Genomic DNA, 57,671 nt, shown 5'->3' on the forward strand with positions numbered 1-57,671 from the left:
CCGATCCGGCCGCCTTCACCGACTATCTCGATCGCCAGCAGAACAAGGGTCTTCTGCGCTTTCTGACCTGCGGCAGCGTCGACGACGGCAAGTCCACGCTTATCGGGCGCCTGCTCTACGACACCAAGCTGATCTTCGAGGACCAGCTTGCCAGCCTCGAGCGGGACTCCCGGAAGCATGGGACGGTCGGTGACGATCTCGATTTCGCGCTCCTGGTCGACGGACTGGAGGCAGAGCGTGAGCAGGGCATTACCATCGACGTCGCCTACCGCTTCTTCACGACCGACAAGCGCAAGTTCATCGTCGCCGACACCCCCGGCCATGAGCAATATACCCGCAACATGGCGACCGGGGCCTCCAATGCCGATCTCGCCATCATCCTGGTCGACGCCCGAAAGGGCGTTCTGACCCAGACGCGCCGTCATTCCTTCATCGCGTCGCTGCTCGGCATCCGCCACGTCGTACTCGCGGTGAACAAGATCGATCTGGTCGATCACTCGCAGGAGGTCTTCGGCGAGGTCGTTGCGGAGTATCGGGAATTCTCGGCGGAACTGGGCTTCGCCAGCATGGTGCCGATCCCGATCTCGGCGCGCTTCGGCGACAACGTCATGGAACGAAGCCCCAACATGCCGTGGTATGAAGGGCCGACCTTGGTCGAGCATCTCGAAACGGTGGATGTCGGCGCGCATGGCTCCGGGCCGCTGCGCTTCCCGGTCCAGTGGGTGAATCGTCCCGACCTGAATTTCCGCGGCTTCTCCGGGACGGTCGCCTCCGGAACCGCGAGCGTCGGCGACGCGGTCGTGGTCGCAAGCTCCGGCCGCACGTCGCGGATCAAGTCGATCCTCACCTATGACGGCGAGCGCGCACAGGCAGGCGCCGGCGAGGCGGTCACCATCACCCTGGAGGACGAGGTCGACATTTCGCGTGGCGACGTCCTCGCCGCCTCCAACGATCGTCCGGAGTTCTCGGACCAGTTCTCTGCGCACGTGCTGTGGATGGCGCAGGAGAAGATGATCCCCGGCCGTACCTATCTGCTGAAGCTCGGAACCCGCACGGTCAGCGCCAGCGTCACTGAGATCAAGCACAAGGTCGACGTGAACACCTTCCAGAAGCTGGCGGCGAAGACGCTGGACCTCAATGAGGTCGCAGTCGTGAATGTGTCCACCCAGGAGCCCATCGCGTTCGAGCCCTATTCCTCGAACCATGTGATGGGCGGCTTCATCATGATCGATCGCTTGACCAACCTCACGGTCGGCGTTGGCATGATCGACTTCGGCCTGAGGCGCGCGACCAACATCCATTGGCAGCCGGTCGAGATCGACAAGGAGGTCCGCGCCCGGCTCAAGAACCAGAAGCCTGTCCTGCTGTGGTTCACCGGCCTTTCCGGCGCCGGCAAGTCGACCATTGCCAATCTCGTCGAGAAGAAACTGGTGGCGATGAACCAGCATACCTACCTTCTCGACGGCGACAACGTTCGCCACGGCCTCAACAAGGACCTCGGCTTCACGGACGCGGACCGGGTGGAGAACCTGCGCCGGGCCAGCGAAGCAGGCAAACTGATGGTCGATGCCGGTCTGATCGTGCTCGCCTCATTCATCTCGCCTTTCCGGGCGGAACGGCGGATGACGCGGGAATTGTTTGCTCCCGGCGAGTACGTCGAGATCTTCGTGGATACGCCGCTCCACGTCGCCGAGAGCCGCGATCCGAAGGGTCTCTACAAGCGCGCCAGGCAGGGCCAGATCAAGAATTTCACTGGCATCGACAGCCCGTACGAAACGCCGGAGTCGCCGGAGATCATCCTGGCTGCCGGGGTGAATTCCCCCGACGCTCTGGCAGACGAGGTCGTTCACTACCTTGCCGGACACGGCTACATCTAGATTGCCGAGAATTCCGGGGTGGCTTGCGCCGCCTCCAGAATTCGAGTGGAAATAAGTACTGCAACGTCATGATCGTCGCGCTCTGATCGAGGCTTGATGCTCCACGTTCTCGGACTGCAGGAGTTCGCGCCTCACATCGCGCTCGCCTCTATCCTTCTGCTGCTTTGCGCCTTCGCGAGCGAGAAGTGGCCGCCGGAGGTAGTTGCCATCTCCGGAATGGCCTTTTTCCTGCTGTGCGGCATGGTCGACACTGCGGGCATGCTGGGCGCCTTGTCCAACAATGCGCCGTGGACGATCATCGCGATGTTCATTCTGTCGAGCGCCTTGATGCGCACAGGGGTTCTGGACGGAGTCGGCCGCCTGCTAAGAGGTTTGACGCGCTACGGACAGGGCGTCGTGCTCATCGTCTTCATCCTGTTCAACATCGTCGCCTCCGCCTTCTTCAACAATATCCCGCAGGTGGTGATGATGATCCCTGTCACCATCATGCTGGCCCGCGCGTGCGGCATGGCTCCATCGCGGCTGTTGATGCCGCTCTCCTTCGCGACGATCCTCGGCGGCACGCTTGCGCTGATCGGCGCCTCGACCAACCTTGTGGTCGACGGCATCGTGCGCGGCGCAGGTCTTCCGGGCTTTTCCATGTTCGAGATCACGCCGCTCGGCATCCTGGTGGCGATCGCCGGCACGATCTACCTGACCATCGCCGGGCGCTTCTTCATTCCTCACCGCGATACGGTGTCTACGCTCCTCGACACCAAGAGCCAGCCGCATTTCCTGGTCGAGGTGTTTGTTCCGATGGGGAGCCCGCTGATCGGGCGGAACCCGCTCGACAGCAGCATGCTGCAAGGGCCTGAGCGGCGTGTGGTCGACGTCATCCGGGGCGGCCTTTCGCTGCGCCGCGACATGCAGTCGGTACGTCTCACGGCCGGCGACATCATCGTGATGAAGTCGGACGTCGCCAATGTGATGACGATGCGCGACCGCAAGGGGGTGGAGATCAGCGCCCCGGACGAGCCGTTGCAGGCCGAGGTTGTCGGGGACGGGCCCGCGCTACAGCCGGTGGCCGTCCGCGGCGATACCCTGGCCGAGGCGATCGTGGGGCCCTCGTCCCGCCTGATCGGGCGCACTCTGCGGCAGGAGCGGTTGCGCAGGCGCTTCGGCGTCTATCCCATCGCCGTTCACCGTCAAGGCGAGAATCTCGAGGGCCGGCTCGAGGAAGTAAAGCTGCGGGTGGGCGACACCCTCCTGCTGGAGGGAGCGCCGGAGGACCTGCAGAAGGTTGCGGCAGACGCCGATCTCATCAATCTCAGCCCCTCGGGCGAGAAGGGTTTCCGTCCCGACAAGGCGCTTCTCGCCACGTTGACGCTAGCGGGCGTCGTGCTGTTCAGCGCCCTCAACATCATCCCGATCGCCGGTGCTGCCTGGATCGGCGTGGCCTTCGTGCTGCTCACCCGCTGCATCGATTCGGATGAGGCCATCCAGTCGGTGGAATGGAGCGTGATCCTGCTTCTCTACAGCATGCTGACGATTGGCTCAGGGCTGGAGCAGACCGGCGCGATTGAAGTGATTGTCAACTTCGCCGAGCCTTACCTGATCGGGATGTCGCCGATGGTGGTGCTGGCCCTGATCTACGTGGTCTCCTCGCTGATGACCGAGATCGTCACCGCCAATGCGGTCGCCGTGGTCGTGACACCTCTGGCGATCGCGCTCGCGATACAACTCGGCCATGACCCCCGCCCCTTCGCCGTCGCGGTCATGTTCGCGGCGAGCGCGAGCTTCGCCACGCCTGTCGGCTACCAGACGAACACGCTCGTCTATTCGGCGGGAGGCTACCGCTTCCTCGACTTCGTCAAGGTGGGCCTGCCGCTCAACTTCATCTGCGGCATCGTCACGATTTTGTTCCTGCCGTTGATCTGGAAGTTGTAGGAATTTCGCCGGCGGCTGCCAAATTTTGCCACGTGGCACTTTCATGTTCCGTTAACCAGCACGAGGCAGGTTCACGAGAGGGGCGCCGGAGACGACCGCATGATGATTAGACTTGCTCGGCGCGCGCTTGCCGTCGCCTTGTCCGCAGCCGCACTTGCAACGGCGATGCCGGCCGGCGATCAGACTGCACAGGCAGAGGACCTGGCGAAAAATCTGTTCGGCTCGGAGAAGCTGCCGGCGGCGACGACCCCGCAGTCGATCGGTTTTTACTCCAAAGGTTGCTTCGCCGGCGGGGTTGCGCTTTCAGCCGATGGCCCGACCTGGCAGGCCATGCGGCTGTCGCGAAATCGACGCTGGGGCCATCCGACGATGGTCACGCTGGTCCAGAAGCTGTCGCGCGATGCCGTCGCAGACGGCTGGCCCGGGCTGCTGGTCGGCGACATCTCGCAGCCGCGCGGCGGGCCGATGCTGACTGGGCATGCCTCGCACCAGATCGGGCTCGACGCCGACATCTGGTTCAATCCGATGCCCGCGCGCCGCTACACGCCTCAGGAGCGCGAGGACGTCGCGCCGGTCTCGATGATCAAGAAGGGCGGACTGACCGTCAACGAAAAGGTCTGGACGCCGGCGCATGCGCGGCTCCTGCGTCGCGCCGCCAGCTACCCGGAGGTCGAGCGCATCCTGGTCCATCCCGGCATCAAGAAGAAGCTTTGCGAGACGGTCAAAGGGGACCGCTCGTGGTTGCGGAAGGTCCGGCCGTTCTGGGGCCATGACTACCACTTCCACGTCCGCATCGGCTGCCAGGCGGGCTCTCCCGGCTGCAAGCCGCAGGCCGTCGTTCCCGCTGGCGATGGCTGCGACAAGTCGCTCGCCTGGTGGTTCACCGAGGAGCCCTGGCGCCCGAACAAGAACCCCGACGCGCCAAAGGCCCGCGATCTCATGACCATGGCGCAATTGCCGAAGGAATGCCGTGCCGTGCTCAATGCGCCCGCTCCCGCCTCGGAGGCGGTGGCGACCTTGGGCCCGGCGGCCGAAGGCGTCTCGCTCGCCGCAACCGGGGCAGCCGAGTCGCCTCCGATGGCGCTCGACATGCCCGCTGCAGAGCCTGGTCTGCCGGTAAACGCCTTCGCGCCCACTCCTGCGATCGGCATCCCCTTGCCGCGCCCGCGCCCAGGCTCGTGACAAATTGACGATGGCTTTTCCCCGTCCGCATTCCCGTCTATGAGCGTCTTGTCCGTTCGGCGACGCAGCAGACAGACGGACTACGGTGTGGTGAGGAGCATGGCGCATCTCGCAGAGGCGGACGAAGGCTTCCAGTTCCCGGTGCTGATCGGCGACGTGGGCGGCACGAACGCGCGCTTCGCCGTCATCGAATCGCCTGACGCGGAAACCGGCGAAACGACGATCGTGCCGACAGCAGGCTATGCGTCGATCGATGATGCGATCCGCACGGCCGTCCTCGAGAAGACGCCGCTTCGGCCGAAGTCGGCGATCATCGCAGTCGCCGGACCGGTCGACGGCGATGCCATTGCGCTGACCAACTGCCCTTGGGTGGTTCGCCCCAAGGAGATGTTCAAAGGGCTTGGCCTGTCGGATGTCACTGTCCTGAACGACTTTGAGGCGCAGGCGCTGGCCGTCATCGCGCTGGACGAGGAACATCGCGAAAAGATCGGCGGCGGCGAGCCAGAACCGCACGCCGCCCGGATCGTTCTCGGGCCCGGCACGGGCCTGGGAGCTGCCGGTCTCATCCATTCGCGCGGACGCTGGATCCCGATCCCGGGCGAAGGCGGCCACATGGATATCGGTCCACGGACGGAACGCGACCTTCAGATCTTTCCGAACCTCGAGCCGCTCGAGGGACGCATTTCCGGCGAGCAGATCCTTTGCGGGCGAGGCCTGGTGAGTTCCTATCGGGCGGTGGCCAAGGCCGACGGCAAGCCGGCGCGCTTCACCACGCCTGCCGAGATTGGGGCCGCGGCGCTGGAGCAGACCGACGCCGTGGCAGAAGAGGCGCTCGCGTTCTTCGTCACTTGCCTCGGCCGGACGGCGGGCGATCTCGCCCTGGTGTTCAAGAGCCAGGGTGGCGTCTATCTCACTGGAGGGATCGCGCAGAAGATCGTGCCCGCACTGCGTCATCCGCGCTTTCGAGCGGCCTTCGAGGACAAGGCACCTCACACCGCGATGATGCGTGAGATACCCGTCTATGTCGTGACGCATCCGCTGGCCGCCCTTCTCGGATTGGCGGCCTACGCAAAGGCGCCCGACCGCTTCGGGGTCGAGACGGAAGGCAGGCGCTGGCGGGCACAGAAAGCTTGATGACGGGCGACAGACCAACTGTGTCGCAACTGCGAAAGGCGCACACATGAGCGAAATGGGACTGGCCGTGGTCGGTGCCGCCGGGCGCATGGGCCAGACATTGATCCGCACGGTGGGCGGCATGCAGGGCGTGCGGGTGATCGGCGCCGTGGAGCGCGCCGGCTCGCCGCATCTGGGGCGCGACGCAGGTGAACTCGCTGGCGTCGGTCATCTGGACGTACCGATCACCGACGATCCGCTGCGTGTCTTCGCTCAAGCCGACGGCGTGCTGGATTTCAGTACGCCCGCTGCGACCGTCGAATTCGCGGGCTATGCCGCGCAGGCCCGGATCGTTCACGTGATCGGCACGACCGGCTGCTCCGCGGAGGACGATGCCAAGATAGCGGCGGCGGCGCGGCATGCCACCATCGTCAAGAGCGGCAATATGAGCCTCGGCGTGAACCTGCTCAGCGTGCTGGTCGAGCAGGCCGCAAAGGCGCTCGGTCCAGACGATTTCGATATCGAGATCCTGGAAATGCACCATCGCCACAAGGTCGATGCGCCGTCCGGCACTGCCTTGCTGCTTGGCGAGGCGGCGGCCGCTGGGCGGGAAGTCGGGCTTGCCGAGAACAGCGTGCGGGTTCGCGACGGATATACGGGCCCGCGCTCCGAAGGCGCGATCGGCTTCGCCACTCTGCGCGGCGGCTCGGTGGTCGGCGAACACTCGGTCATCCTGGCCGGCACCGGCGAGCGCGTCGTGCTTTCCCACATTGCCGAGGATCGTTCCATTTTCGCTCGCGGCGCCGTCAAGGCCGCGCTTTGGGCCCGCGACCGTAAGCCCGGCCTCTACTCGATGCGCGATGTGCTCGGGTTGAGCTAGAGAACAATCTAAAGGTCAACACACCCCACCGAGAAGGAGTGAGGAATGTCGAGAACACTCGTGCTGGTCCGCCATGGGCAGAGCGAATGGAACCTGAAGAACCTGTTCACCGGCTGGCGGGACGTCGGCCTGACGGAACAGGGTCATGCCGAAGCCAAGGCGGCCGGCGCGAAACTCGCTTCGCGCGGCCTCAAATTCGATATCGCCTTCACCTCCGTGCTCAGCCGCGCCCAGACGACCTGCGACCACATCCTCGCGGCAGTCGGCCAGAGCGGGTTGAAGACGATCCGCGACCAGGCGCTCAACGAGCGCGACTATGGCGACCTGTCCGGCCTCAACAAGGACGACGCGCGCCAGAAATGGGGTGAGGAGCAAGTGCACGTCTGGCGCCGCTCCTATGACGTTTCGCCGCCCGGCGGCGAGAGCCTCAAGGATACCGGCGCAAGGGTCTGGCCTTATTATCTGCACGAGATGCAGCCGCATGTCCTGCGCGGGGAGACCGTGCTCGTGGCGGCGCACGGCAATTCGCTTCGCGCCCTGATCATGGCGCTCGACGGCCTGACCCCGGAGGAGATCGTGAAGCTGGAACTCGGTACCGGCGTGCCGATCATCTACCGGCTCAACGCCGACTCAACGGTCGCATCAAAGGAAGTGCTGGCGGATTAGCACTTCCGCCGAATCGGCTTCTGCACCGCAGGCAGCGGTCCATTTGAGCGCTTTAGAAGGGTAAGCACCGGCCTGCTGTCGCCGTTGACGGCGCGTACTTCAGTCGAGAAAGTCGTAGTCTGTGCCAGATTCGCCACGCCCCAGAAAAAGGCAGCGTAGTCAGAGACTTAGTTCGAAAATGCGGCGTTCACAAAAGGCTTGGGTTAGCGAAGGATTTACATTGTAGTTCCAATTCAAGCTTCCCGGCAGAGTTTGACATTGACGGTCCCGATGGGGTCCGTCATGAGTTTGCCTCTGCCGGGGTCATTGCATCGGGGCGCAATCGGCGATGCAGAGGGGGCCGTCTTTTGAAGGTAGCAGAATAATTATGAGCATGCAGAAGCGCGCCGGCTCTGCCTTCGCCGGCGCAAAGAGATTGTTTGCTGTCGCGGCAGTTCCCCTGGCGATGGCCGGCTGCACCGTGTTCCCCAGCGACGGTCCGCTTGCCGATCAGGTCGTCGCCGCATCGGCGAACAAGGGTCAGACGCCCCAGCGGGTGAAGCACAATACGGTCTTCGACGTCGTCGACATGGATCCGAATGTCGCCGAGATCGTCGCTGCCTATCGCAGCCCCGCCTTCCACAAGACCTTCGGCATGGGCGGGGGCGGCGGCAACCCTACCATCGGCGTCGGCGACGTTCTGCAGATCACGATTTTCGAAGCAGGGCCTGATGGGCTCTTCTCGACGTCTGACAAGAAATCTACCGAGGTGGTCGTCACAGTCCAGCCGGATGGCCGTGCGCAGGTTCCTTACATCGGGACTCTAAGGTTCGCCGGCAATACCTTGGAGTCCGTCAGGGGGACCATCGCCGAAGCGCTCAAGACGCGCGCGGTGGAACCCGACGTGATCGTCACGCTGGCGACCAATGCCTCGAGGACAGTCGCCGTCAACGGCGTCGTCGGCTCGCCTTCCCTGGTGCCGCTCGGGCTTTCGCCGGAGCGCGTGACCGAGGTCATCGCGAAGGCGGGTGGCCCGCGGAACCCGCCTTACGACACCTATGTCACGCTCACGCGCGGCGGCCGTACAGGCAAGGCACTTTTCCAGACGCTGATCGAGCAGCCCAAGGAAAACATTTACATCAGCCCGGGCGACCAGTTGTTCCTGTCGTTCGATCCGCAGACTTTCACGGTCCTGGGCTCCACAGGCCAGTCCTCGAAAATTCCGCTGGGTGCAGCCAGCATCAGCGTTATCGAGGCCACCGCATTGGCCGGCGGGGCCAAGGCGGAGCGCGCCAACCCGAAGGGGCTGTTCATTTTCCGCTACGAGCATGCGGAGGTGCTCAGGCAGGTGCTCGGCGAGCGGCGTTTCGCCGAGTTGGCCGCAAAAGGCCTGCGTTCGAATCAGGACGACATGTATCCGATCGTCTATCGGATCGATCTGGCGAAGCCGGATTCCTATCTGGTCGGCCAGACCTTCCCGATCCGCAACAAGGACGTGCTCTACCTGGCGCACCATCCTTCGGTGGAAATATCGAAGTTCCTGGCGACGGTCGTGCAGTTCGCGGTCGTCGGGCGGCTGGCCAATCAGTTCTGATCCGACGGTCGCAATCCTCGACCGTCGATGCTGCCTCCCACCTTACCCTCTCCGCGTAAAAGGCGCGGAGAGGGAGCGTAGGCCCCGTCTCAAGCTAGAAGGCTTCGGCTCAACCGGCTTGTGTAAGCCTCACAAAGCCCCGACCAGCGCCCGGTCAGGGAAGCAGGTCGGCCCCTGCCCGTTCTTTGCCTGCCACTCGCCGATGGAACGGCGCGTCTTGTAGCCCGGCAGCCCGTCGGCGCCGCCGACGTCGTAGCCCTTGCGTTCCAGCCCACGCTGAAGGGATGCGATGTCCGAGCGGTAGAGGCTGTCGATCTTGCCCCAGCGGCCGGCAAACCTCTTGTCTCCCGAGGCGATGCGATCGGCGCCGTGCCCTATGAACAGCGCGTAGAGGTCGCTCTCGTTATACGCCTTGAGCACGTAGAAATTCGGCGTGACGACGAATGCCGGACCGTTGCGCCCCGCCGGCATCAGCAGAAAACCTTCGGCCCTGAGTTCATTCGCGGGGAACGGTTTTCCGTTCACGCGCCGAATCCCCATGGCTGCCCAGTCCGCAATTTTCCGGCCTCGGTCCGGTCCCTCCAGCGCGCAGGAAACGCTGTCTGGTACGATGACCTCGAAGCCCCAGTCACGGCCCTTCTGCCAGCCATAGTGGGAAAGATAATTGGCGATCGATCCCAGCGTGTCCGGAACCGAGTTCCAGATGTCGGCCCGCCTGTCGCCGTCGAAATCCATTGCGTGAGCAAGGAAGGAGGTGGGCAGGAACTGCGGCTGGCCGAGCGCGCCCGCCCAGGATGAGCGCATGGCGTCGCGCTGCACCAGACCTTGCTCGACCATGAGCAACCCAGCCAGCAGTTCCTTGCGGAACATCTCCTTGCGGGTCGCCAGAAACGCCTTGGTGCCGAGAACCTCGAAGGCATCATGGGGCATCTTGGCCGCACCAAAACCCGATTCGCGGCCCCAGATCGCCAGGACGACCTCGCCGGGCACTCCGAACTTCTTCTCCACCGCAGCCAGGATCTTGGCGTGCTTGCCGGCGCGGGTCCGTCCGCCTGCCGTGACGGCGCCGATCGTCTTTTCGGCAAAATAGTTGGCTGGAGCGTTGAACTCGGCTTGGTGCTGCTTCTTCGGCGTCTGCGGCTTTTGTCCGGGCAGGACGAGGTCCGGCAGCTTCAGGTTGGGTGTTACGCCGGCAAAGGCAGCGTCGAAGGTCGACTTGGAGACGCCGTTGGCCTTGGCCTCGGGCCAGAGGTCTTTTGCGAGCCAGGTGCGGAACTGGTCGTCGATTGGAGCGGCGGGGGCGGCGGTTGCCGAGAGCAGGAGGGCTGCCAGTCCAGCAAGCAGACCGCGTAGTTTGACGGGCAGGATGGAGCGTCTCCTCAAAAGGCCGTCCGCGACTTGAGCGCCGCGGCCAGCGTCCCCTCGTCGAGATAATCGAGCTCGCCGCCGACGGGGACGCCGTGGGCGAGCCTGGTCACCTTCGTGCCGAGATCGGAAATCTGCCCGGTGATGTAGTGGGCCGTGGTCTGGCCCTCGACGGTCGCGTTCACCGCGAGGATCACCTCCGACACCCCGCCTTCCGCGATCCGGGCGACGAGGCTCTTGATGTTGAGCTGGTCCGGGCCGATGCCGTCGAGGGGCGAAAGGGTGCCGCCGAGCACGTGATATCTCGCATTGAGCGCCGCGACCCGCTCGAGCGCCCAGAGGTCCGCCACGTCCTCGACCACCACGATGGTCGCCGGGTCGCGGCGCGGATCGGAGCAGATCGAGCAGGGGTCGACGGTGTCGACATTGCCGCAGGTCGAGCAGACCCGCACCTTCTCCGCCGCCTCGCTCATGGCGCCAGCGAGCGGGGCGAGCAGTTGCTCCTTCTTCTTGATCATGTGCAGCGCGGCGCGCCGGGCCGAGCGCGGCCCCAGCCCCGGCACCTTGGCGAGGAGTTGGATCAGGCGTTCGATCTCGGGGCCGGCAATTCTCTTCGACATGGGGCAAGCATTTAGACCAAAGGCGCGCTTCCGGATACCCGCCCCAGGGCCGCACGGAAGCTATCCGACCCCCCTTCTCCCTCCCCGCAAAAAAGGGAGGCTTGCTACTCCTTCACCGCACCCGTCATCGAGGACACGTAGTGCTCGACGAAGAAGGAGTAGAGGATCACCACCGGCAGCGAGCCGATCAGCGCGCCGGCCATCAGCGCCCCCCATTCGTAGACGTCGGAGCGCACCAGTTCCGTCAGCACGCCGACCGGGACGGTCTTGTTCTCCGACGACTGGATGAACGTCAGTGCGTAGATGAATTCGTTCCAGGAGAGCGTGAAGGCGAAGATGCCGGCCGAGATCAGCCCCGGGACCGAAAGCGGCAGGATTATCCGGGTAAGAATCTGCCAGCGGCTGGCGCCGTCGATCAGCGCGCATTCCTCCAGCTCGAACGGGATCGAGCGGAAATAGCCCATCAAGAGCCAGGTGCAGAAGGGTATCAGGAAGGTCGGATAGGTGAGGATCAGCGCAAACGGCGTGTCGTAAAGGCCGAGCCTGAAGACCATCACCGAGAGCGGGATGAACAGGATCGACGGCGGGACGAGATAGGCGAGGAACACTGCCAGGCCCACCTGGCGCGAGCCAGAAAAACGCAGCCGCTCGATCGCGTAGGCGGCGAACACGGCGGCGAGCAGCGACAGGAAGGTGGCGGCGACCGAGATCAGGATCGTGTTGAGCAGCCAGCCCGGATAGGAGGTTTCGAACAGGAGGTAACGTATGTGCTGCAGCGTCGGATTGACCACCCAGAACGGGCTGTAGTCGTTGAAGTTGGTCATCTCCTCGTTCGGCTTAACGGCGGTCACCGCCATCCAGTAGAACGGGAAGAGGAGCACGAAGACGAAGATCGCGAGCGGCAGGTAGATGGTGACCACCCGGCGCGGCACGCTCTGCAGATAGCCCATGCCGCCGTCGTCGCCCTGCACGGACGTGGTCGTTGCCCGGTCGGCCATGTCAGTCGCCTCCGCCTTGCTGCCACCTGCGCCGCTGCAGGCCGAAATAGCTGAACAGGATGGCGGCGAGCAGGAAGGGGATCATCGCCACCGCGATGGCCGCGCCTTCGCCGAGCTGGCCCCCAGAGATGCCGCGCTGGAAGGACAGCGTGGCCATCAGATGCGTCGCGTTCACCGGACCGCCGCGCGTCAGCACGTAGATCAGCTGGAAGTCGGTGAAGGTGAACAGCACCGAGAACGTCATGGTGATCGCGATGATCGGGGTCAGCAGCGGCAGGGTCACGTAACGGAAGAGCTGCCAGCGTCCGGCGCCGTCCAGGGTCGCGGCCTCGTAGAGCGACTGCGGGATGGTCTGCAGGCCGGCAAGCAGCGTGATCGCCACGAAGGGAATGCCGCGCCAGACATTCGCTGCGATCACGGAGGCGCGTGCGTTCGTCGGGTCGCCGAGGAAGTTGATGCGGTGGTCGATCAGGCCCATCTCCATCAGTGCCCAGGAGATGATCGAAAACTGCGAATCGTAGATCCACCAGAAGGCGATCGCCGACAGCACGGTCGGCACCACCCAGGGCAGGAGCACGATGGCGCGGAAGAAGGATTTTATCGGCAGGTTCTCGTTGAGGATCAGCGCCAGCCATAGGCCGAGGGCGAACTTCAGCAGCGACGCGGAGATCGTGTAGAGCAGCGTGTTGAAGACGGAGAGCCAGAAGACGCCGTCCTCCCAGAGATACTCGTAGTTCTCCAGGCCAATGAAGATCCCCGGCCTGCCGATGCGGGCATCGGTGAAGCCGAGCCAGACGCCCAAGCCCAGCGGATAGGTGAGGAAGACCAGCAGCAGCACCGCAGCCGGCAGCATGAACCAGAAGCTGAGAAAGCCCTTGCTTTCGCTGAGGGGAGCGCGGGAGGATGTCGCACGAGTCTCAGCGGCTGCGGGTATCGATGTCATTGAGTGCACCCTCGGCGGACTGGGGGTTCTGTCGTTGCAGGCCGGTGCGAGCGGAAATCTTCCCGCGACCGAGTTCTGAAAGGCCTCTTACACCGTCCAAGGTGAGGCAGCCCGGTGGACTGCCCGAAAGCGAGTCTTGGCGACACGTAGCCTAGATCGGTCCCGACCGGTGCCGGCACCTTCTCCCAGCGCGAGGAGAAGGCACCGGCAGGAGCGGCGCTGCGCCTACACCCGGTAATACCGGTTGGCGCGCTTCTCGGCCTCTTCCATCGCCTCCTGCGGCGACGCCTGGCCGGTCACCGCCCTGGCGTACATGTCGACCAGCACGTAGTCGGCCATGGTGGCCGCCGAGGCGTAGCCCAGCGGGCCAGCGTAGCCGTTCGGACGCAGCGTCTCGGATGCACGCGAATAGGCCGCGGCATTCGGGTCGGACGTCCAGACCGGATTGTCCGCGTAGGCCTTCAGCGACTGGCAGCAATAGCCTAGCGACTTCTCGATCCAGTCGGCCATCTGCTCCTTCTCGAACATGAACTGCAGGTACGCCTTCGCAGCGTTCGGATAGGGCGTGTAGTTGAAGATCACGGCCGTAGTCGTCTGGTGCAGTTCGACCGACTTCCCAACCGGGCCGATCGGCAGGTTGGTGGTGCGGATGTCCTTGGCGATCTCGGCAAGCTTCGGATCGTTGTCCTTGTTGATCTGCGCCGTTCTATAGGCCGAGATGCCGTTGGCGATGACCGACAGTTCACCGGCCAGGAAGGCGCGGTTGTTGTTGACGTCGAGCCAGCTTTCCGTACCGGGGATGAAGGTCTTGTAGAGCTCCATCGCATATTCGATCGACTTCATAGTCTCGGGGCTGTTGATCACCACCTTGCCCGACTCGTCGACCATCATGCCGCCGTGGCTCCACAGCAGCCAGTGCGCGTAGTTGTTGCCGTCGCCGACGCCGTGGCCGTGCGTGAAGCCGGCCGGATGGCCGATCTTCTGCAGCGCCTTGCAGAGCTCCAGGAAGCCCGCCGTGTCCTTCGGGAACTCCGAAAAACCCGCTTCCTTCACCCAGCTGTCGCGATAGACGATGGCGTTGCCGATCGCGGCGAGCGGCAGGCCGATGAACTTGCCGTCCTTGGTGGCGTAGCCCTTTCCGCCGTCGTACCAGCCGCCATACTTGTTGCCGAGATAGTCGGCAAGGTCGGTCACGTCGAGCAGTTTGTCGGGATACTGGTGCGCGTCGTCGAACCAGACCCACATGATGTCCGGGCCGGAGCCGACATTGGCGGCCACCGCCGCCTTCGGGCGGATGTCCTCCCAACTCTCCTTGTCGATGCGGACCTGAACGCCCGTGGCCTCCGTGAACTTCTTGGTGTTGGCGATCCAAGCATCTTCGTCGCCCTGCACGAAGGGCGACCAGCGCAGCACGCGCAGGGTGGCGCCTTGCTCCGGCGTGTATTTCGGCGCCTCCTGGGCGAAGGCGGGACCGATGAAGCGGCTGCCGAGCGCACCGGCTGCGAGGCCGGCGGCCGAAGTCCTGATGACGTCGCGTCGTGTGAATTTCATACTACTTTCCTCCCGTTTGTCGTTCCGGCTATGCCGGTCCTCCTCTACAACCTCTTGCCGGTCTGCCCGTCGAAGAGATGGATCAATCCAGGATCTGCCGAGAGACGGATCGTCTCGTCCGGCCGGAATGCATGCCGCTCGCGGAAGTTGGCGGCGATCTCCTCGCCGCCCGGCGTGCGGCCGATGAGTTGCACCTCAGATCCGGTCGGCTCGACCACCACAACCTTGACCGGAAAGCCGTCGTCCGAAAGCCGCAGATGCTCCGGCCGCAGCCCCACAACGACAGGCATGCCGGGGGCAACGCCCGGCCTTGCTGGAAACGGCAGCGAGATCCCGCCGGCGCCTTCGAAGCCGCTGGTGCCGATCTGGCCCTTGAGCAGGTTCATGGCCGGCGAGCCGATGAAGGTGGCGACGAACAGATTGTCGGGGCGGTCGTAGAGTTCGAGCGGCGGGCCGATCTGTTCGACCTGCCCGTCATGCATGACCACGATCTTGTCCGCCATCGTCATCGCCTCGATCTGGTCGTGGGTGACGTAGATGGTGGTGGTCTTGAGGCGCTGGTGCAGTTCCTTGATCTCGGCCCGCATCTGCACGCGCAGCTTGGCGTCGAGGTTGGACAGGGGCTCGTCGAACAGAAAGACCTGCGGGTCGCGCACGATCGCCCTGCCCATGGCGACGCGCTGGCGCTGCCCGCCGGACAGCTGGCGCGGATAGCGGTCGAGCAGCGGGCTCAGCGACAGGATTTCGGCAGCGCGTTTGACCCTTGTGTTTCGTTCCTCCTGCGGTGCCCCCTTCAGCATCAGCGAGAAGGCCATGTTCTCGCGCACGGTCATGTGCGGGTAGAGCGCGTAGTTCTGGAAGACCATGGCGATGTCGCGTTCCTTCGGCGCGACGTTGTTGACCACCCTGCCGCCGATGGCGATGTCGCCACCCGAGATTCCCTCGAGGCCGGCGATCATCCGCAGCAGCGTGGATTTTCCGCAGCCCGACGGGCCGACGAGCGTGACGAATTCGCCGTCTTCTATGCCGACGCTGACGCCGTGAAGGATTTGAACCGAGCCAAACGACTTGTAGACATCGCGTATCGCGACAGACGCCATCCAACCTCCTCCCGACGGTGCTGCGCGCCCTCCGAGGGAATGCGCCTGCATGCGTGCGGGTTGCCGGCTCCTCCGAACCCGCACGATGGCGGTACCAAACCATCATTCGAAGGCGCGGCCAATGCGCCTAAAGTTTAAGACGTAAGGGAAGCTCTCGATGCGGGGGGCGCCCCGGCCCGATCCTCAGAGCTTGTAGAATCGGCTAATGATCTCCCACGCCTCGTCGGCCGAATCGACGAAATCGATGATGTCCTGGTCGCCCGGCGAGATCGTTCCCTGCTCGGCAAGGAAATCGAGGTCCATGGCGCGGCTCCAGAACTCCTTGCCGAACAGGATGATCGGGACGCGTTCCATGCGGCCGGTCTGGATCAGCGTCAGCGTCTCGAAGAACTCGTCCAGCGTGCCGAAGCCGCCGGGAAAGACCGCCACCGCCTTGGCGCGCATGACGAAGTGCATCTTGCGGATCGCGAAATAGTGGAAGTTGAAGCAGAGCTCGGGCGTCACGTACTGGTTCGGCGCCTGCTCGTGCGGCAGCACGATGTTGAGGCCGATCGACGGCGCGCCGACGTCGTCCGCACCGCGGTTGCCGGCCTCCATCACACCCGGCCCGCCGCCGGTGACCACCACGAACTCTCGGTAGTAGGACAGCGCCGAATGCTGCGAGCATAGCCGGGCGAACTTGCGCGCCTCGTCGTAATAGATGCTGTTCTTCAGGAGGTTCTTGCGCTGCGTCTCGTTCTTGGCGGCCCAGGCCTCGCCTCCCGGCTCGGGCAGGCGCGCGCCGCCGAACAGGATCACCGTCGAGCGGATGCCGCGCTCGGCGAGCGTCATTTCCGGCTTCAGAAGTTCGAGCTGCAACCTGACCGGCCTCAACTCGCGCCGGGTCATGAAGTCCTCGTCGGTCCAGGCGAGGCGATAGGTCGGCGCGCGCGTCTGCGGCGTGTCGGGTGCGCTTCTTACCCGCTCGAGGTCCTCGTCCGCGTGAGGAAGCGGTGTCCAGCCTGAATTCTCGTTGGGATTGATAGCCAAGTCAGCATTCTCCCCCGCCTGCGTCATTGCACGGCGCAAGGCAAGATTGACCCATCATATAGCCTGAAATAGGGTCCGCCCGCCTTACGAAGCAGTCCGATTTCCGGCCTCATAAGCGCTATAGCGGAGCAAGCAATGCCAATGCCAGACCTGACGAGCCTTGAAACGACGATCGAGCGGGCTTTCGAGGCGCGAGATGGCGTTTCCACGGCAACGAAAGGCGAGGTTCGTGAGGCGGTGGAGACAGCGCTCGACCTGCTCGACCGCGGCGAGGTTCGCGTTGCCGAGCGGCAGACCGACGGCGCTTGGAAGGTCAACCAGTGGCTGAAGAAGGCGGTGCTGCTCTCCTTCCGGCTCAATCCGATGGAGGTGATCAAGGGCGGGCCCGGCGACGCCGTCTGGTGGGACAAGGTCCCCTCGAAATTCTCCGGCTGGGGTGCGTCCGAATTCGAGAAGGCGGGTTTTCGTGCGGTGCCGAGCGCGGTGGTGCGTCGCTCCGCCTACATCGCTCCGGGCGCGGTGCTGATGCCGTCCTTCGTCAATCTCGGCGCCTATGTCGATGCCGGGACCATGGTCGATACCTGGGCGACGGTCGGCTCCTGCGCGCAGATCGGCAAGAACGTGCACCTGTCGGGCGGCGTTGGCATCGGCGGCGTGCTGGAGCCGCTGCAGGCCGGTCCGACCATCATCGAGGACAACTGCTTCATCGGCGCCCGCTCCGAGGTGGTCGAGGGCTGCATCGTGCGTGAGGGCGCGGTGCTCGGCATGGGCGTGTTCATCGGCAAGTCGACGAAGATCGTCGACCGCGCCACCGGCGAAATCACCTATGGCGAGGTCCCGGCCAACGCAGTGGTGGTGGCCGGCACCATGCCCGGCAAGCCGTTCCCGAACGGCGAACCCGGCCCCAGCCTCTACTGCGCGGTGATCGTCAAGCGCGTGGACGAGAAGACACGCTCGAAGACCTCGATCAACGAGCTTCTGAGAGATTGATTTCCGGCAGTTTCGAACGCACCTTCCGCATGCGTCAAATCAGGGCGCATGAGGGGGAATCGTCATGGACTGGAAATATCTCCTTACAAGCTTCGAAGGTCGCATCAATCGTGCCAAGTTCTGGGCGGGCGTCGGCGTCCTGATCGCCGCCAGCATCGTCCTGAACTTGATAGACAGCATACTTGGGTTGCAGTTCGGACAGGGGTTCGGTGTTCTCAGCACTATCTTCGCACTGATCTCGATCTATCTGGCGCTCGCTCTTTACGCCAAGCGCTGGCACGATCGTGACAAGTCGGGCTGGTGGTCGCTCATCGCACTCATACCGATCATCGGCGCGGTCTGGCTGCTCATCGAACTGGGCATCCTCGAAGGCACGCGCGGACCCAACAGATACGGAATGGATCCTCTTGCCTGATAGTTCGCAGCTCATCTGGCTCTTTTTCCGCTTCAACGGCCGCGTCGCGCGCGCGGCCTTCTTTCTCGCGGGACTGTTTTTGGCCATCATCCAGGCCTTCCTGCTTTACCGCTTCACGCTGGCTCCGGAAGGAAGTGCCGCAAGCGAGTTCTGGGAGAGCGCCTTCTGGGTCGCCGTGGCGGTGTCGGTCTGGTCGAACGTGGCGCTCGGCGTGAAGCGCCTACACGACATGAGCAGGCCGGGGATCTTCGCGGTAACGCTGTTCATCCCGGTGATCTCGATCATCGCCTTCATCGTGTTGTGCCTATTTCCCGGCGATCCGGGGCCGAACCGCTACGGCGCGGCAGCGAACGAGCCTTCATAGGCGACCGGGCACTCAATCCAGCGTTCTTCTGAACCTGAGCAGCGCCAGGGCGGCGAAGGCGAAGACGAAAATCGTCAGTGCGGCGATCTCCGGCGCCATCTCGGGCAGGTCCGCGCCCTTCAGCATGATCCCTCTGGTAACCCGCAGGAAATGCGTCAGCGGCAGGATTTCCCCCAACGTCTGCGCCCATTCGGGCATGCCGCGGTAGGGAAACATGAAGCCGGACAGCAGGATCGACGGCAGGAAGAAGAAGAAGGTGAGTTGCATCGCCTGCATCTGCGTGCGCGCCATCGTCGAGATGGTGTAGCCGAGCAGGACGAGCGCCATGACGAAGACTAGGATGGCGCCCATCAGCAGCCAGAGCGAGCCGACGAAAGGCACAGAGAACAGGAGTTTCGCGGCCGTGAGCACCACGACCACCTGCACCGCGCCGACGACGAGATAAGGCAAAACTTTGCCCAGCATGATTTCCGTCGGGCTCGCCGGCATGGCGAGCAGGTTCTCCATGGTGCCGCGCTCGATCTCGCGCGTGAGCGCCATGGCGGTCATCATCACCATCGTCATCTGCAGGATGACGCCGAGCAGGCCGGGCACGATGTTGTACTGCGAGATGCCTTCCGGGTTGTAGCGGCGGTGGACGATCACCTGCAACTGGTTGTCCGCGGTCTCGGCGGCGACGGCCTGCATGCCCTGCTCGCGCAGCAGCGCCTGGGAAGCGACGGTCGCGAGAGTGCCGATTGCATTGCTCGCGGCGGCCGGATCGCTCGCGTCAGCCTCCACCAGGATGCGCGGCTTCTGGCCGCTGTCGACCCGACGGCGGAAGTCTGAAGGGATGGTGACCACGAAGGAGACGTCGCCGCGCGCCATCAGCGATTCGGCTTCGGCCGCACTCGCCGCCACGGTCACGAACCGGTAGTAGCCGGTGGTCTCCAGCGCCGAGACCATGGCGCGGGTGTAGTGGTCGTTGCTGGTCACTACCAGCGCGGCCGGAAGCGCCTTCGGGTCGTTGTTGATCGCGTAGCCGAACAGCACGAGCTGGAGCAGCGGAACGGCCAGCATCATCGCGAAGGTGATGCGGTCGCGGCGCATCTGGATGAATTCCTTCGCAAGCAGCGCGCGGAGGCGGGCGAGGGAGAAAATTGCGGTTTTCATGCGTACTCTCCTGCAATGACGCAGCGTCTCGCTCCCACGGGGGTCGTCGGCGCCGCGCCCGGCCGCAAAAGGAGCGAGAAGCTCATTGCATGTTGTCCCTGGACCCGGCCATGAACTTGATGAACACGTCCTCGAGACTGGTTTCGCCGGGCATGACGGTGACGCCTTCGCGCTTGCCGACGCCTTCGAGCGTTCTGCGCAAGAGTTCGGCGTCTGACCCGACCACATGAAGCGTTGCGCCGAAGGGCGCGATCTGTTCGACGCCGGGCTTTCCTTCCAGCAGCGTCGCGACCTCGTCGAGCCGCTCTCCTTCGATGACGAAGGTGGCGAGCCCGGCATTGGCGACGACCTCCTGCACCGTGCCGCTCGCCAGCATCTTGCCGTAGGAGATGTAGCTGATGCGGTGGCAGCGCTCGGCCTCGTCCATGTAGTGGGTCGAGACGAGCACGGTGAGCCCGCCATGCGCCAGCCGGTGGATCTCGTCCCAGAATTCGCGCCGCGCCTTCGGGTCGACGCCGGCGGTGGGCTCGTCGAGCAGCAGGAGTTTCGGGTTGTGCATGATGCAGGCGGCGAGCGCCAGCCGCTGCTTCCATCCGCCGGAGAGCGTGCCGGCAAGCTGGTTGCGCCGGGTTGCGAGCCCGAGTTCCTCCAACGTGCGATCCACATGCTTGTTAACCGGCCTCAACTGGTAGAGGCGGGCGACGAACTCGAGGTTTTCCGCAATGGTGAGGTCCTCGTAGAAGGAGAATTTTTGGGTCATGTAGCCGACCTCGCGCTTGATCTTCAGGGCCTCGGTCCTGAGGTCGTAGCCGAGCACCGAGCCCTCGCCCTCGTCGGGCGTCAGCAGCCCGCACACCATGCGGATGGTCGTCGTCTTGCCAGAGCCGTTCGGACCGAGGAAGCCGACGATCTCACCCTCGGCGACTTCCATGGAGACGTGATCGACGACGGTCTTGTCGCCGAAGCGCTTCACCAGGTTGTGGACGGAGATCGCGAGGTTCTGAGGCATGATGTTCTCGCAGAGCGGCCCGACTGCCTATTGCCGGCTGCCGACTGCCGCATTCACTAAATCCACATCCACGATCTGTCCGGGCTGCAGCATGGACTTCTCACCTTCCGGGCGGGCTTCGACCAGGAACACGAGCTTCTGCCTCGTCTGCAGCGAGTAGATGACGGGCGGCGTGAACTCGGGGTCGGGCGAGACGTAGCTGACACGGGCCTTCAGGCCCGGAGGGCAGCCGTCGCATCTGACCGTCAGTTCCGAGCCGATCTGGACAGAGGCGACCGAACTCTCAGGTACATAGACCTTCAGCTTCACGGCCCCGTCCGGCAGCATCGAGATCACCGGAGCCGAGGGACTGGCGATGTCGCCAGGCGTCCGGATGACGTCGTCGACGCGGCCGGGCGAGGGCGCCTGGATGACGCGCTTGCCGAGCCGCCACTTCGCCTGCCCAAGCGCGGCCTCGGCCTGCTTCACCTGGTGCTCTGCGGCCTTGATCTCTTCCGTCCGGGCGGGAAGGCGCGCCACCGAAAGATTGGCCTCGGCCTGCCCTACGGCTGCCTCGGCGGTACGGACGTCGGTCTCGGCTCGGTCGAAGTCGGCTCGGGTGGCGAACTTGCGGTCCAGCAGATCACCGGTTCGCGTCAGCACCCGCTTTGCCTCCTGCGCCTGAGCCTGCGCCGAAACCAGCGTGGCTTCGAGCACCGCGATCTCCTCAGGACGCCGTCCAAGCCGCAGGTTGGCGAGCTGCGCATTGGCCTGTGCCAGCGCGGATGCCGCCTGCTCGACCGCGATCCTGGCGTCGCCGTCTTCGAGAGAGGCGACAGAGGTGCCGGGAGAGACCCTGTCGCCGCGCCGCACGTTCACGTTCTCGACTTCGGCCACCTCGATCGGAGCGAGGAGCACGAATTCGCCCTCGACATAGCCTACCGCCAGCGGAGGCGGAGGCGCACAGAACCCGAGCAGCGAGGAAAGCAGCGGAACAGTGCAGAGGAGGCTCATGGTCAGCCGCCTTTCCGGTTCTTCAGGATCGCATCAAGGTTGCCCCTGACGACGTCCGTGACAGCGGCGGCCTCGCGCGGCCCGATATCGTGCCAGCCCATGCGCCGCTGCACCATTTCCCGGCCGATGCGGAAGTACATCACCTGGCCTATGAGGGTGAAGATCGTGATCTTCGTACGCTCGCTCTCGGCCGGTTCGCCGGTCGCGACCTCCCAGATCCGGCAAAGCCGGCGGTGGGTGGGCTCCATGACCCCTGAATAGATCCGGTCCAGCGCCGGTGACGGATGGCTGAGCTCGCGCAGCATGAACTGCACCAGGTCGCCAGCCTCTGGCCGCGCGATGAGGAAGCTCACCATGCGCTCGACGGCGGCCGAGAGCTGCTGTTGCGCCGTCCGGCTGTCCATGCCGGCCTCGAGTGCCTCATCGACCTGGCCGAGGACGGCGCCGGTCACGCCCTGAATAGTGGCGACGATATGGTCGGCTACTGCCATGCGCAGCCCATCCTTGCCGCCGAAGTGGTAGGCGATGGAGCCGATATTGGCGTTTGCTTCGCCGGCGATCTGCCGTGTGGAGGTTGCGTCGAAGCCTTGGGCGCCGAAGAGGCGCAAGGCGGCGCGTACAAGGCCGCTGCGGGTCTGCTCGGAGGGTGAGAGGCTCAAAATGTCGTTCATGCCACTAGTTTAATCAATCGAATGATTAAACGCAAGTACCTTCGGGCCTCGACTCGACTAGGCGGCGGGATGTCATCAAACTGTTGGCAAAGCCGCATAGCTCACCCGGGAACCACTCCAGTCACGAGCCCAGCAAGAGGGTAGCTCTCATGACCAGCAATGCCTGCCCACCGCGGACCAGCCTTCTCGAGGAGAACGACGGTCCCGGCCGCAATCCCACCGGCAATCCGACGATGGGCGACATCATCGCCGCCCGCTTCTCGCGCCGCGGTTTCCTGCGCGGAACCCTGGCCGTCTCGGCGATCGCCGCGACCGTCAGCCCGCTCGCGCTGGTCACCGCCGAGAAGGCGCGCGCCGAGGGCGCCTCGGCCTTCACCTTCGACGAGATCGAGGCGGGCGTCGACGAGAAGCATCACGTTGCGGCGGGCTATGATGCCGACATCCTGCTGCGCTGGGGCGACCCGGTCTTCGCCGACGCGCCGGCGTTCGATCCTGCCAACCAGACCGCCGAGGCCCAGGAGAAGCAGTTCGGCTATAACAACGACTATGTCGGCTACATCCCGATCGACGGCTCGTCGGAGCACGGCCTGCTGGTCGTGAACCATGAGTACACGAGCGAGCACCTGATGTTCCCGGGCATCACCCAGGTGGTCGAGAAGGACGGCAAGAAGGAACTGGAGATCGCGCCGGCCGACGCCAAGCGCGTCGCCATCGAGATGGCCGCGCATGGCGGCACCATCATCGAGATCCGCAAGGAAGGCGGCAATTGGAAGCCGGTGCTCGACGGCAAGCTCAACCGCCGCATCACCGCCAAGACGGAGATGCAGCTCACTGGCCCGGCCGCCGGCCACGACCGCGTCAAGACCAATGCCGATGCGAGCGGCACCAAAGTCTTCGGCACCATCAACAATTGCGCCGGCGGCGTCACGCCCTGGGGCACCTACATCATGGCCGAGGAGAACTTTCACGGCTATTTCCAGGGCGAACTGCCTGCCGGCCACAGGGAGGCCGCCAACTACGAGCGCTACGGCGTACCGGAAGACAGCTACCAGTGGGGGAATTTCGAAGAGCGCTTCGACCTCTCCAAGGAGCCGAACGAGCCGAACCGCTTCGGCTGGATCGTCGAGGTCGACGTCAACGATCCCCACTCCGTGCCGAAGAAGCGCACCGCGCTCGGCCGCTTCCGGCACGAAGGCGCGGAGTCGATCGTGGCGAAGGGTGGACAGGTTGTCTTCTATCTCGGCGACGACGAGCGGTTCGACTACGTCTACAAGTTCGTGACGGCCGGCAAGTTCAGCCCGGACGACCGGGCTGCCAACCTGGACCTTCTCGACGAGGGAACGCTCTACGTCGCCAGGTTCGCCGAGGACGGCAGCTTCGAATGGCTGCCCCTGATCCAGGGACAGGGCCCGCTCACGGATGAGAACGGTTTCGAGAGCCAGGCGGACGTGGTGATCGAGACCCGCCGCGCCGCCGATCTCCTTGGCGCCACGCCGATGGACCGTCCGGAGGATATCCAGCCGAATGGGGTCAACGGCAAGGTCTACGTGATGCTGACCAACAACACCAAGCGTCAGGCCGACAAGGTCGACGGCGTGAACCCTCGCGCCAAGAACGCCTTCGGCCACATCGTCGAACTGATCGAAGACGGCGGCGACTTTGCCGCCACAAAAGGCCGCTGGGAGATCCTGCTGAAGTGCGGTGATCCCTCGGTTGCCGAGGTCGGCGCATCCTTCTCGACCGCCACCACCGCCAACGGCTGGTTCGGCATGCCCGACAACTGCGCCGTCGATTCGGCAGGCCGGCTGTGGGTCGCCACCGACGGCAACAGCCCGAAGCAGACGGGACGGACCGACGGGCTGTGGGCGGTCGATACCGAAGGCGAGGCGCGCGCCACGTCAAAACTGTTCTTCCGCGTGCCGGTCGGCGGCGAGATGTGCGGCCCGCTGTTCACGCCGGACGACCAGACCGCCTTCGTGGCGGTGCAGCATCCGGGCGACGGCGGCGACGATTGGGAAGGGTTCGGCCGGCCATCGTACTACGAGGACCCATCGACCCGCTGGCCGGACTTCAAGCAGGACATGCCGGTCCGCCCGGCGGTGGTCGCCATCACCAAGCAGGGCGGCGGCAAGATCGGCGTCTGAGCCTTACCCTCTCCCCGCACGCGGGGAGAGGGCGTCGTCAGCGTAGCGGCCGGCAGGCGGATGAGGGGCATCTTTTCCCCAGGCCGCGAAACGCTGTGACTACCAGAGCGGGCCGAATGCCCCGACTCTCGGGGCCTACTTCCCGAATGCCGGCCCGAGCGTGATCAGGCCGACGGCGACGATCGCCAGCACGATGCCGCTGGCCTGCGTGAAGGTGAGGCTCTCTCCGAACCAGGTAAGCGCGATCACGTTGACGGCCACGAGCTGGACGACAGCCGAGAGGCTGAAGGCCGAAGCCATGCCGAACTCGCGCACCAGCTTGAGCATGATGAGGTTGCCGGCCGAATAGAGTGCCAGCGTGAGCACCAGCTTGCCCATGCCCGGCGCCAGGGCCCAGGCCTTCGCCACCGTTGCGGCGAGCAGGAAGACGACGGTCGAGCACGAGAGCAGCAGCAGTCCGAACGAGCTCACTCGTTTCCCCCTTTTGCGCAGCGCCGAAGCAGCCTTCGGGCGAGCGATCTCTCGGCAAACCAGGGTCTGCCGTCAAGCTGGCAGTCGCTGCTTTGGTAGGTCCAGTGCGGCCACTTCTTGCACCAAAGCTATGCGAAGGACCGTTTCGGCGATATCACCGAGCAGGGAAGACAGGAGGCCATCATGACGACCAAGGTTGCGATCATCACGGCAGGAGGCAGCGGCATGGGAGCCGACGCCGCCCGCAAGCTGGCCGAGGACGGTTTTCAGGTCGCCATCCTCTCCTCTTCGGGCAAGGGCGAAGCCCTGGCGGAGAGCCTGGGCGGGGTCGGCGTCACCGGCTCGAACCGCTCGAACGAGGATCTGAAGCGCCTCGTCGATGCCGCGATGGAGCGGTGGGGCCGTATCGATGCGGCGGTCAACAGTGCCGCCCATGGCCCGCGCGCACCGATTCTCGAGATCACCGACGAGGACTGGCACACCGGAATGGAGATCTATTTCCTCAATGCCGTGCGGGTCGCGCGGCTGGTCACGCCGATCATGCAGGCGCAGAAATCCGGCTCGATCGTCAACATCTCGACCTATGCGGCCTTCGAGCCGGAGGCGCTGTTCCCCACCTCAGGCGTGTTCCGTTCCGGGCTCGCAGCTTTCACGAAGCTGTTCGCGGACAAGTATGCAGCCGACAATGTGCGGATGAACAACGTGCTGCCCGGCTTCATCGACAGCCTTCCCGAAGTGGGCGAGCGCCGGGAGCGCATCCCGATGGGGCGTTACGGGCGGGTCGAGGAGGTTTCCGAGCTGATCGCCTTCCTGGCGAGCGACAAATCCAGCTACATCACCGGCCAGAACATCCGCATAGACGGCGGCATCACGCGATCAGTGTGACGGGCGCGCCTGTGGCCGCCGTCATCCCGGCGATTACGACTCCGCACCAGGGCGTAGTCCGCGCAGGAACGTCGCCAGATCGTCGGTGACGAAGTCGACCGCGTCGTCGAAGGCCGGATCACGCTCCCAGATCTCCGAAAAGGTGGGCTCGAAATTGCGCGGCACGATGAGCACGGTGGTCATGCCGAGTGCCTTGGGCGTGACCAGATTGCGGGCGAGATCCTCGAACATGACCGCGTCCGACCCAACGATCTTGTGCAGCGCGACGAAGCGGTCGTAGGTCTGCGGCGCCGGCTTCGGCGTCAGCCCTGCGGCCACGATGTCGAAGATCTCGTCGAAATGATCGAGGATGCCTAGCTGCCGCGCGGTGCGCTCGGCATGGCCGCGGTCGCCATTGGTGAAGATGAACTTTCGGCCCGGCAGAGCCTTTATCGCGTCCCCCAGCGCGGGGTCCGGCACCACCCAGGAATAATCGATGTCGTGTACCTTCAGCAGGAAATCGTCCGGATCGATGTTGTGGCGCTCCATCAGCCCGGCCAGCGTGGTGCCATACTGCAGGTAGAGCTCCTTCTGCAGCTTGCGCGCCTCTTCGCGCGGCAGGCTGAGCAGTTCCGACACATAGGCGGTCATGCGCACGTCGATCTGCGAGAACAGGTTGGTGTGGTGCGGGTAGAGCGTGTTGTCGAGGTCGAAGACCCAGTCCTTCACATGGGCGAAGCGCGCGGGATCGGGCTGGTCTGTCATGCTTCTCTTCCTGAGCAACGGAGGGGCGCTGTGCTCCCCAGCTATGGCCGACGGGAGACAGGATTCCAATGCGGCCTGACGGCCGGAGTGGTCTAGAACGCCAAGCCTGGCAGGACAAGCCAGCACGCCTTGCCCTTGTCGATGTGCGGCCGGTACGCGGCCCTAACTTTCGCCCGCCTGGAGACCGTAGCGCGATCCGAGCGATGGGGTTGACACTGTAAAGATCGAGGTTATCTTTACAGTGTAAAGAATTGCTTGGAGCTTCCCATGGACGGCGCCATAGTCGACCTTCTGCTTGCCATAGCCCACCACATCCTGGTGTTCGCCATCGCGGCGCTCCTTGCGGCCGAACTTGCCTTGGCGCGACCGGGGCTGGCCAAGGCCGATCTGCCAGCGCTCGGCCGGGTCGATGCAGTCTATGGCGCCTGCGCCGTCCTGATCATCCTGATTGGCATCGGCCGTGTGCTCTTCGGCCTGAAGGGATGGGAGTTCTACGTCTACAATCCGGCCTTCTGGCTGAAGATGGCGGCCTTCGGCACGGTCGGGCTGCTGTCGATCGCGCCGACGCGGGCCATCCTGCGCTGGCGGCGCGCCAGTCTGGCGCAAGTACCGGAACTGGAGGTCAGCGCGATGAGGCGGTGGCTCAAGCTCGAGGCGGGGGTTTTCGTGCTGATCCTGGTCTTCGCAGCGGCGATGGCGCGCGGCGTCGGCATGTAAACGACGCCACCGACTGATCGACTTGCCGCTGAGGCCAGTGAGTCTAGCAGAACTAGCCTCGTCCGCCCCTGTTCCAGCCCCGGCCGCGCTCGCCGAACATCTCGTAGCCGGTCTCGGTGATGGCGACCGTGTCCTCCAGCTTGATGAAGCCGCGCCACGGGTGGAGCATGGTCGTCTCGACCGACAGCACCATGCCGGCTTCGAGCGGGCTAGCAGCGTCGACGCCTTCATAGGCGACCGGATGGTTTGTCATCAGAAACGGCGCTTCATGGCTGATCAGCCCCATGCCATGGGCGAAAAAGTCGGTGAAGGCCGCTACCGGCGACGCCTTCAGCACGCTCTCGGCATGCGCGATCACGTCGCCGCCGAGCGCGCCCGTCCTGATCTTAGAGAAGGCGGCTTGCTGCACGGCGTCGATCTCGGCAAGCAGGTCGTCGAGTTCGGAATCCGGCTCGCCCAGCACGCCCATGCGGCAAAGATCGCCGATATAGCCGTGGAAATTGCCGCCGGAATCAATCGACAGAACCTCGCCCGGCTTCCACGCCTGTGGCGAGGCCGCACGGTTGTGGCTAGGTCCCAGCGTCAGCAGGCAGTATTCGAACTGCAGCCCGCGCTCGGTCTCCTCCCGCCGCAGCCGCTCGATGATCTCGGCCTTGGTCGTGCCCTCGCGCGCCCATTCGATCGTGGCGATCATCGAGTCGGTGATCAACTCGGAGGCAGCGCGAAGCTTCTCCAGCTCTTCCGGTGTCTTGACGGCCCTCAGCCGTTCCAGCACCGAGGTCGCCTCGACCAGTTCCGCGCGGTTGCCGAGTTGCTCCAGCACCGCATGCGCATCCGATGGTAGGAACGGCGGCTCGATGCCGATGCGCGCACCGGGCGAGGCGATCTTCCGAACGTGCTCCGCGGCGAGCGTCGCGGCATCGAGCGTACCCCAGGTGGCCGTGTGCAGCGTCGGTGTCCAGAACGGCCGGTTGGCGTGCTCCCCGCCCTCCATCTTGTTTCCGATATAGGCGGCGTGGTCCGGCCGGCCCTTCTCGTAGACCACGACGGGCAGGTAGCGGCTGTGGCCGATTGCATCCATCGCCGAGAAGAAGATGAACTTGTAGCCGCCGAGCAGATACTGGACGTTGTGCTTCGACGTGGCGACCAGCACGTCGATTCCGGCCTGTTCCATCAGCCGGTCGAGTTTCTGGTGGTCGAAAGGCACGGCGGCACGGCGGCCGTTCTCGGCTTTGACGTTCATGAGCTCTCTCCCTTGACGCAACGGTAGCGCGAAGGAGAGGCAGCCGCAATGTAGGGCTAGATCAATCCGCCCTTGCCTTTAGGCGCATCTGCGTGAGCCGGTAGTATTCGGCAAGCGGTGGGAGATCACGCCTCAGCAAGGCGAACCGGGAATCCCCGTTCGCGAGGCGCTCTTCCAGGAGATCTGCGACCAGGGAGCCGTGGATCGCGAGCGCCTGGAGATCGCAGCCCGGCACCGGCGTGGATACCGTGACCGGCTCGCGCTTGCCCTTCACCGTGATCCGGTCGAGCGGCGCGAGCGGGATCTGGTCGGCCACGCGGCGCGCGGTCTCCTCTCCGATCAGGATCGACACGCCGAGCGCCTTCGTCCCGCTCTCGAGGCGCGCGGCGAGGTTCACGGGGTCGCCGAGCGCGGAATAGTTGAAGCGGAAATCCGAGCCCATATTGCCGACCACGCATTCGCCGGTGTTCACGCCGACGCCGATCCTGAGTCTTGGCGCAGGAGTTGCCCCTGCCTCGGCTTCGAGTTCCGCGTTCAGCTTGTCGATGGCTTGAACGGTACCGAGCGCCGCCTCCACCGCATGCCGGGCGTGGTCGGGATCCTCCAGCGGTGCGTTCCAGAACGCCATCACCGCGTCGCCGATATATTTGTCGATCGTGCCGCCGGCCTCGAGGATCACCTCCGACAGCGGGTTGAGCAGTCGGTTCATCAGGCTGGTGAGCCCCTCCGGATCGTCCTTCATCTGCTCCGAGATGGTGGTGAACCCGCGCACGTCGCAGAACAGCACCGTGATCACGCGGCGCTCGCCGCCGAGCTTGAGCGGGGAGGGATCGTCGGCCAGCCGCTGCACGAGGACGGGCGAAAGGTACTGCGAGAAGGCGCGCGTGATCCGCATGCGCCGCCGCCGCTCGTCGGCGTAGTCGCGCGCGCTCTGGATGCCGGCGACCGCGGCGAAGGCCAGCGAGGGGGCGAGCGGCGGCAGAAAAATCCGGCCGTACCGTACAAGCAAAAATCCGCCGCCGAAGCAGAGCAGAACAGTTGCGACCGCCGCCGCGGCGGTCCTCCAGCCGGTCTGCCACCGCACCGTCGCGACCGCGAGCGCGGCCGCCAGCATGACGGAAGCCGCTACGGCGAGCGTGGGAACGGGCATGATGAAGCGGTTTTCCGCCAGGTTCTCCAGGATCGTCGCCTGCAGTTCGACCCCGGGCAGGAGGAGACGGCTTCGTGACGTGAAGGAGATAGCGAAGAGGTCGGGACCTCCGGCGTCGATCTGTGAGGCCGACTGCGTCGACAGGCCGACAAGCACGATGCGGTCGCGAAAGATGCCTTCCGGCAGGAAGGCGGCCGGATCGAGCGCCTGGTAGTAGGAGACGGTCTCGAAGGTGCGCGCCGGCCCGAAGGTCTGGATCAGCGCATCGGCCGGTGCTGCAGGGGCAGGCCGACCAGCGGCTTCGAGCACGCGCGCGGCAAAGCCGTCCTCGTAAATCGGAATTTTGCGGACCACGCCGTCGCTTTCGATGGCGACCGAGGCGAGGCCCGAACCGGCTCTTTTTTCGGTGAAGGCCGGCAGAGGCTCGACCCTGATCTGCTGGTCCGCTTGTGGCGTCCGAATTACGGTCAGGTCGGCCGCGAGAACAACGTCCGGCGCAAGCGCATCGGCGAGTGCCTGGTCGGCAGTCGCGGCGGAGGGCTCGGAGAAGATGATGTCGAGTCCGATCGCCTTCGCGCCGGCGGCGCGCAATGAGCGGACGAGATCCGCGTGCAGGTCACGCGGCCACGGCCAGCGCAGGCCGACTTCCGCCATGGAAGGCTCGTCGATTGCCACGATGATCGGAGCATCGGCCGACGGCGATGGCGGCGCGAGTGTCGAAAAATAGTCGAAGATCTTCAGATCGACGAGGCGCCAGGGCGACGTCTGCGCCGCCGCAAGCACCGCGCCGGCAACCGCCAGGGCGATCAGGATGAGCGTGCTAAGGCGGCGGTCGTCCCCGCCGGCGGCCCTCATCTTAGAACCGCATTTTTAGCGAGCCAGTGAAGGTGCGACCCCAGCCGGGTACCTGGGGCGCAACTTCGAACTCCTCGTCGAAGAGGTTGTAGGCTGCCAGTTCCAGTTCGAAGCGCTTGTCGAATGGCTCCCAGGTCAGGAACGCGTCTGCGGTCCAGTAGGCGTCCAACTCGGTACCGGATGCGTTGCCGGCGCGCTCGCCCACATAAGTGGCGGCGACAGTGGCCTTCATATTCCACGGGTGGACGTAAGTGAGACCGATCCTCGCCAGTTTCTCCGGGACAAAGGGAAGCGGCCCGCCGAAGCCCACCGTCGTCGGGTCCTCGTTCTCAGATTCCGCATAGGCGAAGCTCGCGAACGCTCCAAATCCGTTGGTCAGCCAGACATTGGCGGTCACGCCCACCCGGTCGATGCGTCCTTCGGTGAGTGAAATCTGATCCAGCGAAATCGGCACGGGGATGGCGAGGTTTTCCAAGTCCTGATGCTGATAGTCGACGGCTGTGAAGAAATAGTCCGTCCATTCGGCATCCCAGCGCGCCGCGAATGTGCGGCTCGATCCGCCGATGTCCAGGGGCGCCTGATTGGCTTGGATGCCGAGCACGCCGATCGGAGCGAGCGTGACGGCATTGATCGCGCTGCTTTCTTCCATGTAGGCGAAGCGCAGCCAATGATCCTCCACCGGCGACAAGGCAACTCCGGCGCGCGGTTCAAGCCTCACGTCGTCGAAGCCGTCACCGTCGAACCAAGTGACGAACGCGGCAGCTTCTGCCTTAAAGCTGGGCGTGATCTCGTAGATGATGTCGGCATAGGTGCGGCCAGCCGCCAGTGAGAAATCCTGCTCCTCCGGCGCAGTGGGCTCCGGCCCGAGAAAGCCGGTCTGGAAGCGCTTCTGATCGAAGGTTCCGCCCTCGACGCCGTAGCGGAGGGTAAATTGTTCGATATCGAGGGCATGGTTGACCGCCCCGATAACCGACTTCTGATCCGCGTCGATTTGCTGGCCAGAGGTCAGAACCACCGGAGTGGGCATCCCCGCGACATCGAAAGCGATCGAGCCGACTTCATCGCTGTGTCGCTTGAAACCGGAGGCGAAGATACCGGCACTTACGACGTTGTGGTAGCCGAGTGTGTGGCTCCATGCAGCGCCATAGCTCGCCGTTCGATCTTCCACCGAGCGGTCGTACGCAGCCGCGAGAATGTCGACCCCAGGCAGGAACGGCACGGGAGGAAGGAAGGCGAACAGCCCGTCCGACTGACGCTCATTCGAGTCCTGGTAGTTCAAATAGGCAATCACCCGGTCCTGAGGCGTCGGCATCGCGGTGACATAGCCGCTGCCCAGTATGGTCCGATCATCCAGCGTGAAGGACGCGCTCGGAACGGGCAGGCCGGGCGTCGTGGCCACCCGATCCTCCGTGGTGTCGTCTATCGAAAGTCGGCCGTATATGCTGATCGGGAACGGTGCCGCGAGGAAACCCTGAACATCGGCTTCTCCCGTCCATCCACTTGCCGCCCCACCGGTCCCGCCACCTCCGACCGTCACTTCCATGAAGGGTTGCCGCACCAGCCCGGCACTGCGCGAGCGGGAGGCAATCATGCGGGGGTCGAGCAGCAGTCCTTGCAGGAATGAGGCAAAGGAGTCGTTGCTGACGACAGGTTCGGCCACGACCGTCTGCCCAAAGTCGCCGCTGACGATGAAAGGGTTCGGACTGCCGGCAACCGCCTGATCGACGAAGGCGGTGGCCGAAAACGGATCGAACACGACATCGCCATAGTAGCGGCCCCAGGCGTCCAGTCCTTGCAGACGATAGGCCTGGTTGAGAGTAGAGCCCTGGTCCTGGCTTGCACTGAGTGCGGCGTAGTCGCCGCCGCGCGCTCGCGACCGCCTCAACGCGTCCTGGGCCGAACGGATCGCCCGGTCGCTCTGGTAGGTGTCGATCGCCATCGCCGTCTCGAAGGTGGACGTGACCGGGTCGTTCGGGTCCAATCGGTCGGCGTTTTCCAGAGCCTGCTCGGCGGGCTCGCGGTCTCCGTTCTCGTAGTGCGCGGCAGCGAGCAGAAGCAGCCCCTGGGCATATGCCGGATTGGCCGTCGATCCGGCCAGCAGGTCCTCGATCGCCGCATCGAGGTCCCCGCTCTTCAGCCTATAGAGACCCCGCGCGGTAAGACCGATGTCGAACCCCGGATCAACGGCGAGCGCAATGTCGATCTCACGTTTGGCGGCGGCAAGCCGATCCTGGTCGAGATAAACTATGGCCAGGTTGGCATGCGACACCGGATCCTGCGGATCGAGTTCGATCGCCTTCTTGAAGGCCGATTCCGCTTCGCGATCCGCGCCGCGCGCGCTCTGCACGTTGCCAAGCGCGTTCCAGATCGAGGACGAGCCCGGCGCGAGCGCTGCGGCGCGGGTGAGATCCTCCAGCGCGCTGTCGAGCTTGCTCTCGAAGCCGGCAAGATAGTGCGCCCGCGCTTCCAGCGCTGTCGGGTCGTCAGGATCGAGCGACAGCGCCCGGTCGACAGCCTGCTTCACCTGCTCGCGGTCGTCGAGCAGAAGCGCGAACTGCGCGCGTGCAGCCGGCAGCGTCGGATCGTTGGGATAGCGCTGCTCGGCGCGCTGAAGGACGTCTGTTCCCGCCTTGATGCCGTGCAGGAATCCGGCCGTCCAGGCTTCGGCGAGCGCGCCGAACGGGCCGTCCGCCGCGCCTTTGGGCGGCTGCTCGACTCGTTCGGGATTGGCGAGCGAGCGCGCAAAATAGCCGCCATAGGCGGCGATCGACCGCCTGCTGCCGGTAAGCCGTGGCAGGGCGCGCTCGAACAGTTGGATCGCATCACCATAGCGCTGCTCCGCGGCGGCGATCATGGCGTCGACCAGATCGAGCTTGGCCTTCTGGCCAGGCGTCAGGCGAAAGGCGCGGGCGTGCTCGGCCGCGCGTCTCGCCGCTGCGCGCCCGTCATAGGACAGCGCCACCTCGGCTTGCGTCAGCCAATCCTCGGCGCCGCGCGCCGCCTCGGGAACGGCGGCGATGCGTGCGCGCTCGCGCCGCATGTCGGCGCTCGACATCGGCGAGACCGGCAGCGCGACAAAACCGTTGCGCAGCGAGATGTAGAACAGCATCTGCTCGCGGTCGTCTGGATCGACGATGACCGTCTTGGTCGGAGCCTGTCCGATCGAGGCGGACGCGGCCTCGCCGCGCGTCACCTGGACCGAACCTAGCGGATTCGACAGTTCCACCACGCCCTCGAGCACGATCAGCGAGGTTCGGCCGGAGGCGTCGACGCTCATCGTCCAGTCGGTGCCGCGGATCGCCGCCGCTGCCGCTGCCGTCTCGATCATCACGCCTTCGCCGCCGCGCTCGGCCCGTGCCCAGATGCTGCCGCTCTCCAGTTCAAGCACAGAGTCGGCACCGCCAGTGCTCACGCTCTTAACCACCATGGTGGTGTTACGGCCGAGCCTGACCTGCGTGTTGTCCGAAAACAGCACTGCAAGGTTGCCGAGCGCGTTCGTCCTCAGCACGTCGCCTGGAAGCAGGTCCTGGTGGATATCGACGGTGCGCCAGCCGCTGATGTCGATGAAATTGACTTCTTCGCCGGCCTTTCGGGCGATGACCGATCCCGCCGGAGAGCCGGCGCGCGGGACCGGCTCTGCAAATACAATGGCCGTGGAGGCCAGCATCGCACCCGCAACAGCCGCCGCAACCTTCCGCATCTGTGTTTTTCGCCCGCCTCAACCCCGGAGGGCGGTTATGATGAGAAAGAAAAACGCGTGTCAAGCGCGCATGACCGAAGGTCAGCACATGATTCGGTTGAAAGTTTCGGCCTGTGGCATCCGGGCCTACGAGTATTCTGGGAGGCGAAGCCTTGGGCATCGCTCTAGACAACTTTGGGTTTCTTTTGAGGCTCGCCCATGGAAGTTTGCGCGCAGCCCTTCAATGTCAAAGAGGGCTCGCAAGACATTCATGCGCAAGCCTCGAGGGACGCGCCAACCCGACTTCGGGTCCCTCATCTTCTCCGATCCACTCTTGCAATCGCGCCGCCGATTGACGATATGGAACTCGGGAGGTTGGTGGTGGACGTGCCACTCGCCAACCGGGTCAGGTCCGGAAGGAAGCAGCCCTAACGAGCACGGAACGGGTCATCGTTCCAGCCTCCCACCCTCCGCAAAGCCTGCGCCAGGCCGTCATGGCGTTGACGGAGCCCCGCCGCGCGGGCAACACTCGCGCCGTCCGAATGTTCGTAGGCCCAGCGGAGACTTGCCCCTCGAATGAGCGAAGCCGGAACCGAGCAGACGGGAAAGTCCGGTGCCTATCGGGTGCTGGCGCGCAAGTACCGGCCCGCCGACTTCTCCTCCCTCATCGGCCAGGAGCCGATGGTCCGCACGCTCACCAATGCCTTCTCCACAGGCCGCATCGCCCAGGCCTGGATGCTTACCGGCGTCCGCGGCGTCGGCAAGACCACCACCGCCCGCATCCTGGCGCGCGCGCTCAACTACAAGAGCGACGGCGTCGACCAGCCCTCGGTCGATCTCACGACGCCCGGCCAGCACTGCCAGCCGATCATGGAAGGCCGCCATGTCGACGTGATCGAGATGGACGCTGCTTCCCACACCGGCGTCGACAATATGCGCGAGATCCTCGAGCAGGTGCGCTACGCGCCGGTCTCGGCGCGCTACAAGGTCTACATCATCGACGAAGTGCACATGCTCTCCGGTGGCGCCTTCAACGCCATGCTGAAGACGCTGGAAGAGCCGCCGCCACACGTCAAATTCATCTTCGCCACCACCGAGATCCGCAAGGTTCCGATCACGGTGCTGTCGCGCTGCCAGCGTTTTGACCTTCGCCGCGTCGACGCGGAAACGCTGGTCGCGCATCTTGCCGGCATTGCGGCCAAGGAAGGCGTCGCGGTCGAGGATACCGCGCTGGCGATGGTCGCGCGGGCCGCCGAGGGCTCGGTCCGCGACTCGCTTTCGATCTTCGATCAGGCGATCGCCCATAGCGCCGGGCCGGTCACGGCCGAGACGGTGCGCGGCATGCTGGGCCTGGCGGATCGCGCGCGGGTGATCGATCTCTTCGAGCACGTCATGCGCGGTGATATGGCCTCAGCGCTTTCGGAGTTCCGCGCGCAGTATGATGCGGGCGCCGATCCGGCCACCGTGCTCACCGACCTCGCCGAATTCACCCACTTCGTCACACGTCTGCGCTATGTGCCGAGCGCCGCAAGCGACGCCTCTCTGACCGAGGATGAGCGCACGCGCGGCAGCGCCTTCGCCGAGAAGCTGTCGATAAAAGTGTTGTCGCGGGCCTGGCAGATGCTCTTGAAGGGCATCCCGGAGGTGCAGTCCTCGAACCGACCGGTCGCAGCGGCGGAAATGGTGCTGATCCGCATGGCGCACGCCGCCAGCCTGCCGACGCTCGACGAGGCCATGGCAATGCTGGAGGGTGTCTCCTCCGGCAGGGAGCCCAGCGCTTCGTCCCAGCCATCCCCGCGAACAGGCCAGCCTGCCCTATCCTCTCCGGCTTCAACCGCCGCAGCGGCGCCGAGCTTCAATCCCGCGCCGCAGCCTGATCCGGCGCCCCGCATGATGGCGGGCAGTGGCGGCAGCGTGGTCATGCAAGCGGCTCGGCCGCAGGAGGTTGCCGCCCCGGCCATTGCCGCGCCCCAGCCTGCCCGCGAAGCCGCGCCCGACGGGCCTGCGGTCCGTAACCTGGCCGATCTCGCGGCGCTCGCGGACGCCAACCGCGACATGTCGTTCAAGGTGCTCTTGAAGCGCTGCGTCCGCCCGGTGCGGATCGAGCCCGGCCGCGTGGAGGTCGCGCTCACGCCGGAGGCGCCGAAGACGCTGCTCAACGACATGACGACGCGGCTGCGCGCCTGGACGGGCCGCAACTGGCTGGTGTCGCTGTCGCGCGAAGAGGGCGGCCCAACGCTCTCCGAGCAGGAGAAGGCGCGGCGCGAAAGCGCTCTCCTCGATGCCAGCAACGATCCGGCCGTTGCCGCCATCCTGGCGCGTTTCCCAGGGGCGAAGGTGATCGACGTCCGAATCCCTGATGCGATCGCTATGGCCGATGGCGAGGGGGACGCCGATGCAGAGGTGGCCGCCGACCCCTCGGACGACGACGATAACTAAGGAAGGAACCGTACCATGAAGGATCTGCTCGGCCTGATGGGCAAGGCGAAGGAAATGCAGGCCAAGTTCAAGGCCATGCAGGACGAGATCGAGCAGTTGGAGGCGACCGGCCAGTCCGGCGGCGGCCTCGTCCAGGTCGTGCTCACCGGCAAGTTCGAGATGAAATCGCTCAAGATCGACCCGTCGCTGCTCAAGCCGGACGAGGCCGAGATCCTGGAGGACCTCATCCTCGCTGCCCACAACGACGCCAAGACGAAGGTCGAGACCGCGGTCAAGGACAAGACCGCCGAATTGACCGCCGGCCTGCCGCTGCCGGCCGGGATGAAGCTGCCGTTCTGAGGCAGGGGAGCAGGCCCCCGGAGGCAGTGCCCGCACAGAAGCGCAGCTATTTTTTGCCGCCCGGTAGCTGCGCCTGCTCGACCGATCCGCAGCAACCGTTTTGACCGCGTAAGTACCGCCACCCCTAACCCCTCCCCTCAAGGGGAGGGGGACGGCTGCATCTCCGTCGCCGCCAAGATCGTCGACGTTTGTCGCCGTGCAGAACCGCCGCGATTCCCTCCCACTTGAGGGGAGGGGTTAGGGGTGGGGGGAAAGGCCAACCGCCCTGCTCTTGAGGGTGCGGGCTATTCCTCGTCCGAACTGAAGCGCTCTACCCGACCGTATAGAGCGCTGTGAGCCCCAGCACGCCGACCACGAGCCGCCACCAGGCGAAGATCGCAAAACCGTGGCGCGACACATATCCCAGCAGGAATCGAACAACGATGACGGCCGCGATGAAGGCCGCGACGAAGCCTGTCGCGATCACCGGCAGGTCGGCGGCCGACAGGATGTCGCGATTCTTCAGAAGATCGTAGGTGAAAGCACCGGCCATGGTCGGCATCGCGAGGAAGAAGGAGAACTCCGCGGCGGAGCGCTTGTCGGTCCCCATGAGCAGGGCGCCGACAATGGTCGCGCCCGAACGCGAGGTGCCCGGGATCATCGCGAGGCACTGGAAGAGGCCGATCTTCAGGCATAGCGACAGCGGATAGTCCATGACGTCGTGATAGAGCGGCTTCAGCTTCATTCGGTCGACCGCGAGCAGCACGAAGCCCCCCAGAATCAGCATGATGCAGATCAGCTTGGGAGTTTCGAACAGCACCGTCTTGATGAAGTCGTGCGCCAGCGCTCCGATCACCGCGGCGGGCAGGAAGGCGACCAGGATCCCGAGCACGAAGCGCCTGGCACGCGGGTCGCTAGGCAGGTCGAGCGCTATCCGCATAAGCTTCGCCGAATAGACCGAAAGGATCGCCAGGATCGCGCCGAGTTGGATCAGCACCTCGAACGCCTTGCCTGTCGACTCGAAGCCGAGGAAATGGCCGGCGAGGAGGATATGGCCGGTGGATGACACTGGGAGGAACTCGGTCAGGCCCTCGAGCAGGCCGAGCAGCAGGGCTTCGACAATCGTCTGGTGTTCCATGAAGGTCTCGTGGAGTAGTGGAGAAAATTTCACGACGGCCGGGTGCTAGCTGCGTCCCCGCGGGCGAGCGTGCCGAGGGACTTTGAACATCTTACCGCTACCTGAGTCGCCCGGCCGCGTCCAAACGGATGAGGTCCTTGGGAACGTCCTAGTAGAGATCCGGGCGAGTACCATTCGCACGAAGTCGAACACCAAATGGCCAATTTGATGGTCCGCCTGCATTGGGTGGATGCTGTCGGCCCTTTCGGGCGCCGGAGACCCGCTGCAGCCGTGGCCGCGGAGCAGCGTTGTCGCGCCATGTTGACGGACAATGCCTTGATCGCTAGTTGAAGCCCCGCGCGGGACGACCCGCGCCTCTGAATACCATTCCGGGACGGCCCGGCCACTCTCAGGAGGGCCGGACCATGGCCGGACCAATCGAACAGTTTCAGTTATCCCGAATCGTGCCGATCGAGATCGGCGGCTTCGACCTGAGCTTTACCAATTCGTCGGCTTACATGTTCTCTGCGGTCGGTCTGGGGGCAGCCTTCCTGCTGATCGCCACTTCGACCCGAGCCCTCGTTCCCGGGCGGCTGCAGTCGTCAGCGGAACTGCTCTACGAGTTTGTCTCAAAGACGCTTCGCGAGAATACAGGCGAGAAGGGCATGCGGTTCTTCCCGCTCGTGTTTTCCCTGTTCATGTTCGTGCTCGCAGCCAACCTGATCGGGATGTTTCCCTACGCCTTCACGGTCACCAGCCACATCATCGTGACCTTCGCCTTGGCGATGCTCGTCTTCCTGACCGTCACGATCTACGGCGTGTGGCGCAACGGTTTCGGCTTCTTCCGGCTGTTCATGCCGTCGGGCGTGCCGCCGCTTCTGGCCCCAATCATCGTGCCGATCGAAGTGGTCTCCTACATCTCCCGCCCGGTGAGCCACTCCGTTCGCCTCTTCGCGGTCATGCTGGCCGGGCACATCACGCTCAAGGTATTCGCGGGCTTCGTGGTGTCTCTGGGTGGACTGGGCGCATTGGGCATCGTCGGCGCGGTCCTGCCGCTCGTCATGGTGGTTGCCTTGACCGGACTGGAGCTGCTCATGTCGGTCATCCAGGCCTACATCTTCACGATGCTGACGTGCATGTACCTGAACGATGCCCTGGATCCCGGGCATTGATCGGGTGCTCCGCGGACCTATCTCATGGCGGAGAGGACGACCTCTCGCATCCAAATCGAGACGACCGGGACGGCCCGGCCCAGAAAGGAGGGCCGTGCCATGGCCTGGTTCTATCTCGTACTCGCTGGCGTGCTGGAAGTCGTGTGGGCGTTCTACATGAAGAAGTCCGCCGGGTTCACGCTGCTCGTGCCAAGCGCAATCACCATAGTCACCATGATCGCGAGCTTTGCGCTGCTATCGGTCGCCATGAGGTCGCTTCCGCTTGGGACGGCCTACACGATCTGGACAGGCATCGGTGCCGTGGGCGCGTTCGCCGTTGGCGTCGTCGTGCTGGGGGAAGCTGCGACACCCATGCGCCTGGCGGCCGGTGCCCTGATCGTCTCCGGCATCGTGCTGATGAAACTCTCAAGCAACGCCGCTTGAAATGTGCCCCGGCCAGCGGGCGGTTGCGCGCGAAGCGGCATGACAATGTTGCCCTGACTCTCCCGTCCGGGGTGGACTGAGACGTTGTGGAGGCAGGCAAGCCCGGCCGGATTTCCGGCCGGGCCCTTCCTTGTCATGACGCCGCAACGCACCTATAGGTCTTCGGCCTTCACGGCCGTCGAGTCTGGCCGAGTGTGATTCTCTCACGCGCTGGCTTCCGCTCCGGCCATGCATTCTTTTCTCGCAGGATCATGCTGACGCTCTTCCATCATCCCATGCTCGCTTCCTGCCGGTTCGTCCGCCTAGCCTTCGGCGAGTATGGCGAGGAATTGGCCCTGATCGAGGAGAAGCCCTGGAACCGCCGCCGGGAATTCCTGACGCTCAATCCCGCCGGCACGCTGCCGGTGCTGCTTGCGGAAGGCGATGTGCCGATAGTCGGCGCGCAGGTGATCGGAGAATATGTCGACGAGACGCGGGGCGTTCTGAAGCGCGAGCGCAGGCTGTTCGCGGAAAACCCCATGGAACGCGCCGAGATCCGCCGCCTCGTCGACTGGTTCCTGACCAAGATGGAGAGCGAGGTCACGCGCCATCTCGTGCGCGAGCGCGTGCTGAAGCCGATGATCCCACGGGAACAGGGCGGCGGCTCGCCTGATTCGACCGCGATCCGCGCGGCACGCTCGAACATCCGTCAGCATATGAAGTACATCAACTGGATGGCCGGCACCCGCCATTGGCTGGCCGGCCCGCGGATCACCTATGCCGACCTCGCAGCAGCAGCGGCAATCTCCGTGCTCGACTATCTCGGCGAGATCGATTGGACCGAGCAGGCGGCGGCACGCGAATGGTACACGCGGCTGAAATCGCGCCCCTCATTCAGGCCGCTTCTCGCCGACCGGGTACGCGGCCTCTCGCCGGTTTCGCATTACGCAGATCTGGATTTTTAGCCAGGCGGCGCTTCGGGCCAGTCAACGAGCCGTCAGCGCGGCGCGCGTTTGGCCAGAATGCGCTGCAGCGTGCGCCTGTGCATGTTGAGCCGCCGGGCAGTCTCCGAGACGTTGCGGTCGCACATCTCGTAGACGCGCTGGATGTGCTCCCAGCGGACACGGTCGGCCGACATCGGGTTCTCCGGAGGCGCCACGCGCTCGTTTCCGGTGCGCGTCAGCGCGGCATAGATGTCGTCGGCGTCAGCCGGCTTGGAGAGATAGTCCATCGCACCGAGCTTCACCGCCGTCACCGCAGTTGCGATGTTGCCATAGCCGGTGAGGATCACCGTGCGGGTGTCGGAACGGCTTTCGCGGATGGCGGCCACGACATCGAGCCCATTGCCGTCGCCCAGCCGCATGTCGACGACTGCATAGGCCGGCGCGGCAGCCCTCGCCTTGGCGACCGCCTCCTCGACGCTTTCCGCGGTGTCCACGATGAAGCCGCGCGCTTCCATTGCGCGTGCGAGGCGGGTGAGGAAGGGCTTGTCGTCGTCAACCAGGAGCAGAGACGCATCGGGCCCGATACCGTTGTCCTGGTTTGAGTCTTCAGCCATCGGATCACCTGTTGCCATTTTTTGACCCCGATATAGTCACGCGGTGGGCCAAATGCCACATGCCGTGTGGTGCGCCGAGCCCTAAAGCTCCCTGAAGGTCAATGATCTATGCCGGTTCGTAGATGGCATCCGTTGCAGGCAGGCGGTTCAGGAATTCGGTGCGGATCCAGGTAACCTGGGCAACCGCCCCTTCTCCGAGCTCGGTGCCGTTGAAGAAGGATAGGCGCGCCCCGGATCGTTCGAGCAGCGTCTTGGCGATGAACAGCCCAAGTCCAAGCCCGCCGCCGCGCTCGGCCCCGTGCCGGGTGGACATATAGGGCTCGCCGATACGGTCGAGAATCTCCGGGGGAAAGCCCGGACCGTCGTCCATCACCTCGATCACGACCGAGTTCTCGTCCCACCGCCAGCGCACGGTGACCAACCCCGCGGCGAAATCGACCGCGTTCTCCACCAGATTGCCGAGGCCATAGATGACGCCCGGATTGCGGTGCCCGACCGGCTCCGGACCTGTGCGCTCGCCGGGCTCCAGCCGGATCTCGATGTCGAAATCGCGGTGCGGAGCGATCACTTCCTCGATCAGCGACGTCAGCGGCAGCCGGTCGAGATGCCCCTCGCCTTCGGTCGACAGGCTGGTCAGCCGCTTGAGGATCTCGCGGCAGCGCTCGCTCTGGGAGCGAAGCAGCGTCACATCCTCGCGGTATCTCGGATCGCTGCCGAGGGCACGCTCCATCTCCTTGGCAACCACCGTGATCGTGGCGAGTGGGGTACCGAGCTCATGAGCAGCCGCTGCGGCAAGGCCGTCCAGCGCCGACAGGTGCTGCTCGCGTTGCAGCACCAGTTCCGTCGCGGCAAGCGCGTTGGCCAGCAGCCGCGCCTCCTCCGCCACTCGCCAGGCGTAGACCGCAGTGAAGGTGATGGACGACATCACTGCCATCCACATGCCAGCGACATAGACGAAGGGGATGGCGAGTTCCGCGTCCTCTCTCCACGGCAAGGGCAGGTGGTAGAAGACCAGCAGGCTGGCCATCGACATCACGATTGCGCCGAGCACGGCGGTCATCCGGAGCGACAGCGTGGTGGCGGAGATGACGACCGGCACGGTCAGCAGCAGCGAGAACGGGTTGGTGAGGCCGCCTGTGAGAAAAAGCAGGCCCGCGAGTTGGAAGGAGTCGAACAGCAGCGTCGCCAGCGCCGCGATCGGCGCGAGCCGGTGCGTCGAGGGATAGCGGAAGGTGAGGAAGAGGTTGAGCCAGGCCGAGCAGGCGATCAGCGCGAAGCACAGGCTCACCGGAAGCGGAAATTCCAGCCAATAGGCAACCAGGATGACGGTGATGCTCTGGCCGACGATGGCGAGCCAGCGCAGCCGGATAAGCGTATTCAGCCGCAGTCTGTTTCCCTGGTCGAAGCTCGACTTTGCAACCGACTTGATCATGCGGGCCTTATCGCTCCGGTCCGCTTTGTACGCTAGTTCTATTTCAACCCCGGCTTCGCCCTGTTGGTCGCCTGCGCATTGGCCGGGTCCTCCGGCCAGACATGCTTCGGGTAGCGGCCGCGCATGTCGGAGCGGACGTCGGCCCAGGAGCCGCGCCAAAACGAGGGCAGGTCGCGCGTGGTCTGGATCGGCCGGAGCGCCGGCGACAGGAGCTCCAGCGTGAGCGGCACGCGGCCGTCGCCGACCGTCGGATGCTCCTTCATGCCGAACAGTTCCTGCACCCTGATCGAGAGCACCGGGGTCTCGTCGTCATAGCGGATCGGCACCGAACTGCCCGAAGGTGCTGCAAAATGCGTCGGGGCTGTCCTGTCGAGACGGCGCTGCAAGTCATGCGGAAGGAGGGAGCGTAGCCCCGCCTCGACCGCGCCAGGCTCGATCCGCGAGAACGCCGCCTCTCCGGTCAGGAACGGCTGAAGCCATTCCTCCAGCGACGCTAGCAGCGCCTCATCCGAGACATCGGGCCATTGTGCGCCGGTCGCACGATGAAGCCAGTGGAGGCGCTGGCGCAGGCTTTCCGCTTGCCCGCTCCAGGGCAGCAGCGACAGCCCATGAGTACGAATAGCCTCGATGATGGCCGCGTCGGCCTCAGCGCCCTTAGGCGGCGGCAGCAGCTGTTCCGACAGCACGACCGCGCCCAGCCGAACCGTTTCGCGCGTGCGCACCGCCTTCCGCTCGGTATCGAATTCGCTGATGCGCCGCCGCTGCAGCCGGTCGGCGAGCACGGCGCGGATCTCGGCTTCCGAGACGGCTGCAGCCGAGGCGATCCGCGCGGTCTGCGCCGCGCCCCTGATGTCCGCCACAACCAGATATTGCTCGCCCGCGAGAGGATCGGCCGGGTCGAGCATGGCGCCGCCCCCGTTGGACAGGACGAAGCGTCCGCGTTCGCCGCGCGCTTTTGCGATGCGGTCCGGCCAGGCGCTGAGGAGAAGGGCGCCCAAATTACCCTCCCCCTTGAGGGGAGGGTCGGCGCGAAGCGCCGGGGTGGGGGTGATTTCAGATTCGGTTTCGCCGCCTCTGTGGGACGCCGCCTTCGCCAGCCGCGCAGCCAGCTTGCGGGCAGCCGTGGCACGAGGAGACCTGTCCGCCTGAAACCGCATCAGCCGCCGATCCAAGTCGACGCTGTCACCGCCCAGCCCGCGTTCGGTGAGCAGAACGGCAAGTTCGGCGGCAGTGCGGGCCGCGCCTGTTTGTGCCGCTTCCGCCACCATGTGCGCCAGCCTGACCGGCAGCGCCAGTTTCCGCATGGACGCACCGGATTCGGTGAGGCGACCGTCCTGATCGATCGCTCCGAGGGCGGCAAGAAGTACCCGCGCTTCCGCCAGCGCCGGCGCCGGTGGCGGGTCGAGGAAGGTCAGTGCTGGCGGGTCGGCAACCCCGAAGGCCGCGCAGTCGAGCAGCAGCGAAGAAAGATCCGCCTCCAGGATCTCCGGCGTGTTGTACGGCGCCAAGGCGGCCGTCTGCTCCGCCCGCCAAAGCCGGATGGCGACACCCGGCTGGGTACGCCCGGCGCGGCCGGCACGCTGGTCGGCCGACGCCTTGCTGACGCGCACCGTCTCCAGCCGCGTCAGGCCGGAGGCGGGCTCGTAGCGCGGCACCCGCGCCAGCCCGGCATCGACGACGACGCGCACGCCGTCGATGGTGATCGACGTCTCGGCAATGGAGGTGGCAAGCACCACTTTGCGGCGACCGGGCGGCGCCGGCCTGATCGCCGCGTCCTGAGTGCGGGCGTCGAGCATGCCGTAGAGCGGGACCACGTCGACGGCCGCCGGCGCGCGGCCCTCGAGCCGTTCAGCGACGCGCTCGATCTCGCGCTGCCCGGGCAGGAAGGCGAGCACGCTTCCCTCTTCGTCGGCAAGCGCGTCGCGGATCGCGGACGCAACGAAATCCTCGACCGGCGTCGTGCCGGGTCGCTCGCGGTGCCGGACTTCGACGGGGAAGCTGCGGCCTTCGCTTTCCACCACCGGCGCTTCGCCGAGGAGGTTTGCGACGCGCGCGCCGTCGACCGTCGCCGACATGACAAGAAGGCGCAGGTCCGGCCTCAGCGCTCCCTTTACATCGAGCGCCAGCGCCAGGCCGAAATCGCCGTCGAGCGAGCGCTCGTGAAATTCGTCGAAGAGGATTGCGGCGATGCCGGGCAGTTCCGGATCGTCCAGGATCATGCGCGCAAGGATGCCCTCGGTGACCACGAGGATCCGGGTCTTTGCCGAGACCTTGCGCTCCATCCGCATGGCATAGCCGACCGTGCCGCCGGGCTCGCCCTCACCCAACAGTTCGGCCATGCGCCGGGCCGCCGCGCGCGCGGCGAGCCGCCGTGGTTCGAGGAGCAGGATCGTGCCGTCGCCGCGCCACCGCGCCGACAAGAGCGCCAGCGGCACCAGCGTCGTCTTGCCCGCCCCCGGCGGCGCCACCAGGACAGCGCTGCTGTTTACCTCCAGCGCGGCGAGCAGGTCCGGCAGCGCTTCGGTGACGGGCAGGTCCGGCAATTTCAGGAGCGGGCGGAGCGTGTCAGGCAAGGTCCGACAAATCCGCTGTCTACCGCGCTCCCCGCACCCGGCGCACCATGCGTTCTACATGGCTGACCGGCGTTTCCGGGGTGATGCCGTGGCCGAGATTGAAGACCAGCGGTCCGGTGCCAAGTGCCGACAGGATGGCGTCGATGCCTTCGTCGAGCGCGCGACCGCCGGCGACCAGGCGAAGCGGGTCGAGATTGCCCTGCACCGGGCCGTCTTTCTGCAGAGACTGAGCCTGCGACAGCGGCACCGACCAGTCGAGGCCGACTGCGGTTACGCCTGTCTTCTCGCGATAGCCGGCATAGAGCGCGCCCGCGCCCCGCGGGAAGCCGATGATCGGAAAGCCGGGGTGCGCCGCGCGCACCCGCCGGACGATCTCGGCAACGGGCTTCACGCACCATGCCTCGAAGCATGCCTCATCAAGCACGCCCGCCCAGGAATCGAAGATCTGCACCACATCGGCGCCGGCCTCGATCTGACGGATCAGATACTCGGCGGAGACCTCCGCGAGTTTCGACAACAGCTGCTCCATGGCCGCCGAATTGCGGAAGCCGAAGAGCCGGGACGGAGCCTGGTCGGGAGTGCCGTGCCCGGCGATCATGTAGGTCGCGACGGTCCAGGGCGCGCCGCAGAAGCCGATCAGCGTCGTCTCGTCCGGCAACTCGTGCCTTAGCCGCGTGACGGTCTCGTAGACGGGGGCGAGATGCTTATGGAAATCCGTGTGCTGCCCGAGGGTACCGATCTCCTCCGCCGAGATCGGCGTCATCTGCGGGCCGTGACCCTCGGCGAAATGCAGGTCGCGCCCGAGCGCATGCGGGACGACAAGTATGTCGGAGAACAGGATCGACGCGTCGAAGCCGAAGCGGCGGATCGGCTGCAGCGTCACCTCGACCGCGAAATCGGGATTGTAGCAGAGGTCGAGGAAGGAGCCCGCCTGGCGGCGCTTCTCGCGATATTCGGGCAGATAGCGTCCAGCCTGACGCATCATCCAGACCGGAGGCGGCGAAACAGCCTCGCCTCCGAGTACCTTCAGCATCCTGCGCTGGCTTTTGATCGTGTCCTGCAACGGGCGTCTCCGGTTTGCCGGAGCTATGTCATGCGGGACGCGCCGGGGCAATCGGACAGGATGCAGCGGGTGGGGGTGGCGCTATGCCACCGCCCGTGCCAGGGCGCACTGCGACCAGAGGTCGGAGAGCGAGGCAACGAGATGGTCGATGTCGGCGTCCGTGTGCAATGGCGAAGGCGTGATGCGCAGGCGCTCGGTCTTGCGCGGCACGGTTGGGTAATTGATCGGCTGCACGTAGACGCTGTAGCTGTCGAGCAGGATGTCGCTGATCCACTTGCACTTGGCGGCGTCGCCAACCATCACCGGCACGATGTGGCTCTCGTTGGGCATGTAGGGGATGCCGATGCGGTCGAGGCCGGCGCGCACCTTGCGGACGCGATCCTGATGGCGCGCGCGCTCGAAGGGGCTCGCCTTCAGGTGCCGGATCGAGGCAAGCGCCCCGGCCGCCACATGCGGCGGCAGCGCGGTGGTGAAGATGAAGCCGCTGGCGAAGGAGCGGATGAAGTCGATGAGTTTCGTCGAACCGGTGATGTAGCCGCCGACGACGCCGAAAGCCTTGCCGAGCGTGCCCTCGATGATGTCGATGCGGTCCATGAGACCGTCGCGCTCGGCGACGCCGCCGCCGCGCGGACCGTACATGCCGACTGCATGTACCTCGTCGAGATAGGTGAGCGCGCCGTGCTTTTCGGCGACGGCGACGATGTCGGCAATCGGCGCGATGTCACCGTCCATCGAGTAGACGGACTCGAAGGCGACGATCTTCGGCACGTCCGGACCGTATTCCGAGAGCAGTTGGTCGAGGTGCTCGACGTCGTTGTGCTTCCAGATGCGCTTCTCTGCCTTGGAGTGGCGGATGCCCTCGATCATCGAGGCGTGGTTGGACTCATCCGAGAAGATCACGCTGCCGGGAATATTGGCGCCGAGCGTCGAAAGCGTCGTCCAATTGGAGACGTAGCCCGAGGTGAAGAGCAGCGCGCTCTCCTTGCCGTGCAGGTCGGCGAGCTCGCGTTCGAGCAGCACGTGATAGTGGTTGGTGCCCGAGATGTTGCGCGTACCGCCGGCGCCGGCGCCGCACTTGTCCAGCGCCTCGTGCATGGCGGCAATGACCGTGGGATGCTGGCCCATTCCGAGATAGTCGTTGGAGCACCAAACCGTCACCTCGCGAGCGTCCTCGCCGGTGTAGCGCAGCGCCCGCGGGAACATACCGGCGCGTCGCTCGAGATCGGCGAAGACGCGGTAGCGGCCTTCCTTGTGCAAACCCTCCAGCTTGTCGGAGAAGAATTTCTCGAAATCCATCAACTATGCTCCCTGGGGCACTGCCCTCGGTACCGGCGGCCAAACGCGTATCGCCCGCCTACGCCTATGACAAGCAACTTGCCTCGCGCGGCGTCGTTATGCCGCAAAGGTAAGTTCACTGCGCTGGACCCTTCAACACCGCGCCAGCGGTCCGCCGCTTGATCTGCGTCAATCGATACTGAAGTATTATCACAACGTTTCCATTCGAGCTCACAGAAAATTGATCGAGCATCGGGCGGAAACCGTGTCCCTCATGCCGCATCCTTCCACTTGATCGAACAGCCGATCGAGGCGACCTGGTCGCGCGGCCCCTCGCCGGTTCGCGCAACCTGTGCCATCGCTTCGTAAAGGTCGCGGCGCAGATCCGCGGGTCCCTTCTCGCGGCGCGAGGCGTCGAGCCGCCCACGGTACTGCAGTTCGAAGTCGCGGTTGAAACCGAAGAAGTCCGGCGTGCAGGCGGCATCATAGGCGCGCGCCACCGACTGGTCCTCGTCGTATAGATATGGGAAGCCGAAGCCGTGCCTTTCGGCAAACCGCTTCATGTTCTCGAAGGAATCTTCAGGGTAGGCGTCGGCATCGTTGGAACTGATGGCGACGAAGCCTATGCCGTGCGCGTTCAGGTCGTTCGCGTCCCGCACGATCCGGTCGATCACCGCCCGTACATAAGGGCAGTGATTGCATATGAAGGCGACGAGGAGCCCGTTCGGTCCGGCAAGGTCGAAGATTCGGTGACGCTTGCCGTCGACTCCGGGCAATTCCGCATCGACGGCCTTCCAGCCGAAGTCACAGACCGGCGGGATCGCAGCCATGGCGGCCTCCTCCACTCAGACTCTAGCGATACCTAGTCTAGCCGGACCGGGCGGGCATTTGAACCGCCTCGGGCTGAATCTGACAGAAAGTCCAATGCCAGGTTGGGCTTACGTCAGCATCGCGGTCCTGGTTTTGTAGGGGCTGCGGCTCTGGAGTTTCGCCTTCTTAGCCACGCGGGCCTTGCTCCGGAGGAGAAAATTGAACGCTAGCATGCGCGAGCGGCGAGCCGGGTCGGCAGCGCCGCCCTGCGCCTATTCCTCGTCGTCCGCCTCGTCCGTCTTCTTCAGCGCCGAGAGTTTTGCGAACACCTTGTCGGCGTCGAGTTCCTCTTCCTCCTCGCGCCGTCCGTCGACCGCGGGCGTCAGCCGCTCGGTCATGGCGGCGGGCAGCAGGGTCTCTCCAGTCGGCGCGGCCGCGGGCTTGCCGGCGGAGGCGCGTTGCACCTCGATGTCGAGGTCGATCTGCGAGCAGAGCCCCAGCGTCACCGGATCCATCGGCGTCAGGTTCGCTGCGTTCCAGTGGCGGCGCTCGCGGATCTGCTCGATGGTCGACTTGGTCGTGCCGACCAAGCGCGAGATCTGCGCGTCCTTCAACTCCGGATGATTGCGCACCAGCCATAGAATGGCGTTGGGCCGGTCCTGCCGCTTGGAAAGCGGCGTGTAGCGCGGCGCGCGGCGCTTGGATTCGGGCACGCGGACCTTCGGCTCGGAAAGGCGCAGGCGGTAGTTCGGGTCCTTCTCCGCGCGCACGATCTCGTCGCGACTGAGCTGGCCGGTAATGATCGGGTCCATGCCCTTGATGCCCTGCGCCGACTCGCCGTCGGCGATCGCCTTCACCTCGAGCGGATGCAGCGAGCAGAACTGCGCGATCTGGTCGAAGGAAAGGGCGGTATTGTCGACCAGCCAGACGGCGGTGGCCTTCGGCATCAGCAACGTGTTTGCCATCGGTAATATCCTCTCGTTCGCCCGCGTCCCTAGCGCGGGCGGTGGTTACAACCACCGATTTTGGGGAAATCCCCGCTTATATAACGATTGCAGACCGCAGTCGCAACGGAAATGGCCGAGTGGCTTGATCAAAAAGAGGTCACTCCAGTCGCTTCGGCCGACCGCCGCGCCTAGATCACACGAACAGACCGACGGCGGCGTAGGTCAGACCAGAGATGAGCGCCGTCGCGGGGATGGTGACCACCCAGGCGATAACGATGTTTCCGGCAATGCCCCAGCGCACCGCGGACACGCGCCGGGCCGCACCGACGCCGATGATTGCGCCGGTGATCGTATGCGTGGTCGACACCGGGATGCCAAGGTAGGTCGCGGCGAACAGCGTGATCGCCCCGCCGGTCTCGGCGCAAAAACCCTGCATCGGGTTGAGCCGGGTGATCTTCGAACCCATCGTATGAACGATGCGCCAGCCGCCGAACAACGTGCCGAGTGCGAGAGCCGCCTGGCAGGTGATCACAACCCAGAAGGGAACGTAGAACTCGCTGCCGAGAAGGCCTTGCGAATAGAGCAGCACGGCGATGATGCCCATCGTCTTCTGCGCGTCGTTGCCGCCATGCCCCAGCGAATAGAGCGACGCAGATACGAACTGCAGCCACCTGAAGGTGCTGTCGACGGCAAAGGGCGTCTGCCGCACGAAGATCCAGGACACCACGAGCACCAGCAACAGCGCGAGGATAAATCCCGTGAGCGGAGATAGAACGATTGCCGCTGTCGTCTTGATCAGGCCCGACCAGACGATCGCGTCGAAGCCTGCCTTGGCGACGCCGCCTCCCACCAGACCGCCGATCAGCGCGTGCGAACTGCTTGAAGGAATGCCGTAGAACCAGGTGATGATGTTCCAGGAGATGGCGCCGACCAGCGCGCCGAAAACCACGCGCGCGTCGGTGACAGTGGCATCGACGATGCCCTTCCCGAGCGTCTCCGCCACGTGAAGGCCGAAAAACATGAAGGCGATGAAGTTGAAGAAAGCGGCCCAGAAGACGGCGTATTGCGGCCGCAGCACTCGGGTCGACACGATGGTGGCGATCGAATTCGCCGCATCGTGCAGGCCGTTCAGAAAGTCGAAGAAAAGCGCGACGGCAATCAGAGCAGCAAGAACTGGGAAGGCGAGCGCGGCATCCATCGGGCTATCAGGCTCGTCTACACGTTCTCGACCACGATGCCGCTGATCTCGTTGGCGACATCCTCCAGGCGGTCGACGACCTTCTCGAGCTGACCATAGATCTCGCTGCCGATGATGAAGGCCATACTATCGGACTGGCCGTGCCTGCGAAAGAGCTCCTTGAGGCCATCCTGGTGAAGCTCGTCGGCGCGGCCCTCGACCTTTGTAACCTCGCGCGCGAGGTCCTGCAGCCGCCCGGCGTTGGCGCTGAGCTTCTTGAGCAGCGGAATAGCCTCTGCGGTGAGCCTGGCCGCCTGGACGATGACGGCCCCCATCTCCTGCATCCTCGGCTCGAAGGAGCGCTGCTCGAACAGAGTGACGGCCTTGACAGTCTTGTTCATCGTATCAATCGCGTCGTCCAGCGACTCGATGAGATCCTTGATGTCGCCGCGGTCGAAAGGCGTGATGAAGCTGCGGTGAACCCCGTCCATGACCTTGCGGGTGATCTCGTCGGCCTGGTCTTCCAGTTCGATGATGGTGCGGCAATGCTTCTCGACTTCGTCGCCGCCTTTCAGCAACTGCTCAAGCGCCTCGGCCGCCTGCACGAGGACACTGACGTGGGCTTCAAAGAGATCGAAGAAGCGGTCCTCCCGCGGCAGCAGCGCCCTGAACCAGCCTAGCATGAGCCGCCCCTCTCCGTTGCAAGAGTATCCTGACCGGGAAGCCCACTTGGCCGGGCTTCTCAGGATCGAATTCCGAGAGCCCGCGCAGTCTTGTCCCCGCACCATAAATAACGGCATTTGCTTAGCCGGCAAGCTAGCCAAGCGGAGTGCTGTGGCCGTGCACGGAATCTTTGGGCGGGGTGACGCGGTTCAGACAGCTGACGATCTCCCCCGTCGATCGGGGGAGAGGTGTCGCGGCGAAGCCGCGACGGAGAGGGGGGCGAAAGCCACGTTCGACGCGACGGGGCGCCGCGTCGCTCCTCACTCCGCGTAGACGACCAGCAGATCCTTGGCGTCGATCTGGTCGCCGGTCCGCACCAGCACTTCGGCGATGGTGCCGTCGCGCTCGGCGTGCAGGGCGGTTTCCATCTTCATCGCTTCGATCGAGAGAAGGACGTCGCCGGCTTTCACCGCCTGGCCGGCCGCGACCGCCAGCGTCGAGATCACACCGGGCATCGGCGCGCCGACATGGGCATCGTTGCCCGGCTCCACCTTGCGCCTTGCGCGGCCGTTACTGGCTCCATGCGCGCGGTCGGGCACCTTCACCCGGCGCGGCTGCCCGTTCACTTCGAAGAAGACGGTGACCATGCCCTTGTCGTTGACATCGCCGATAGCGAGGCAGCGGATCACCAGCGTCTTGCCCTTCTCGATGTCGACGAAGATCTCGTCCTCGGGCTTCATGCCGTAGAAATAGACTGGCGTCGGCAGCACGCTGACCGGGCCGTAGGACTCCTGCGCGGCGGCAAAGTCTGAAAAGACTTTTGGATACATCAGCCAGGAGGAGAATTCCTGTTCCGAGAGCTTGCGGCCGAGCTTCTCCTCGACCTCCTTACGGTTGCCCTCGAGGTCGGCCGGCTTGAGCAGCGAGCCGGGCCGCACAGTGATCGGCTTCTCGCCCTTCAGCGCCTTCTTCTGCAGGTTCTTCGGCCAGCCGCCCGGCGACTGTCCGAGATCGCCGCGCAGCATCGACACGACTGAATCCGGGAAGGCGATGTCCTTGGCCGGATTCTCGACATCGGCCACGGTGAGTTCCTGGCTGACCATCATCAGCGCCATGTCGCCGACCACCTTCGAGGACGGCGTGACCTTCACGATGTCGCCGAACATCAGGTTGACGTCGTGATAGGCCTGCGCGACCTGGTGCCAGCGCGTCTCCAGCCCGAGCGAGCGCGCCTGCTCCTTGAGATTGGTGAACTGGCCGCCCGGCATTTCATGCAGATAGACTTCCGAGGCCGGGCCCTTCAGATCGCTCTCGAAGGCGGCATACTGGTTGCGCACCGCCTCCCAGTAGAAGGAGATGCGGCGGATCCAGCCGGTATCGAGGCCGGGGTCGCGATCGGTCCCCTTCAGCGCCTCCACGATCGAGCCGAGGCAGGGCTGCGAGGTGTTGCCGGAGAACGAATCCATGGCCGCGTCGATCGCGTCCACGCCGCTCTCGACTGCCGCCAGCACGGTCGCGGCGGAAAGGCCCGACGTGTCGTGCGTATGGAAATGGATCGGCAGGCCGGTCTCTTCGCGCAGCGCCTTGAACAGCACGCGCGCCGCGCCGGGCTTGAGCAGGCCGGCCATGTCCTTGACCGCCAGGATGTGGGCGCCGGCCGCCTCCAAATCCTTCGCCAGGCCGACATAGTATTTCAGGTCGTACTTGGCGCGCGCCGGGTCGAGGATGTCGCCCGTGTAGCACATCGCCGCCTCGATGAGCTTGCCCTCGGCGCCCACCGCATCCATGGCGACGCGCATGTTCTCGACCCAGTTCAGGCAGTCGAACACGCGGAAGAGATCGATGCCGCCCTCTGCCGCCTGGCGGACGAAGTGTTGGACGACATTGTCGGGATAGTTGGTGTAGCCGACGCCGTTGGCGCCGCGCAGCAGCATCTGCAGCAGCAGGTTCGGCGCCGCCTCGCGCACCTTGGCAAGCCGCTCCCAGGGGTCTTCGGTGAGGAAGCGCATGGCGACGTCGAAGGTCGCGCCGCCCCAGCATTCCAGCGACAGCAGCTGCGGCAGGGCGCGCGCATAGGTGCCGGCAATCGCCGCGATGTCGTAGGTGCGCATGCGGGTCGCCAAGAGCGACTGGTGGCCGTCCCGCATTGTGGTGTCGGTCACTAGCACGCCATTCTCGGCCCGCATCCATTCGGCGAATTTTTGGGGCCCCAGTTCGTCGAGCTTCTGCTTGGCGCCATCGGGGATCGGGCCGGTGAACCACGGCACGATCGGCGCCGCGGCCTCCGGATCGGGAGCGGCGCGGCCGCGCGTCTCCGGATGGCCGTTGACGGTGACGTCGCCGAGATAATTCAGCAGCTTGGTCGCGCGATCCTGGCGCCTCACCTGCGCGAACAGTTCCGGCGTCGAGTCGATGAACCGAGTAGTATACGAGTTCTCCCGGAAGGCGGGATGGGTGATGATCGCCTCGAGGAAGGTGAGGTTGGTCGACACCCCGCGGATGCGGAACTCGCGAAGCGCGCGATGCATGCGCGCGATCGCCTCCTCGGGCGTCGGCGCCCAGGCCGTCACCTTCTCCAGGAGCGGATCGTAGTAGCGGGTGATGACGGCGCCGGAATAGGCAGTGCCGCCGTCGAGCCGGATGCCGAAGCCGGTCGCGCCGCGATAGGCGGTGATGCGGCCATAGTCGGGGATAAAGTTCTGTTCCGGATCCTCGGTGGTGATCCGGCACTGGAGCGCATGGCCGTTCAGCCGGATGTCCTTCTGGGCGGGAACGCCGGACTGAGGCGTGCCGATCGCGAAGCCGTCGAGGATATGGATCTGCGCCTTGACGATGTCGATGCCGGTCACCTGCTCGGTGACGGTGTGCTCGACCTGGATGCGCGGGTTGACCTCGATGAAGTAGAATTTCCCGGTGTCGGCGTCCTGCAGGAACTCGACCGTGCCGGCGCCGATATAACTGGTCTCCTCGGCGATCTTTAGCGCATAGCCGCAAAGCTCCTGGCGCAGCGCGTCGCCGAGGTAAGGCGCCGGCGCGCGCTCGACGACTTTTTGGTTGCGGCGCTGGATCGAGCAGTCGCGCTCGAACAGGTGCACGATGTTGCCGTGCGTGTCGCCGAGGATCTGCACCTCGACGTGCCGCGCCCGCTCGATCAACTTCTCGAGATAGACCTCATCCTTGCCGAAGGCTGCCTTCGCCTCGCGCCTGCCTTCGGTGACCTCGCGCACGAGATCCGTTTCGCTGCGGATGGCGCGCATGCCGCGCCCGCCGCCGCCCCAGGAGGCCTTGAGCATCACCGGATAGCCGATCTCGGCGGCGAGGCGCTTCACTTCCTCCATGTCGTCGGGCAGCGGGTCGGTGGCCGGGATCACCGGCACGCCGACCTCGATCGCAAGATTGCGGGCCGCGACCTTGTTGCCGAGGCGCCGCATGGTCTCGGGCTTCGGCCCGATGAAGGTGATGCCGTTCGCGGCGCAGGCTTCGGCGAACTCGGGGCTTTCGGACAGCAGGCCGTAGCCGGGATGGATCGCATCGGCGCCGGACAGCTTTGCGACCCGGATCACCTCGTCGATCGAAAGGTAGCTCTCGATCGGCCCCATCTCCTTGGCGAGGTGCGAGCCGCGCCCGACCTCATAGCTTTCGTCCGCCTTGAAGCGGTGCAGCGAATATTTGTCTTCCTCGGCCCAGATCGCGACCGTTTTCAGCCCGAGTTCGTTGGCCGCGCGGAAGACGCGGATGGCGATCTCGGAACGGTTGGCGACTAGGATCTTCGATATCGGCACTCAGGCGCTCCAAACGGCAGGATGACTGACAGGCTCCTGTAGCGGAAACATTGTGCAGTGCAAACAGAAATGGCGCATCCCGAAGCCCACCGGAAGCTTGGGTACGGCGTCGACTTGACGCTGCGTGCGCCATCGTGGATGCCATGACCGCACACGATCACCGAAGAGGTTGGGGAATGTCAGCCATATTCGCTCGTCTGGTCGCCTGGGTCGGGGCGGTTCTGGTCTTCGTCCGCAAAAAGGACAGCCGCGGCCTGAAGCAGGCGCAGGGGACCGAGCCGGAGATCCCGAAGGCGAAGGTGCAGGGACTGCCCACGCTCAAGATGCCGACGGCGAAGGGTTGGGCCGGAGACCACAAGCCGGTCGCAGCGCCGGGGCTCAAGGTGAACGCTTTCGCGCGGGGCCTGAAGCATCCGCGCTGGCTCTACGTGCTTCCCGGCGGCGACGTGCTCGCGGCCGAGGCGCTGAGCGTGCCCGGCGGCATCAACAACCTCTTCGACTACGCCATGGTCAGCACGATGAGGCGCGCTGCGGCGATCGGCGACAGCCCCAACCGCATCACGCTCCTGCGCGATGCCGACGGCGATGGCGTCGCCGAGGTGCGCGAGACCTTTCTGGAGGGGCTGAACCAGCCCTTCGGCATGACGCTTCTCGGCGACACCTTTTACGTCGGCAACACCGATGCGCTGGTTGCCTTCGCCTTCACCGCTGGGCAGACGCGGATAACGGCGTCGGGGAAGAAGCTCGCCCCGTTCAAGCCGGCCGGGCACTGGACCCGCAGCCTGCTGCCCAGCCCGGACGGCCGGAAGATCTATGTCGGCGTGGGCTCGCTCTCCAATATCGGTGACAACGGCATGGAGGCGGAGGAAGGCCGCGCCGCGATCCACGAATACGACGTCGAGACCGGCAGGACCCGCATCTTCGCTTCGGGGCTGCGCAACCCGGTGGGGCTCGCCTGGGAGCCGAGCACCGGTGAGCTCTGGACCGTCGTCAACGAGCGCGACGCGCTCGGCGACGAGACCCCGCCGGACTATCTGACCTCGGTGCGCGACGGCGGCTTCTATGGTTGGCCCTACTGCTATTGGGAGCAGACGGTGGACGACCGCGTTCCCCAGAGGCCGGAGATGGTGGCCAAGGCGATCCGCCCCGACTATGCGCTGGGCGGCCACACCGCCTCGCTCGGCCTCTGCTGGATGCCTGCAGGCACCCTGCCCGGCTTCCCGGACGGCATGGTGATCGGCCAGCACGGCTCCTGGAACCGCAGCACGCTGAGCGGCTACAAGGTCGTCTTCGTGCCCTTCGAGAACGGTCGGCCGTCCGGCCCGATGCGCGACATCCTCAGCGGCTTCCTGTCCCCGGACGAACGCTTTTCTTATGGCCGCCCCGTCGGCGTCACGATCGGCCCGGACGGCTCGCTGCTGGTCGCGGACGATGTCGGCGACGTAATCTGGCGGGTAACGGCCGCATAGATTCTGACTGCCGCGTCGAGGCGGCCAAGTTCGAGGAGGACAGATGCTCTACGCTATTTTGGCCTACCATGTGGAAGGCGTGGTCCTTTCTTGGTCCGAGCAAGAGAGGCAGGCGCTGATGAGCGAGCTCAACAAGGTGCATGACGGCCTCAAGGAGGCTGGCAAGCTTGGACCCGCGGCGCGGCTCGATCCCACCGCCACGGCGTGCACGCTGCGTGAAGGCGTGGTCACCGACGGGCCGTTCGCCGAGACCAAGGAGCAACTACTCGGCCTCTACGTGGTGGATTGTTCCACGCGCGAGGAGGCAGTTGCCGCCGCACGTGACCTGCAGCGCGTCAATAAGACGGCTGTATACGAGATCCGGCCGATATCGTTGTATGTGCCGGGGGTGGCTGTTTCGGGCGGCGAATAGCCAGAATGACATGGGACGAGAACCAGGTTGTCTCGGTCCTTTTCTTTCGCTCGAGCGAAGCGGAAGGCGCGTGCTGCCACCCGATTATCGCTTTGGCCAATACGCTATCGACAAACAAAATGCCCGGCGCGCAGGCGCCGGGCATTCGTAGGTTCCGATAGTACGATTACTGCTGCTGGGCGTAGGTGTACTTGCCGTCTTCGCCCTTCTTCCACTCGTACATCACATAGCCCGGAAGCTTTGGATCGCCCTTCTCATCATAAGCGATGTCGCCGAGGGCGGTCTTGAACGGACCCTTTTCCTTCAGAGCCTTGGCCACTTCCTGCGGGTCGGTGGAGCCGGCTGCCTTGGCAGCGTCGGCGATCACCTGCATCGCAGCATAGGAGTAGAGCGTGTAGGCCTCCGGCTCAAAGCCCTGGGCACGGAACTTCTCAACAAGCTCCTTATTCTCAGGGTTCAGGCGCGGATCGGGACCGAAGGTGTTGAGGGTGCCCGCAACTGCATCGCCGGCGATCGCGGCCAGTTCGTTGGAGACGATGCCGTCGCCCGAAACCAGCGTCGCCTTCAGGCCCTGGTCGGCCGACTGCCGGATGATGAGGCCGGCTTCGGTATGGAGGCCGCCCCAGTAGATGATGGATACGCCGGCTTCCTTCATCTTGGCGATCAGGGCCGAGAAGTCCTTGTCGCCAACGTTCACGCCTTCATAGATCACTTCGTTGACGCCGGCTGCGTTCATCGCCTTCTTGGTCTCGTCGGC

Annotated in this window: 48 protein-coding genes and 1 other RNA gene (2 of these 49 only partly in view); 21 read left to right on the forward strand and 28 right to left on the reverse strand. The window is 64.9% G+C overall.

The genetic code is table 11. The features are described 5' to 3' along the window. The 7 genes from cysN to HUI96_RS10005 form a co-directional block, all read left to right on the forward strand. On the forward strand, window positions 1–1,877 hold the 3' portion of the coding sequence (gene cysN / locus HUI96_RS09975) for a sulfate adenylyltransferase subunit CysN (protein ID WP_188254490.1). It extends 16 nt beyond the left edge of the window; 1,877 of the gene's 1,893 nt are visible here — the last part of the coding sequence; its start codon lies off the left edge, out of view; its stop codon occupies window positions 1,875–1,877. A gap of 96 nt (window positions 1,878–1,973) precedes the next feature. After that, entirely contained in the window at window positions 1,974–3,803 is a 1,830-nt protein-coding gene (locus HUI96_RS09980; RefSeq protein WP_188254491.1) for an SLC13 family permease, read from the forward strand. A 99-nt stretch (window positions 3,804–3,902) separates the two neighbouring features. After that, window positions 3,903–4,985, forward strand: a complete 1,083-nt coding sequence (gene mepA / locus HUI96_RS09985) for a penicillin-insensitive murein endopeptidase (RefSeq protein ID WP_188254492.1) — start codon at window positions 3,903–3,905, stop codon at window positions 4,983–4,985. 99 nt (window positions 4,986–5,084) lie between these two features. Continuing rightward, window positions 5,085–6,119 (forward strand): glucokinase, encoded by a 1,035-nt coding sequence (locus HUI96_RS09990; RefSeq protein ID WP_188254493.1) that lies wholly within the window; start codon window positions 5,085–5,087, stop codon window positions 6,117–6,119. 46 nt (window positions 6,120–6,165) lie between these two features. Further along, a complete protein-coding gene (gene dapB, locus HUI96_RS09995) occupies window positions 6,166–6,978 on the forward strand; it encodes a 4-hydroxy-tetrahydrodipicolinate reductase (protein ID WP_188254494.1) in 813 nt (270 codons plus the stop codon). A 45-nt stretch (window positions 6,979–7,023) separates the two neighbouring features. After that, entirely contained in the window at window positions 7,024–7,644 is a 621-nt protein-coding gene (locus tag HUI96_RS10000; protein ID WP_188254495.1) for a 2,3-bisphosphoglycerate-dependent phosphoglycerate mutase, read from the forward strand. Between the two features lie 367 nt (window positions 7,645–8,011). Further along, entirely contained in the window at window positions 8,012–9,217 is a 1,206-nt protein-coding gene (locus tag HUI96_RS10005; protein ID WP_188254496.1) for a polysaccharide biosynthesis/export family protein, read from the forward strand. 129 nt (window positions 9,218–9,346) lie between these two features. On the opposite strand, the gene HUI96_RS10010 is transcribed toward HUI96_RS10005, so the two are convergent. The 7 genes from HUI96_RS10010 to HUI96_RS10040 form a co-directional block, all read right to left on the reverse strand. Next, window positions 9,347–10,600 (reverse strand): lytic murein transglycosylase, encoded by a 1,254-nt coding sequence (locus HUI96_RS10010; RefSeq protein WP_237684045.1) that lies wholly within the window; start codon window positions 10,598–10,600, stop codon window positions 9,347–9,349. Continuing rightward, window positions 10,597–11,202, reverse strand: coding sequence for a recombination mediator RecR (gene recR, locus HUI96_RS10015; RefSeq protein ID WP_188254497.1), 606 nt, complete (start codon window positions 11,200–11,202; stop codon window positions 10,597–10,599). The genes HUI96_RS10010 and recR overlap by 4 nt, the downstream gene beginning before the upstream one ends. A 104-nt stretch (window positions 11,203–11,306) precedes the next feature. Beyond that, window positions 11,307–12,200 (reverse strand): carbohydrate ABC transporter permease, encoded by an 894-nt coding sequence (locus HUI96_RS10020; protein ID WP_188254498.1) that lies wholly within the window; start codon window positions 12,198–12,200, stop codon window positions 11,307–11,309. A 1-nt stretch (window position 12,201) separates the two neighbouring features. Beyond that, entirely contained in the window at window positions 12,202–13,053 is an 852-nt protein-coding gene (locus tag HUI96_RS10025; RefSeq protein WP_425299211.1) for a carbohydrate ABC transporter permease, read from the reverse strand. A 315-nt stretch (window positions 13,054–13,368) separates the two neighbouring features. Beyond that, complete coding sequence (locus HUI96_RS10030) at window positions 13,369–14,694, reverse strand: ABC transporter substrate-binding protein (RefSeq protein ID WP_188254500.1); 1,326 nt, start codon at window positions 14,692–14,694, stop codon at window positions 13,369–13,371. A 44-nt stretch (window positions 14,695–14,738) separates the two neighbouring features. Beyond that, entirely contained in the window at window positions 14,739–15,794 is a 1,056-nt protein-coding gene (locus tag HUI96_RS10035) for an ABC transporter ATP-binding protein (RefSeq protein WP_188254501.1), read from the reverse strand. Between the two features lie 183 nt (window positions 15,795–15,977). Then, window positions 15,978–16,817 carry an LOG family protein gene (locus tag HUI96_RS10040; RefSeq protein ID WP_188254601.1) on the reverse strand — a complete coding sequence of 280 codons (840 nt, stop codon included), beginning with the start codon at window positions 16,815–16,817 and terminating at the stop codon, window positions 15,978–15,980. Window positions 16,818–16,958: 141 nt separating this feature from the next. Here HUI96_RS10040 and dapD point away from each other — a divergent pair, with 141 nt between their 5' ends. The 3 genes from dapD (at window position 16,959) to HUI96_RS10055 (ending at window position 18,592) form a co-directional block, all read left to right on the forward strand. Next, window positions 16,959–17,813 (forward strand): 2,3,4,5-tetrahydropyridine-2,6-dicarboxylate N-succinyltransferase, encoded by an 855-nt coding sequence (gene dapD / locus HUI96_RS10045; RefSeq protein WP_188254502.1) that lies wholly within the window; start codon window positions 16,959–16,961, stop codon window positions 17,811–17,813. A 64-nt stretch (window positions 17,814–17,877) separates the two neighbouring features. Continuing rightward, window positions 17,878–18,228: a DUF805 domain-containing protein gene (locus tag HUI96_RS10050; protein ID WP_188254503.1), complete on the forward strand. Its 351-nt coding sequence runs from the start codon at window positions 17,878–17,880 to the stop codon at window positions 18,226–18,228. Continuing rightward, window positions 18,221–18,592 (forward strand): DUF805 domain-containing protein, encoded by a 372-nt coding sequence (locus HUI96_RS10055; RefSeq protein WP_188254504.1) that lies wholly within the window; start codon window positions 18,221–18,223, stop codon window positions 18,590–18,592. Before HUI96_RS10050 ends, HUI96_RS10055 begins: the two co-directional genes overlap by 8 nt. A 12-nt stretch (window positions 18,593–18,604) precedes the next feature. On the opposite strand, the gene HUI96_RS10060 is transcribed toward HUI96_RS10055, so the two are convergent. From HUI96_RS10060 to HUI96_RS10075, 4 genes are all read right to left on the reverse strand, one after another. After that, a complete protein-coding gene (locus HUI96_RS10060) occupies window positions 18,605–19,744 on the reverse strand; it encodes an ABC transporter permease (RefSeq protein ID WP_188254505.1) in 1,140 nt (379 codons plus the stop codon). Window positions 19,745–19,826: 82 nt separating this feature from the next. Continuing rightward, window positions 19,827–20,753, reverse strand: coding sequence for an ABC transporter ATP-binding protein (locus tag HUI96_RS10065; RefSeq protein WP_188254506.1), 927 nt, complete (start codon window positions 20,751–20,753; stop codon window positions 19,827–19,829). A gap of 27 nt (window positions 20,754–20,780) precedes the next feature. Next, a complete protein-coding gene (locus tag HUI96_RS10070) occupies window positions 20,781–21,746 on the reverse strand; it encodes an HlyD family secretion protein (RefSeq protein WP_188254507.1) in 966 nt (321 codons plus the stop codon). Window positions 21,747–21,748: 2 nt separating this feature from the next. Continuing rightward, window positions 21,749–22,417 (reverse strand): CerR family C-terminal domain-containing protein, encoded by a 669-nt coding sequence (locus tag HUI96_RS10075; protein ID WP_188254508.1) that lies wholly within the window; start codon window positions 22,415–22,417, stop codon window positions 21,749–21,751. A 149-nt stretch (window positions 22,418–22,566) separates the two neighbouring features. On the opposite strand from HUI96_RS10075, the gene HUI96_RS10080 reads away from it, so the two are divergent. Next, entirely contained in the window at window positions 22,567–24,561 is a 1,995-nt protein-coding gene (locus HUI96_RS10080; RefSeq protein ID WP_188254509.1) for a PhoX family protein, read from the forward strand. 135 nt (window positions 24,562–24,696) lie between these two features. Here the strand turns inward: HUI96_RS10080 and HUI96_RS10085 are convergent, their stop codons facing one another. Next, on the reverse strand, window positions 24,697–25,032 hold the full coding sequence (locus HUI96_RS10085; RefSeq protein WP_188254510.1) for a hypothetical protein: 336 nt from the start codon (window positions 25,030–25,032) through the stop codon (window positions 24,697–24,699). A gap of 180 nt (window positions 25,033–25,212) precedes the next feature. On the opposite strand from HUI96_RS10085, the gene HUI96_RS10090 reads away from it, so the two are divergent. After that, the gene (locus HUI96_RS10090; RefSeq protein ID WP_188254602.1) at window positions 25,213–25,917 is read left to right on the forward strand and encodes an SDR family oxidoreductase; all 705 of its coding nucleotides are present in this window, start codon (window positions 25,213–25,215) and stop codon (window positions 25,915–25,917) included. Window positions 25,918–25,950: 33 nt separating this feature from the next. Here the strand turns inward: HUI96_RS10090 and HUI96_RS10095 are convergent, their stop codons facing one another. Next, the gene (locus tag HUI96_RS10095; protein WP_188254511.1) at window positions 25,951–26,661 is read right to left on the reverse strand and encodes a pyrimidine 5'-nucleotidase; all 711 of its coding nucleotides are present in this window, start codon (window positions 26,659–26,661) and stop codon (window positions 25,951–25,953) included. Between the two features lie 267 nt (window positions 26,662–26,928). On the opposite strand from HUI96_RS10095, the gene HUI96_RS10100 reads away from it, so the two are divergent. Next, window positions 26,929–27,378, forward strand: coding sequence for a DUF2214 family protein (locus HUI96_RS10100; protein ID WP_188254512.1), 450 nt, complete (start codon window positions 26,929–26,931; stop codon window positions 27,376–27,378). A gap of 52 nt (window positions 27,379–27,430) precedes the next feature. On the opposite strand, the gene HUI96_RS10105 is transcribed toward HUI96_RS10100, so the two are convergent. The 3 genes from HUI96_RS10105 to HUI96_RS10115 all read right to left on the reverse strand — a co-directional run bounded on the left by HUI96_RS10105 (window position 27,431) and on the right by HUI96_RS10115 (window position 34,326). Continuing rightward, on the reverse strand, window positions 27,431–28,621 hold the full coding sequence (locus HUI96_RS10105) for a M24 family metallopeptidase (protein ID WP_188254513.1): 1,191 nt from the start codon (window positions 28,619–28,621) through the stop codon (window positions 27,431–27,433). 61 nt (window positions 28,622–28,682) lie between these two features. Continuing rightward, window positions 28,683–30,626, reverse strand: a complete 1,944-nt coding sequence (locus HUI96_RS10110; protein WP_188254514.1) for an adenylate/guanylate cyclase domain-containing protein — start codon at window positions 30,624–30,626, stop codon at window positions 28,683–28,685. Between the two features lies 1 nt (window position 30,627). Next, window positions 30,628–34,326, reverse strand: coding sequence for a TonB-dependent receptor domain-containing protein (locus HUI96_RS10115; RefSeq protein ID WP_188254515.1), 3,699 nt, complete (start codon window positions 34,324–34,326; stop codon window positions 30,628–30,630). Window positions 34,327–34,675: 349 nt separating this feature from the next. Here HUI96_RS10115 and ffs point away from each other — a divergent pair. From ffs to HUI96_RS10130, 3 genes are all read left to right on the forward strand, one after another. Beyond that, window positions 34,676–34,772, forward strand: an RNA gene (gene ffs / locus HUI96_RS10120) — signal recognition particle sRNA small type. A gap of 109 nt (window positions 34,773–34,881) precedes the next feature. Further along, window positions 34,882–36,744 (forward strand): DNA polymerase III subunit gamma/tau, encoded by a 1,863-nt coding sequence (locus HUI96_RS10125; protein ID WP_188254516.1) that lies wholly within the window; start codon window positions 34,882–34,884, stop codon window positions 36,742–36,744. A gap of 15 nt (window positions 36,745–36,759) precedes the next feature. Beyond that, a complete protein-coding gene (locus tag HUI96_RS10130) occupies window positions 36,760–37,083 on the forward strand; it encodes a YbaB/EbfC family nucleoid-associated protein (RefSeq protein WP_188254517.1) in 324 nt (107 codons plus the stop codon). A 310-nt stretch (window positions 37,084–37,393) separates the two neighbouring features. Here HUI96_RS10130 and HUI96_RS10135 read toward each other — a convergent pair whose 3' ends face one another. Further along, window positions 37,394–38,200 carry an undecaprenyl-diphosphate phosphatase gene (locus HUI96_RS10135; protein WP_188254518.1) on the reverse strand — a complete coding sequence of 269 codons (807 nt, stop codon included), beginning with the start codon at window positions 38,198–38,200 and terminating at the stop codon, window positions 37,394–37,396. A gap of 404 nt (window positions 38,201–38,604) precedes the next feature. On the opposite strand from HUI96_RS10135, the gene HUI96_RS10140 reads away from it, so the two are divergent. The 3 genes from HUI96_RS10140 to HUI96_RS10150 all read left to right on the forward strand — a co-directional run bounded on the left by HUI96_RS10140 (window position 38,605) and on the right by HUI96_RS10150 (window position 40,718). After that, entirely contained in the window at window positions 38,605–39,351 is a 747-nt protein-coding gene (locus HUI96_RS10140; RefSeq protein WP_188254519.1) for a F0F1 ATP synthase subunit A, read from the forward strand. Window positions 39,352–39,450: 99 nt separating this feature from the next. After that, on the forward strand, window positions 39,451–39,774 hold the full coding sequence (locus tag HUI96_RS10145) for a DMT family transporter (RefSeq protein WP_188254520.1): 324 nt from the start codon (window positions 39,451–39,453) through the stop codon (window positions 39,772–39,774). A gap of 251 nt (window positions 39,775–40,025) precedes the next feature. Beyond that, complete coding sequence (locus HUI96_RS10150; protein WP_188254521.1) at window positions 40,026–40,718, forward strand: glutathione S-transferase family protein; 693 nt, start codon at window positions 40,026–40,028, stop codon at window positions 40,716–40,718. A gap of 32 nt (window positions 40,719–40,750) precedes the next feature. On the opposite strand, the gene HUI96_RS10155 is transcribed toward HUI96_RS10150, so the two are convergent. From HUI96_RS10155 to pyc, 10 genes are all read right to left on the reverse strand, one after another. Beyond that, the gene (locus HUI96_RS10155; protein ID WP_188254522.1) at window positions 40,751–41,311 is read right to left on the reverse strand and encodes an ActR/PrrA/RegA family redox response regulator transcription factor; all 561 of its coding nucleotides are present in this window, start codon (window positions 41,309–41,311) and stop codon (window positions 40,751–40,753) included. A 106-nt stretch (window positions 41,312–41,417) separates the two neighbouring features. Then, entirely contained in the window at window positions 41,418–42,743 is a 1,326-nt protein-coding gene (locus HUI96_RS10160) for an ActS/PrrB/RegB family redox-sensitive histidine kinase (RefSeq protein WP_188254523.1), read from the reverse strand. Window positions 42,744–42,781: 38 nt separating this feature from the next. Continuing rightward, the gene (gene hrpB, locus HUI96_RS10165; protein WP_237684047.1) at window positions 42,782–45,316 is read right to left on the reverse strand and encodes an ATP-dependent helicase HrpB; all 2,535 of its coding nucleotides are present in this window, start codon (window positions 45,314–45,316) and stop codon (window positions 42,782–42,784) included. A 19-nt stretch (window positions 45,317–45,335) separates the two neighbouring features. Then, window positions 45,336–46,349, reverse strand: coding sequence for a uroporphyrinogen decarboxylase (hemE, locus tag HUI96_RS10170; protein WP_188254604.1), 1,014 nt, complete (start codon window positions 46,347–46,349; stop codon window positions 45,336–45,338). A 111-nt stretch (window positions 46,350–46,460) separates the two neighbouring features. Beyond that, a complete protein-coding gene (gene hemA, locus HUI96_RS10175) occupies window positions 46,461–47,675 on the reverse strand; it encodes a 5-aminolevulinate synthase (RefSeq protein WP_188254524.1) in 1,215 nt (404 codons plus the stop codon). A gap of 251 nt (window positions 47,676–47,926) precedes the next feature. After that, window positions 47,927–48,484 (reverse strand): thioredoxin family protein, encoded by a 558-nt coding sequence (locus tag HUI96_RS10180; protein WP_188254525.1) that lies wholly within the window; start codon window positions 48,482–48,484, stop codon window positions 47,927–47,929. A gap of 252 nt (window positions 48,485–48,736) precedes the next feature. Next, complete coding sequence (locus HUI96_RS10185) at window positions 48,737–49,429, reverse strand: DUF1013 domain-containing protein (protein WP_188254526.1); 693 nt, start codon at window positions 49,427–49,429, stop codon at window positions 48,737–48,739. A 175-nt stretch (window positions 49,430–49,604) separates the two neighbouring features. Further along, window positions 49,605–50,609 carry an inorganic phosphate transporter gene (locus HUI96_RS10190; RefSeq protein WP_188254527.1) on the reverse strand — a complete coding sequence of 335 codons (1,005 nt, stop codon included), beginning with the start codon at window positions 50,607–50,609 and terminating at the stop codon, window positions 49,605–49,607. A gap of 17 nt (window positions 50,610–50,626) precedes the next feature. Continuing rightward, a complete protein-coding gene (locus HUI96_RS10195; protein ID WP_188254528.1) occupies window positions 50,627–51,271 on the reverse strand; it encodes a DUF47 domain-containing protein in 645 nt (214 codons plus the stop codon). Window positions 51,272–51,571: 300 nt separating this feature from the next. Next, complete coding sequence (pyc, locus tag HUI96_RS10200; RefSeq protein WP_188254529.1) at window positions 51,572–55,033, reverse strand: pyruvate carboxylase; 3,462 nt, start codon at window positions 55,031–55,033, stop codon at window positions 51,572–51,574. 143 nt (window positions 55,034–55,176) lie between these two features. Between pyc and HUI96_RS10205 the strand changes: the two genes are divergently transcribed. Beyond that, window positions 55,177–56,502 carry a PQQ-dependent sugar dehydrogenase gene (locus HUI96_RS10205; protein ID WP_188254530.1) on the forward strand — a complete coding sequence of 442 codons (1,326 nt, stop codon included), beginning with the start codon at window positions 55,177–55,179 and terminating at the stop codon, window positions 56,500–56,502. A gap of 43 nt (window positions 56,503–56,545) precedes the next feature. Further along, a complete protein-coding gene (locus HUI96_RS10210) occupies window positions 56,546–56,914 on the forward strand; it encodes a YciI family protein (RefSeq protein WP_188254531.1) in 369 nt (122 codons plus the stop codon). Window positions 56,915–57,080: 166 nt separating this feature from the next. Here the strand turns inward: HUI96_RS10210 and HUI96_RS10215 are convergent, their stop codons facing one another. Next, window positions 57,081–57,671: the 3' portion of a branched-chain amino acid ABC transporter substrate-binding protein gene (locus HUI96_RS10215; RefSeq protein WP_188254532.1), read on the reverse strand. The gene runs 528 nt beyond the window's last position; the window shows 591 of its 1,119 coding nt (coding positions 529–1,119); the start codon falls outside the window, past its right edge — the gene reads right to left on this strand; the stop codon is at window positions 57,081–57,083.

This window comes from Pseudaminobacter soli (ex Zhang et al. 2022) (genome assembly GCF_014595955.1).
In the GTDB taxonomy this organism is placed as follows: domain Bacteria; phylum Pseudomonadota; class Alphaproteobacteria; order Rhizobiales; family Rhizobiaceae; genus Kumtagia; species Kumtagia pseudosoli.

Coding starts and splice junctions, on each gene's coding strand:
- HUI96_RS10035 (WP_188254501.1), bottom strand. CDS start 15,794: ATGGCGTCTGTCGCGATACGCGATGTCTACAAGTCGTTTGGCTCGGTT.
- HUI96_RS10205 (WP_188254530.1), top strand. CDS start 55,177: ATGACCGCACACGATCACCGAAGAGGTTGGGGAATGTCAGCCATATTC.
- HUI96_RS10155 (WP_188254522.1), bottom strand. CDS start 41,311: ATGGCTGAAGACTCAAACCAGGACAACGGTATCGGGCCCGATGCGTCT.
- HUI96_RS10030 (WP_188254500.1), bottom strand. CDS start 14,694: ATGAAATTCACACGACGCGACGTCATCAGGACTTCGGCCGCCGGCCTC.
- HUI96_RS10195 (WP_188254528.1), bottom strand. CDS start 51,271: ATGCTAGGCTGGTTCAGGGCGCTGCTGCCGCGGGAGGACCGCTTCTTC.
- HUI96_RS10150 (WP_188254521.1), top strand. CDS start 40,026: ATGCTGACGCTCTTCCATCATCCCATGCTCGCTTCCTGCCGGTTCGTC.
- HUI96_RS10210 (WP_188254531.1), top strand. CDS start 56,546: ATGCTCTACGCTATTTTGGCCTACCATGTGGAAGGCGTGGTCCTTTCT.
- HUI96_RS10130 (WP_188254517.1), top strand. CDS start 36,760: ATGAAGGATCTGCTCGGCCTGATGGGCAAGGCGAAGGAAATGCAGGCC.
- HUI96_RS10050 (WP_188254503.1), top strand. CDS start 17,878: ATGGACTGGAAATATCTCCTTACAAGCTTCGAAGGTCGCATCAATCGT.
- HUI96_RS10005 (WP_188254496.1), top strand. CDS start 8,012: ATGAGCATGCAGAAGCGCGCCGGCTCTGCCTTCGCCGGCGCAAAGAGA.
- HUI96_RS10115 (WP_188254515.1), bottom strand. CDS start 34,326: ATGCGGAAGGTTGCGGCGGCTGTTGCGGGTGCGATGCTGGCCTCCACG.
- HUI96_RS09990 (WP_188254493.1), top strand. CDS start 5,085: ATGGCGCATCTCGCAGAGGCGGACGAAGGCTTCCAGTTCCCGGTGCTG.
- HUI96_RS10095 (WP_188254511.1), bottom strand. CDS start 26,661: ATGACAGACCAGCCCGATCCCGCGCGCTTCGCCCATGTGAAGGACTGG.
- HUI96_RS10000 (WP_188254495.1), top strand. CDS start 7,024: ATGTCGAGAACACTCGTGCTGGTCCGCCATGGGCAGAGCGAATGGAAC.
- HUI96_RS10180 (WP_188254525.1), bottom strand. CDS start 48,484: ATGGCTGCGATCCCGCCGGTCTGTGACTTCGGCTGGAAGGCCGTCGAT.
- hemA (WP_188254524.1), bottom strand. CDS start 47,675: ATGGATTTCGAGAAATTCTTCTCCGACAAGCTGGAGGGTTTGCACAAG.
- hemE (WP_188254604.1), bottom strand. CDS start 46,349: ATGCTGAAGGTACTCGGAGGCGAGGCTGTTTCGCCGCCTCCGGTCTGG.
- HUI96_RS10075 (WP_188254508.1), bottom strand. CDS start 22,417: ATGAACGACATTTTGAGCCTCTCACCCTCCGAGCAGACCCGCAGCGGC.
- HUI96_RS10020 (WP_188254498.1), bottom strand. CDS start 12,200: ATGGCCGACCGGGCAACGACCACGTCCGTGCAGGGCGACGACGGCGGC.
- HUI96_RS10105 (WP_188254513.1), bottom strand. CDS start 28,621: ATGAACGTCAAAGCCGAGAACGGCCGCCGTGCCGCCGTGCCTTTCGAC.
- recR (WP_188254497.1), bottom strand. CDS start 11,202: ATGTCGAAGAGAATTGCCGGCCCCGAGATCGAACGCCTGATCCAACTC.
- HUI96_RS10060 (WP_188254505.1), bottom strand. CDS start 19,744: ATGAAAACCGCAATTTTCTCCCTCGCCCGCCTCCGCGCGCTGCTTGCG.
- HUI96_RS10065 (WP_188254506.1), bottom strand. CDS start 20,753: ATGCCTCAGAACCTCGCGATCTCCGTCCACAACCTGGTGAAGCGCTTC.
- HUI96_RS09980 (WP_188254491.1), top strand. CDS start 1,974: ATGCTCCACGTTCTCGGACTGCAGGAGTTCGCGCCTCACATCGCGCTC.
- HUI96_RS10025 (WP_425299211.1), bottom strand. CDS start 13,053: ATGCTGCCGGCTGCGGTGCTGCTGCTGGTCTTCCTCACCTATCCGCTG.
- HUI96_RS10185 (WP_188254526.1), bottom strand. CDS start 49,429: ATGGCAAACACGTTGCTGATGCCGAAGGCCACCGCCGTCTGGCTGGTC.
- HUI96_RS10110 (WP_188254514.1), bottom strand. CDS start 30,626: ATGAGGGCCGCCGGCGGGGACGACCGCCGCCTTAGCACGCTCATCCTG.
- HUI96_RS10100 (WP_188254512.1), top strand. CDS start 26,929: ATGGACGGCGCCATAGTCGACCTTCTGCTTGCCATAGCCCACCACATC.
- HUI96_RS10140 (WP_188254519.1), top strand. CDS start 38,605: ATGGCCGGACCAATCGAACAGTTTCAGTTATCCCGAATCGTGCCGATC.
- HUI96_RS10070 (WP_188254507.1), bottom strand. CDS start 21,746: ATGAGCCTCCTCTGCACTGTTCCGCTGCTTTCCTCGCTGCTCGGGTTC.
- HUI96_RS10145 (WP_188254520.1), top strand. CDS start 39,451: ATGGCCTGGTTCTATCTCGTACTCGCTGGCGTGCTGGAAGTCGTGTGG.
- HUI96_RS10160 (WP_188254523.1), bottom strand. CDS start 42,743: ATGATCAAGTCGGTTGCAAAGTCGAGCTTCGACCAGGGAAACAGACTG.
- HUI96_RS10190 (WP_188254527.1), bottom strand. CDS start 50,609: ATGGATGCCGCGCTCGCCTTCCCAGTTCTTGCTGCTCTGATTGCCGTC.
- dapD (WP_188254502.1), top strand. CDS start 16,959: ATGCCAATGCCAGACCTGACGAGCCTTGAAACGACGATCGAGCGGGCT.
- dapB (WP_188254494.1), top strand. CDS start 6,166: ATGAGCGAAATGGGACTGGCCGTGGTCGGTGCCGCCGGGCGCATGGGC.
- HUI96_RS10080 (WP_188254509.1), top strand. CDS start 22,567: ATGACCAGCAATGCCTGCCCACCGCGGACCAGCCTTCTCGAGGAGAAC.
- mepA (WP_188254492.1), top strand. CDS start 3,903: ATGATGATTAGACTTGCTCGGCGCGCGCTTGCCGTCGCCTTGTCCGCA.
- HUI96_RS10125 (WP_188254516.1), top strand. CDS start 34,882: ATGAGCGAAGCCGGAACCGAGCAGACGGGAAAGTCCGGTGCCTATCGG.
- HUI96_RS10135 (WP_188254518.1), bottom strand. CDS start 38,200: ATGGAACACCAGACGATTGTCGAAGCCCTGCTGCTCGGCCTGCTCGAG.